This window comes from Bradyrhizobium murdochi (assembly GCF_000472965.1).
Classification (GTDB): domain Bacteria; phylum Pseudomonadota; class Alphaproteobacteria; order Rhizobiales; family Xanthobacteraceae; genus Bradyrhizobium; species Bradyrhizobium murdochi.
On record NZ_AXAU01000013.1, the window covers coordinates 55,959 to 111,275 of the forward strand.

A 55,317-nucleotide genomic window follows, 5' to 3' on the forward strand; every position below is an offset into this window, starting at 1 on the left:
GCGCTTCCGCCGCTTGCAGCCCGACGCTCGCTGCATCCGGGTCGTAGTCGTAAGCGTGCAGGGCGAATTTCACGCCGAGCTTTTCCAGCGCTAGCGTCGCACGGGTGGTTTTGGACATGGCACTTCCATCATTGCCGAACATTAATGCGTTTCTCGCCCGCACAAGGCCGGGAGGGCCAGGATTTTACGGGGATATCAATGGGTTGGAGCCCTTCTAAGGCCCCCTTAAAGCCGCCTTCTTGCTTGCCTAGATCGGCCGCTTCCTTTATCCGGTGGGGCGCCCTGCACGCGAGCGGCCCCGGCCGTGATTTTGGCTGGGTGAGCTTAGAGCATGGTCCGGAAACACAGGTATCGGTTCGCCGGTGAAATCATGCTGGAACCAAGAGATTTGCAGGGAACACCTTAAAAATGGCCAATGTTGTCGTCGTCGGCGCCCAATGGGGCGACGAGGGGAAGGGCAAGATCGTCGACTGGTTGTCGGAGCAGGCCGATATCGTCGTGCGCTTCCAGGGCGGCCATAATGCCGGCCATACGCTCGTCATCAACGGCGAGACCTACAAGCTCGCGCTGCTGCCGTCCGGCGTGCTGCGGCCGTCGAAGCTTGCCGTGATCGGCAATGGCGTGGTGTTCGATCCGCAAGCCTTCCTCGACGAGGTGGTGCGGCTGAAGGGGCAGGGCGTCGCCGTCGGTCCGGAAAACCTGCGCATTGCCGAAAACGTCACGCTGATTCTGCCCTTGCATCGCGACCTCGATGCGCTGCGCGAATCCAGTAACGCCGTCACCGCGATCGGCACCACCCGGCGCGGCATCGGCCCGGCCTATGAAGACAAGGTCGGCCGCCGCGCGATTCGCCTGATGGACCTCGCCGACCTCGACACGTTGCCGCACAAGATCGATCGGCTGCTGGCGCATCACAACGCGCTGCGCCGTGGGCTCAATCTCGAGGAGATCGACGGCAACGGCATTCTGAAAGAGCTTACCGCGCTGGCGCCAAAGCTGTTGCCCTATGCGGAGACGGTGTGGCGGCTGCTGGATCTCAAGCGCCGCGAGGGCAAGCGCATCCTGTTCGAAGGCGCGCAGGGTGCGCTGCTCGATGTCGATCACGGCACCTATCCCTATGTCACCTCGTCCAACACGGTGGCGGCGCAAGCTGCGACCGGCACCGGCATGGGCGCGAGTGCGGTCGGCTACGTGCTCGGCATCTGCAAGGCCTATACGACCCGCGTCGGCCAGGGCCCGTTCCCGACCGAGCAGGACAACGAGATCGGCCGCAAGATCGGCGAGCGGGGCCGCGAGTTCGGCACCAACACCGGCCGCCCGCGCCGCTGCGGCTGGTTCGACGCCGCCCTGGTGCGGCAAACGGTCCGCACTTGCGGCATCACGGGTCTGGCGCTTACAAAGCTCGATATTCTCGACGGCTTCGACACCATCGAGGTCTGCACCGGCTATATGCTGGACGGCAAGGAAATCGACCATCTGCCGGCGGGCGAGGGTGCCCAGGCCCGGGTGGTGCCGGTCTACGAAACCATCGAGGGCTGGAAAGAGCCGACCGCCAATGCCCGCTCCTGGGCGGATCTGCCGGCCCAGGCCATTAAATATGTCCGCCGGGTCGAGGAACTCGTGGGTTGTCCGATCGCATTGCTTTCCACCAGCCCCGAACGCGAGGATACTATACTGGTGCAGAACCCGTTTGAGGCTTAACGGGATGTTACCGCCGGGGCTGCAGTATTGAAGAGAAATGGCTGATTATTACCCGCTGATCGCACGCGCTATCGCCGGCCTGGACCCCAATGCTCCAGGTGAGAGCCGCCGTGCGCTCTATGAGCGGGCGCGTACCGCGCTGATCGCGCAGTTGCGCAGCGTGCAGCCGCCGCTTTCCGAATCCGAAATCACCCGCGAGCGGCTGTCGCTCGAAGAGGCTGTGCGCAAGGTCGAATCGGAAGCCGCCCAGCGCGCCCGCGAGGCCTCGCGGCCCGGCGGGGGCGGGGCTGCGCGCGGCGGCGATGCCTTCCGCCGCGCCAATGCCCGCCCGCCGGAAGCGGCTGCCACGCCGCCGGGTACGCCGCGTCCGCGTCCGCCTTCTCAAGGCCCCTCGCGCGATGGCCGTCCGCCGCTTGGCGAGGAGCCACGCCCGCCGCGCAATCTGCGCGCCGATGCGCCACCGCCCGGCGCGCCGCGCCCGCAGCCGCCGCAGATTCCGACGCAGGATGCTGGCTTGCCGCCACCGCCGCCTCGCGAGCGCGGCCCCCGTCGCGGCCCAGATAATGGTGAACCGCCGACGCCGCCGCAGCCGCCCGGCATGCGCGGCTTCCGCGACATCGCAGCCGACGCCGACGATCTTGGCCGTGCCGCGGCGCAAGCCAACCGCAACGCGCGGAAGACCTATGCCAACGTGCCGTCGCCCTCGCCGGAATTCGACCGGCTCGAGCCCAACATGGAAGACCGCGGCGCCGATCCCGAAGCGCCCTATTCGTACGACGAATCGCAGGCGGAAGCCGACCGGTACGCGTCGCAGCCGCCGTTGCGTGATCGTCCGCGTCTGTCGCAGGATCGCGACCAGCCGAAAAAACCCGCCCGCGCGGGCGCCGCGTTTCCGTTCAAGAGCGCGATTGCGGTCGGCATCGTGCTCATTCTGGTCGGCGCCGGCATCCTGTGGGGCAAGTCGGTCGTGACAGCCGTGAGCGGCTTGTTCAAATCCTCATCTGTGGTGGAAGCGCCGAAGGATCCGGCCGCGCCGCAGTCGCGCCCGAAGATTCCCGACCGCGTCGGCCAGCCGTCGTCGAGCGAGAACGTGGCACCCGTGGCGCAGCGCGTCGTGCTGTATGACGAGGATCCATCCGATCCCAAGGGCAAGCAATATGTCGGCTCGGTGATCTGGCGCACCGAACCGATCAAGGCGAGCGGCAATCAGAAGCCGGACGTTGCCGTGCGCGCCGATATCGAGATTCCCGACCGCAAGTTCAAGATGACGATGTCGTTCCGCCGCAACACCGATACCTCGCTGCCGGCGAGCCACACCGCGGAATTGACCTTCATCCTGCCGCAGGATTTTTCCGGCGGCGGCGTCGGCAACGTGCCAGGCATTTTGATGAAGTCCAACGAGCAGGCGCGCGGCACGCCGCTGGCTGGGCTCGCCGTGAAAGTGACCGACGGTTTCTTCCTGGTCGGCCTCTCCAACGTCGATTCCGACCGCGCCCGCAATTTGCAGCTCCTGAAGGAGCGCTCCTGGTTCGACGTGCCGCTGGTCTACGTCAACCAGCGCCGCGCTATCATCGCGATCGAAAAGGGCTCTCCGGGCGAACGCGCGTTCAATGACGCGTTCGCACTGTGGGGAGAGTAGGGGCGGAGAGCGCCCCCGATGCGCGCTCAAGCGTGAGCCGATATCCGTCGCGGTAAGCCATCGATTGCCGCGAGCGTCGCAAAACAGTCCAGCACAAAAACGGCCTCAGCATTGCTCGCAGCTCTGCCGAGGCCGTCTGCGTTCGTCTTCGAGCGAAGCAGCTTACCGCTCTGCGGAGGCGGCTCGTCGCCGTGCGGCGCCTTCGCGCTCCATCACGGCGCGGCAGCCCGGGCTGACATGCGCGCGGTTCCTGACCATGCAGGCGGTGATTCGCTGGACGTTAGGGACTTCATGGCCGCATAGCCGCATGGCGTCGCCGGTGCACATCTGCTGCGCCTCCGAGAAGGCGAGGCCTGGGCGTGCGGAAAGCGTCGTCGCCGCGAGAGCGATTGCGAAGAGAAGTGCGGTCTTGCTTGTGCGATGGATAGTCATTGAGCCGTTCCCCAAGGGTTGCGTGCAGGGTTGCGTGCGGTGCTGGCCGCTCTTCATTGGGGGCGCTGCACGCGGTTTGCGCTGCCGCACACGTCGTCCATCACCGGGAACTCACCCCAGTGTGGTTGCTCGATTTCTGCCGATGTCCGAATCGAAAAGTGCTGCGCGGCCCCACGCGAATTATGCGCCAATGCTGCGAACCTGCAATGGCTCGCTGCGAAGCTGCAATGGTTCGCACTAACACTTTCTCAAAGACTGTTGCGTGCGCGCCACGTCGAGCGAAGCGCGAAAGTGAAAACGACTCAGGTTTGGGCTGCGCTTCTTGTGCGTCAGCCTGATGGTTCCAGAGAAGGAACAGATGCGGCTCTTCCGGACGTCGTCTCAGCGTGATCGAACAGGCCGGCGAACTGGCGTGCGTTCCGCGCCGAAACGTCATTCGCGGCCGCCTGTTCATGACGCAACCATGACTTCGGTTATCCGGTCTACCGAAGCCGATGCTGCTTGGCCGACGCCCGGCAGATGGCCCGGCCTGCCTTCACCTGCCCTAAACTCCGTAAAAATGCGCAAAATCAGCGTTCCGGAACAACCACCCGTTAGGGAAGGCTGAGTACGATCAGCCGCTATTGCTCGCACCCGCCTCATTGCTGTCGTTGAAGTGAAAAGGCTGCCGGGACCAGCCTGTCGAATGGCACTCAAATGCGCGTTCATGCCGCTGCCGATGGATTCACGAAGATGCCGGCCATCCGCGCGGTGGGCCGTAAGGTGACGCGGCGGGCCGGCACGACCGGTGCGGAGGCGGCATAGCCATGTCTGCTGCATCGCCGAATTTGCGCGCGGAATTGAATGGCGCCGAAAAGGAGGGACCCGAGCACGACGCCCGGATTTTCGGGGAAGTGACGGACCTGTTCCTGTCCAATGTCGATCGTCTCGGTGAATCGCAGATCGCAGCCGTCGATGGCGTTCTCGCCCACCTGATTGAGCGGGTCGACGCGAAAACCGTGGTCCAACTCAGCGAGGCCCTTTCCACCATCGACCGCGCCCCGCGCCAGACCATCCGCAAGCTTGCATTTCACGAAGACCACTTGCTGGCGGCACCGGTTCTCAGATGCTCCAACTGTCTGTCGGAAGCCGACCTCCTTGAAATCGTTAAAAGCCGCAGCCAGCAGCATTTGCTGGCAATATCGGACAGAAAGATCCTCAATGAAGCGCTGACCGATGCGCTGATGCGATTTGGCGACGTCCACGTCTCCAGCGCGCTCGCGCGCAACGCCGGCGCGCGTTTCTCCGAATGTGGCTACGCAACGCTGGTGGGGCGGGCCGAGCGTGACGAAGTCCTCGCGGAAAAGCTCGGGCTTCGATTGGACATTCCCGGCAATCTGCTTCGGGAGCTTCTGGACAGAGTTGCCGACGTGGTCCGCGCGCGGTTCTTGACGGCGTCGCGACCTGTTGCGCGGGAGAAAACCAGAGGCTCTGCTGCGGCGGCCGCCGGACAGGATGCCGCGGCCCGGAAGGCGATTGATTATACCCAGGCGCAAAGCGAAGTCGTTGCGCTCAATCGCACGGGCAAGCTCAACGATTCGATCGTGAACCGGTTTGCGGTGAGGGGTGAATACACCCACGTCGTCGCGGCGCTCGCCCTGAAGGCCGACGTCAAGGTCGAGGCCATCGAACCCCTGCTCGAGCCCGACCGGGTATATGGCCTGATCGTCGCGTGCAAGGCCGCCCGGCTGAGCTGGTCGACAACGACGATGATCGTCCGCAACCGTCCGAACTGTGCGCCATCCACCGACCGGGAACTCGAGCAATGCGTGGCGATCTATGAATCGCTACTGCTGTCGGTGGCGCAGTGGACCATTCGTTTCGGCTCCGACCGGATCCTTGGGAAGAATAACGAGCCTGTGGCGGCTGTAGCGGCGGCCAATGGCAAGGCGAGTCGGTCGGCTTGACGCCGCGGCCCTGTGGAAGCAACCTTGCGGCGTTGGGCCGCGTGGCGCTGTATGGCGTGGATCCGGCAGATCCCGGGGGCAAGCAATATGTCGGCTCGTTGATCTGGCGCACCGAACGCTTCTTCCTGGTAGTCTCTCCAACGTCGCGCGCGCGATCTGGAGCTCAAGGAGCGCTTCTCAGTTAGTTGAGAGACAGTATTACGGCGTCTGCCGGTCCCAATACTGATTGCCGAACATTCTTGCGTAATTCGTAGACAAGTTTTCTGCCTTTCTGTTCGCAATACGTTCGTAAGCATTCTACGAAGCTAAATTCGTACGGTGCCGCGGGATGACCTTCTATCGGAGGCAGGAGTCCTTCAAGCGATAAGAAGCGGCTGTTTTTTATGGGAACAAACGTCAAATACTCCTCAAACGCAGCTCGTTCAACGTACGAATCCAAATGGTTCATCATACCTGCCTTCAATAGCGCAAGCGGCGCTGACTGAAGCTTTGTAAAGATATCGGATAGCTGCAACACCATCGCGCCGTTGGTCGCCACAAAAAGAGCGTGAAGTCTCGGAGTAGGATCGATGCCAAGATCAGAAAAGCCGCAAGTAGCAATGCACCAACTGATGGGATCAATTGAGGCGGTGTCTAATAGTTGAAATTGTTCGCTACCCCATTCCTTCAGGTCGGCGTCGGCCGCAACTATCACTCTACCCTCTCGTTTTGCCGAGCCGGGGCTGTAGTCAATGAAGCCTACGTAACCTGTCGCGCCTCGGCCGGAGACAGATGTGGCTAAACCTCCGACACTTCTAACGTTGAAGCCGTGAATGTTTGGACTCAAATCGATAGCGGCTAGCCCGACGATCTGGCCCCTTGATCTCAGCGGACGAAGACGGAAAGCATCGCTTTCAACTTTCGCCGCCAAGTCGGTGGGACGATATGACGTCAAGGCTATTTGTTGTAGCCAGCTCGCGTAATCGTTCTCTGCTATGATCTTGGAAATCGGGCGGTGTATTTCTACCATGTTGCCATCATCTACCTGCAAATGGATCGATACATCCAAACCTGCAGATAGAACTGCAATGTAGTCTTCTAACTTCAGATGATAGTTTGGTTCATTCAATATTCCGGAAGTCACAAAGATTCTCGCTTGGTCGTCTAATAGATCGTCATGCAATACGCAGGACACGATGGTTGAAGTATCGCCTCCAAAGGAGGGGTCTGGAGCCAATGTGACGATAGGTCGTAAAGTCAACCCTCGAGGAAACTTCATTTGGCAGAGCGTATCGAGTCCGCGGTCCCAACGGCGAGAGGAAATGCTGACGTTGTTAGAAATCATGAATATGGAGTAGAAGCCGATTCCGTATTGCCCGACCGATTTGAATCCTGACGCGCGCAGTCCAGGAAATTCAGTTTGCACAAGACTGGTCGTCCAGAAAGAGGTTCCAAAGTCTAGCAGCGGGCCTGTCATTGTCGTTTCTGACATGCCGACGCCGTTGTCTTCTACCTCCAAGACCCACTTGCTCTTCCTTCTTCGAACCCGAACTCGGATTGCTCCGCCCGCAAAATTCGGGTCCATTTTTCTTCTTGCAATGATTGCATCACGCGCATTTTGAAGCATCTCTCTCAGCGCGACATATGTCTTGTCGGATCCGGCGCCATAGAGGCTCTCTCCGCCTATATTTCTAACAAGCCTCTCAACATTTCCGACATGGAGCTTCGCCGACCACGGATTCCAGTTTCGAACTCTTATGTAGGCACTCGCAAGATCAGGAGACGACGAACCGCCTACGCGTTGGATCTTGAATGGAGGGCTTGTCACGTTCTGAGGCCGAGCTCGGAGTAGCGCGTTCGCGGACCTGATCTCGGCATCGACGAGAGTAATTGCATCATAAGCAACCCACCAAGCATCCGCATCTTGCTGTTCAAAGTCTCGGTTGGAAGTATAGATTATTGTTTCTGCCGAGGGATCAGCTTGGTCCGTATCAGGCCTAGCCAGCCAATTCTGAGCCTGCCAATGGTCCCGCGAAATTCCGCTTCGTCGTAGAAGCGCGTAAAGGAAGTCGGGCGCTCTGCGGTTATCTATGTGAGCCGCGTCAGCGCATCGCAGCAGGCAAGCTATCTTTACGGGGTCTATTCTCCAACTGCTAGGCCAATCCCCAGGTGCGTTGACCTGATGCTGAAGCTTTGATGCTACATCTTCGATCGGCCAGTGATGACTTGAAGCAATCATTCCGATTATAGGGCCGTACCGCTTTCTTAAGTCAGAATCATCGATGAGAAAGAGGGGCTGACGGGTATCAGGATCGAGCCAAGCTTTATCCACTAAGTGTGCTGCTTGCTCCGCATGCAGCGCGCGGACGGCGCTAAAATCAGCGGCGAATATGAGTTCATCTTCAGTCAAATTTGCATGTGCATCTTTCTCAGCAGCTAGTGCATCTCTCCATTGTGTTGTGTGGCGAATGCCGTCCACCCCGCCCTCATATGCTTCGAAGCATAAAGCCGCATCGTGTAAAAGCGCCGCACCTCCAAATACAAACCCTTCCATTGCATTTAATGGGTATTCCGGCCCGGCAATAAGATCAGCCGTCTCCCAAAGGGCGTCGAGATGTGTAACGTCATGAACGGTTAGGTTGGGAAAAGCCTTTTGAATTTGACTGGCGAGGATTGCAACTCTCGTTCGAAATGAGAAGAAACTTACGCGGAGCCTGTCCCTCTCCTTTTCATGAAGGTCGTTTGGTCTAGCTTTCAGGGATTTCATCCAAAGGTGGACATCATCCAACGTTGCACTCATTTGCTAGCCTTTCGAATCAACTGATGCGCGAGATTTTCGAGAAATGAACGGCTGTTTCGAATATAACAAATGGGCTCTTGGCCGCTGTGGTTACTTGTTCGAAATCAGATAGGCCGCCGGCAATAGGGTTTGATATGATGGCACTGTTTTTTAAGATCGAAAATTTGGCTAGTACTAGTCGCGAGGTATGAGGCAGTTCCATGAAACGCTATCTGATCTTCGGGGCTATCGGCCCGTTCGTTGGCGGATTCCTGATGCTATTCGCGACCACGGTGGCCTCGGGCTACTGGACCGACACCAACTGGTCGGAGATCGGGAAATTCCTCGGCGCGTTCGCCAAGACGCTGCAATACAGCTATCTGTTCGGCATTGTGCCTGCGCTGATGATCGGCGCCATCGACGACATTCTCTGTCACGTCAAGCGCATTTCTTTCGTGGTGCGGATCCTGATCGTGGGCGCCATCGGATTTGCCGCGTCAGAACTGCTCTATGGTTCGCGCGGACCGGATACCGGTGTGGTGCAGTTTCTGCTCTACGGCATCGTCGGCATGGTGCCTGCGGCGCTGTCGTCGTGGCTCGCGCACCGATACGCGGACGAGCCGCAGCCAGCGCATTCGACGTAAGTGGCAGCGCGCCGTAGGGTGGGCAAAGGCGCGCATGCGCCGTGGCCACCATCTATCATCGGCGCGCCGATGTTCGTTCCGCCGTTGAACGTCAGGAATTACCTGACCTCGGCCGTCAAGTTGACGCTTGGCAGACGAATGTCAGGCTGGTCCGATCGGGGAATGCAACGTAAAGGAGCCTCGGCGTTGTCAATTTTCGCCGGCGAACCAACATGCGCGCGTCCATGATCGCGGAGTTAAGTAACAGGCTCTCCTCCGGTTCGGGTCGAAGCAAGGAAGCCGTCTGGCTTTTCACCGCGCTGGTTCTGACGGCCGCCATTCCGGTCCTGCTGCTCGGGGGATGGATGGCCTATATCACTGCCGACCAGGAACGAAGCTACGCCCGCCAAGCCGCCACCGAGGCGCTGACGCAAGTGGCGCACCGGATCGAGAGCGAAATTTCCCACGAAATACAGGTCGCGGAGACGCTTGCAAGCTCGGCCGCGCTCGACGATGGCAACTTGAGCGACTTCTATCGCGAGGCGAAACGAATAGTCGCCACCCGTCCGCTGTGGGAGACCGCCTTCCTGACCAAGCCGGACCGGGAACAGGTCCTCAACGTATTGCGGCCGCTCGGCGCGCCGCTCGGGCCGGTGACCGACAGCGAAAGCTTCGACGCCGTGCTCCGCACACGTAAGCCAGTCCTTGGCGGGCTGGGGCCGTACCAGGCTTCGATCGGCAAGCGGCTCGTGGCACTGCGTGTGCCGGTTATTCGAGAGGGCGAACTTCGCTACGTCCTGACCGTCGGGCTGTTGCCCGATCAGATCGGCACCATTCTCGGTCAGGCCGGTCTGCCCGCTGGATGGGCCGGCACCGTCGTTGACGCCAAGGACGAGATCGTCGCGCGAACGCCTGATGCCAGAGCCGTCAGTGCAAGCGCGAAGACGCCTGCGGTGCAGGAAGCCATTGCCCGCGGCGGCTCGAATTCGCTGCGCACCCAGACGCGGGAGGGGATGGATGTCGAAACCGTCCATCGCGGCTTGGCGGGAACGGAAGGATGGTCGGTTCACGTGGGCGTTCCCGTCGTTGAACTGAACGCTCCCGTATCCCGCTCGCTGCGGCTGCTGGTCGGAGGAACGGCGGCGAGTGTCGGGCTCGCCATCGCGCTTGGACTGGTGATCGCCCGCGAGATCGCGCAACGGCGCCGCATGGAGGCACTTCAATCGGCTGCAGCGCTGCTTGATAGCGAAAAACGCGGCGCGCTTGCCATCGATGCCGCCGAACTCGGTACCTGGCGCTGGGATCTGACCGCAAACGAGTTCAGCGGTTGCAGCCGCTTTGGCGCATTGCTGGGTTTGCCGAGCGACCGATCGGGCGAGACCAGATGGTCCGCGGACCGGATCTTTGCGTTGCTCGAACCGCCGCACCGCGCGGCTCTGGCCTCGTTCGGCGGCGCTTGCCTCGAAAGCGGCAAATCAGGCAGCGTCGAATTTCCGGTTCAATCCGACGATCGCGGCGAATACTGGTTGCGTGCGGCTGGCAGGGCCGAAGGTCCGCCCAACCGGCGTCACGTGATTCACGGCGTGCTCGCCGACATCGATATCCTCAAGCGCGCGGAGGCGGAGCGTTCTCACTTGCTTCGTCGCCTGGCTTCGGCCCAGGAAGAAGAGCAGCGCCGGATTTCGCGAGAACTGCACGATCAGATCGGCCAGACGGTGACGGGATTGTCTCTCGGGCTGAAGGCGCTTGAACAGGGATTGGCAAAAGGCGGCAATACGGAAGCGGCGACCGAGCAGGTGCGATGGCTGGAACAGCTTGCTGCGCAGATCGGCCGGGACATTCACCGCACCGCGTCGGATCTGCGGCCGACCGCGATCGACGACCTCGGAATCTTCAGGGCGATCGAAGCCTACGTCGCGGAGTGGCAGGAGCGTTATGGCGTTCGTATCGATATCCAGACGTTCGGGCGGGACAATTCGCTGCCTCCCGATGTCGCGGCGGTGCTGTATCGACTGGTCCAGGAGGGATTGACCAACGTCCTGAAGCACGCCAGCGCCAGCAAGGTCAGTATCGTGCTCGAGAAGAAATCGGACGGGCTGGCGCTCGTTCTCGAGGATGACGGCGTTGGCTTCGATCCGGAAAGCGTCAGCCGCAATGCGATGGGCGGCGGTCAGCCGTCCGGACTTGGCCTCTCCGGCATGAAGGAGCGCGTCGCGCTGCTCGGCGGCACGATCGCGGTGGAATCCGCGCCGGGAAGAGGCAGCACCATCTTTGTCCAGATCCCGCTCGAAGCGCAGGAGAGGGAAGTGCAGGAGACCGGCGCATGACGCCCATTCGGATTGCGCTCGTGGATGACCATCCGGTCGTGCTCGCCGGCATACGCGCGCTGCTGCAGGGCATGCCCGAGGTCGAACTCGTCGGCGAGGCGAATACGGGGACAACGGGGCTGAAGGCGATTTGCGAATGCTCCCCCGACATTGCGGTGATCGACCTTTCGCTGCCCGACATCAGCGGCCTGGAACTCGCGCGCCGGCTGAGCAAGCGATGCCCGGCGGTAAAGATCATCGCGCTGACCGTGCATGAAGACCGCGCCTATATTCATCCGGCTCTCGAGGCTGGCGCACGGGGATATCTCTTGAAGCGATCCGCCGCAGACGAACTGCTTCGCGCGATCAGGGCCGTCAACGAGGGCGTCATCTACCTCGATCCCGCTATCGCCGACAAGGCGTCAACGAGCACTCCCGAACCGACGTCCGCCGATAACGGCGATGGCGGCGAACTCAGCCGGCGCGAAGAGGATGTGCTCAAGCTGGTCGCTCAAGGCTTCAGCAACAAGCAAATCGCCGGCGAGCTGGAGGTGAGCGTCAAAAGCGTCGAGACCTACAAGGCGCGCGCATCCGAAAAGAAGGGCCTGCATAGCCGCGCGGATATCGTCCGCTACGGCATCAGGCGGGGCTGGCTCGCTGCGCCGAACTGAGCGCTATGGCAAATACCAATTCCTGCCTCGTGCAACTGAAGCGTCGGGATTAAACTGCCTGAACGATCCCGCATGCGGCATCTCGGACATGGCATGTTCGGTTACTTTGCCGATCCTGTACGCGCGCCGGGCTGCAGATCACTCAGTGGCACGCAGCTCTTTTTCCGGCGATGATTCTTCGCTGCGCCCTGCACCTTCAAGACCTTGCCAGCCGAACAGGAGCCGTCATCGACGTAGATGGTGGAGTATGGATCCATCATCAGCGGTTCGTAAGAATGGAGCTTCTGGGCCATGCACGGCTGGACGATGAACAAAGCCGTCAGGAACGCACCCCAGCCTGCCATCTTGCAGGAAATCTTTCGCACCTTCATTGGTCCTTTCCAGATCCGGACGCGTCGGCGGCCCGGAGCATGTTGCGCGATTTGCCATGGATGACGTCAGTGACCGCAACAAGGTAGCGGGCGTAGACTTCCTGAAGCCTTCGGATCATCTCGGCGTTTTCCGCTGAGGTTCTCAACTTGAAGATTCCGGCCTCGCAAACCAGTAGCCCGTCAGTGCAAAGCCCGGCTAACGCGCTTTCGGTTTCCGTGTCGCTGGCATAGATGCGGGCCGCAATCTGGCGCAGTCCCCATCGCTCTTCCGGGCTGGACCAGATCAGAAGGAGCGCTTCGATCTGCGCCACCGAAGCGATGTGCTTCAAAATGAAGTCCCGCACGTCGTCAGGAACGTATCGCGTTGCCATGTCGTGGGCTGATGTTGCGTGTGTAGATCGACACAGATGCCGGAATCACCGAATGAGAGAAATCTCCGAATGGCGACATCGCCGCCACGCCGTATGCACTGGAATGCGTCAACCTGTCTGATGCTGCGGCTGGGCCTTGAGGGCCTCGCTGAATCCAGGCTGCGGGCTGGCTTGCAATGCTGCCTGCGCGGCCTGGGCCTCATATTCATCGACCAGTATCTGAAGTTTTTCGGCAAATCCTGGATCGGCCGCGCCAATCGCCAGACGCTTGCAAAAGACGGCCCGCTCATGCAGCAGCTCGGCCCGAGACAGCTTGATCAATTTGCGTTTGGTTCGCCCCACCCTTCCTGCTCCTCGTCCCATTGTGCACGTGCCCCCCACGATTGATCGCCATCCTAGAATGCAATCTTGCGCCGGCGCGTCAGGAAAAACCTGTCAATGGCAATGACGCTCACACTATGCCTGCTTTTGCGGATGCGATTTCGGTGGCGCTGTTGTGACCCGCGCCGCCGCGCGAATCATTGTTGCAGACCAGGCAGATGGCTTTCGATGTGAGACGTCCGTTGACGCCCCATCGTTCGTATCGGTGCGGCGTCCTTTCCGAGCAAGGAACGCAATACGCCAAAGGTCGATTATCGATTGTCCTGCCACCGAACATTCCAGCCCCCGTTCCCTGCAGCACCCAGATCGTGACTGTCCGCGAACTAGTCCTCGCTCTCGTGCGCCCCCGCCATCGCTACCAGGAGCACAACGCTGAGGGCGCCGGCCGAGATGAGGGCATTCATCCTCAATGCCGCCGGCGGGACGCCCAATCCGTAGTGAATGAACATGGCCATCAAAAGTGCGGTCACGCCGGCACTTGCGATAAAGAAGATGACGGCAACAGCCAGGTCTACGATCCTCATCGTCGGCTACCTTGCTATTTCTCTCTGCTTGCGAGGAACTCGATCGTGACGAGGCCAAGGAGAATAGCCGCGCAGATCAGCGCCTGCTCTCGAAGTGCGGATCGGGCAAAGCCCAGGCTATGATGCGCGAGGTGCGCCATCGCGTAGGCCACGATCGCCGCACTTCCCAGTGCGAGAAAGAGACCAGTCGCGAGCTGGACGAATCGCTTCATCTGTCTTCACTTCGTGCTGTTGATTTGTCCGAAGGCATCTCAATGGCGGGTCGGCCCGCTGCGCGCATCCCACCTGCTTCGCGCGCAACCGCATATTAGAATCATGCGTCGTTCGGGGATGTCAGGAAAAGCCCGGCATGAGCAAAGGCGCGCATGCGCGTTGCTCGCTTGCCCAGGACGACGAACTGATTTGCCGCGCGCAAAAGTGCAATTTCGTGCAGCGGCCTGCGACACGATCGCGAGATTGGCTCCTTATATTCAGTCGTCATCGCCCGGCCTTGACCGGGCGATCCAGTATTCCAGAGACGTCAATGATAGAACCGATAAGCCGCAGCGTACTGAATCCCCCGCCGGAGCCTGTTATCGGGCGCGCATTCGCGCGACGTTGGCGGGGATGACAGCGTTGGATCCGACCAAGCAGCGACCGCATGACGCAACTTGCGCCTCGCATTCGCGTTACCATCTGATGGCCATGTCAGACGACGATATCTTTACGCCGCCCCGTTCGCGTTCCGGACCATCGTCCCGGACGCGCGCGCCCGGACGTGGGCCGGTCATCGACCAGGAGGGGCGCGAACTCCCCGAGCCGAACCTGCATACGCGGTTTGAGGGAATGCGGTTCGATTTTGGTCATTCCGCCGCCAATCCGTTCGGCGAGTTGACGCGCGAGCAGCGGATCGCGCGGCTCGATGCCATCGCCAAATTGCTGGATGTCGCCTTCATCGTGCCCGGTACCAATTTCCGCTACGGCATCGACGGGCTGATCGGCCTGATCCCGGTGGTCGGCGACATCATCACGACGGCGATCTCGCTGTGGGTGGTGCGCGAGGCGCGCGCGCTTGGCGCCCCCTGGCACATCACGGCGCGGATGCTGGCTAACGTTGCGGTTGACGGCGCGGTTGGCCTGGTGCCGGTCGCGGGCGACGCCTTCGACGTCATGTTCCGCGCCAACGTCCGCAATGTGCGCATGCTCAAGCGCTGGCTCGATAAGCAGCCGCGCTAAAGAAAAACGCCCCCGAAATGATTCCCGGGGGCGCGCTGTTTGAAAAAGTGGAAGCTTTAGGCGGCGTCGGCCTTGTCGTCGGTGGCGGCCGGGCGCGGACGACGCGGCAGCGGGAACGCGTCGCTTTCATAGAGCGAGCGGATGCCGCTCTGGTCAAAGCGGGCTTCCTCGACCTGGAGATAGGCGCCATTCAGCGAGTCCGCAGGCAGCTCCTCGATCGCGAAGCGAACCGCTTCCGCCGCGGTGCCAAAACGCCGATAGGCAAACCCAGCCCGCTTCTTCTTGCGGATCGCGGCGGGAAACAGTTCGGCGGCGGTGTTGTAGCTGAATGGACGCATGGACGGTGACCTCAATCTTTTTCGGCTCTCTTCGTGTGAGCAATGGGGATTGGATGACGGTGGGCCACAGTGGCGGGCCGCGCCGTGCACGTCATTTCAGCGCCCAATATAAGCTTCTTTGACAAAAATGCGACCCCTGAAGACCGACTTCGGGGGTGATGATGAATCCACGCATGGCTGCGGGAGGCGCAAATTAAATCAAGTTATTTCAATGGGTTCCATGGCTTACAGCTTGCCGAGCAGGACCAGGATCAGAAGCACGATTAAAATCACGCCACCGAGCCCCATCGTGGAATGGCCCCTGCCATAGCCATAGCCGCCGAAACGGCCGGAAAAGCCGCCCAGCAGGAAAATAATCAGAACGATGATGAGTATCGTTCCAAGCGACATTGCTCGGGGCTTATTTCGGCTGCAGCTTCAAGGCCGCCGAATTGATGCAGTAACGCAGGCCGGTCGGGCCGGGGCCGTCGTTGAAGACGTGGCCGAGATGGCCATTGCATTTCGAGCACAACACCTCGGTGCGGATCATGCCGTGGCTGAAATCGCGCTCCTCATCGATATGGCTGTCAACCGCAGGCTTCGTAAAGCTCGGCCAGCCGCATCCGGAATCGAACTTGGCATCGGATTCGAACAGCGTCTGGCCGCAGCCGGCGCAGGTATAGGTGCCCTTGCGGTGCTCGTGCTCATACTCGCCCGAGAACGGCCGCTCGGTCGCCTTCTCGCGCAGCACTGCGTACTGCATCGGCGTCAATTCCTTGCGCCATTCGGCCTCGCTCTTGACGACCTTGCCGGATGTCTTGGTCTCGGACATGGAATCTCCTCAGGTTAGGTCGTCATTGCGAGCGAAGCGAAGCAATCCATATCTCGGCACTGGGATGGATGGATTGCTTCGTCGCTTCGCTCCTCGCAATGACGAGGCGTCAATTGGTAGCCTTCGCATTGCGCACCAGCGTCGGCTTCTCGATGTAGTTCTCCGCAAAGATCTTCTTCAGATTCTCGATCTTCGGAATGTCGTTGAAGACAATATAGGGCTGGTTCGGGTGCAGCGTCAGGTAGTCCTGGTGATAGTCTTCCGCCGGGTAGAACGCCTGCAGCGGGCCGACCTTGGTCACGATCGGCTTCTTGTACACCTTGGCGGCGGTGAGTTGGGCAATATAGGCCTCCGCCACCTTCTTCTGCTCGTCATTGATGGTGAAGATCGCCGAGCGATATTGCGTGCCGATGTCCGGGCCCTGGCGGTTCAACTGGGTCGGATCGTGCACGACCGAGAAGAAGATCTGCAGGATCTTGCCGTAGCTGATCTTCTTCGGATCGTATTTGATCTCGACCGCCTCGGCGTGTCCCGTCGTGCCGGTGCCGATCATGGTGTAGTTCGCGGTCATCTTGCTGCCGCCGGAATAGCCGCTCACCGCGTTGAGCACGCCGGCGGTGTGCTGGTACACGCCCTGCACGCCCCAGAAGCAGCCGCCGGCGATCACGGCGGTCTGGATACCGTCGGCAGCCTGAACGTCGACGGCAGGGGCCGGAATGACGACAGCCTCTTCCGAGGCGCGCGAAGGCGCGGCAGCGAAGGCCGCGACGGCCAGCGCGCCGATGGCGGCAGCGGCGAACGACAGGCGGCTGAAATGGCGAGGGGACATGGTTTCCTCTTTCGGCGTTGGTTGGGGCAGTCTAGAGCGGGACCGGCGTTTCGCAATCGGCTCAATTCTCGCCGATGCCCATGATACGGCGCTGGCTGCGGATTGTTACGGGGTGCGCCACACGAGTTCGTGAATAGGGCCATCTGCCCCAACTATTTGGAGAGGTGATCTCGATCACTTGACCAGTGCGGGCCTGCCTTTCCACAATGAATCGGTGGTCGCGCGCCGTGACCAAAATCCATGCGCCGGAGCGTTCCGCTGATGTTGCGGCACTTGTTGCTGGGTCTCGTCCTGCTTGTCGCCACCGGTCCCGCGCGGGCCGCGGGCGATGTCGAAACCTGCCGAAATAACTCGGCGGAACCGGCTGCCCGGCTCGCAGCCTGCGAAAGCGTGATTGCCGACGAGAAGATCACGGGGACCTCCAGGGCAGCCGCCTTCTGGTATCGCGGCGATTCACTGGTGAAGAAGCGCGATTACGATGGCGCAATCGCGGCGTTCACCGCCTCTCTCGAGATCGCGCCGCAGAATATCAACATCATCAACGCGCGCGGCATTGCCTACAGCTACAAGGGCGACGACGAGCGTGCGCTCGCCGACTACGATCTTTGCCTGCAGTTGCGCTCGAGCTTCGGTAGTGCCTACAACAACCGCGGCGTCATCTTCATGCGCCGGGGCGAGCTGCAGCGGGCGCTCGATGAGTTCAACCTGGCGGTCAAACATATCTTCAATGACCAGAGCCGCTATCTGCACCACTACAACCGGGGCCGCCTGCACGGATTGATGAAGCTGTACGACGCCTCGCTCGCAGACTATGCCGAGGCGCAAAAGGTCAATCCCGACGGTCCGCACGTTCCGGCCTACCGATGCGTTACCTACACCAGCATGGGCAGGTTCGATGACGCGCTCGCCGACTGCAACGCAGCGCTGGCCAAGTCGCCGAACAACGTTTACGCGCTGACCAGCCGTGCCAATGCCTATCTCGGCAAGGGCAATCTCGACGCCGCGCTCAGCGACTACAACCAGGTGCTCAAGATCAATCCGAACTACGTCCGCGCCTATGTCGGCCGTGGACAGCTTTTCGAGAAACGCCGCAACCTCGCCGCCGCCCGCGCCGACTATCGCTCGGCGGCTAACGCGGTCGCGGCAAGACGCGAGGACATCGATACCACGCTTGCGCGTGGGATCGCCAAGGAGCGGCTGGAAGCCTTGCTGGGCACCGCCGCGCCGTCGACGCCACAACCGGCGGGGCCGCGCAAGGTCGCGCTGATCGTCGGTAACGGCGCCTACAAGAATGCCGCCCCGCTGGATAATCCGCCGCGCGATGCCAAACTGATCGCATCGACCTTTCGCGAGCTCGGCTTTGCCACGGTGACGCTGGCGCCCGATCTCACCCGGGATAAATTCTTCGCCGCCCTGCACGAGTTCGGCCTGGAGGCCGAAAAGGCGGATTGGGCTGTCGTCTACTATGCCGGTCACGGCATGGAGATCGGCGGCGTGAATTACCTGATCCCGGTCGATGCCAGGCTGAAGGCCGATAGTGACGCGGAGACGCAGGCGGTCGCGCTCGAGCAGGTGATCGCCGCGGTCGCCGGCGCGCGAAAGCTGCGGCTGGTGATGCTCGATGCCTGCCGCGACAATCCCTTCGAAAAGACCATGCAGCGAACGATTTCGCTAAAGCTGGTCAACCGCGGCTTCTCCAACATCGAGCCGGAAGCCGGCTTCATGGTGGTCTACGCCGCCAAGCATGGCGAGACCGCGCTTGACGGCGATTCCCTCAACAGCCCGTTCGCCACGGTGCTCGCGCGCGTCATCAAGGAGCCGAAGATCGAGGTGCGCAAGCTATTCGACATCGTACGCGATGACGTCTGGAAGGTGACCAACCGCACGCAGCAGCCGTTCACCTATGGCTCATTGCCGGGGCGCGAGGATTTCTACTTCGTGGCGGGGCGATAATTCGACCCTCATGATGAAGAGGCGCGTCAGCGCCGTCTCGAACCATGTGGCCCAAGTGCTGCCGCGGCCATCCTTCGAGACGCGCGCGGTGCGCGCTCCTCAGGATGAGGTCTGAATGCGTTGCTCTACACCACCACGCTCAGCCGCTTCGCCGCGCGCGTAATCCCCGTGTACAGCCATCTGGCCCGGCTGTCCTGAAATGCAAAACTCTCGTCGAACAGCACCACGTCGTCCCATTGCGAGCCCTGCGACTTGTGCACGGTGAGCACGTAGCCATAGTCGAACTCGTCATAGGGCTTGCGCTGCTCCCACGGGATCGCCTCGATGCCGCCCTGGAAGCAATCGTGGCGCACCGAGACCTTGGTGACCTTGTGGCCGAACTCTTCGTCAGGCGACAGCCGCATGCTCAATACCTGCGATTTCGATCGCGGCTGGGTGCGCGACTTCACGCGCCACAGCCCGCCATTGAACAGGCCCTTCTTGCGGTTGTTGCGCAGGCACACCAGCTTGTCGCCGGCGACCGGCAGGGGATCCTCGATGCTCTGCTTCTGCCGTATCCGCATATTGTAGGCGCGGCGGGTGTTGTTGCGGCCGACCAGCACTTGGTCGGCGCTCATGACGCGGTCGGGATCGAGCTCGCCGCGCGGCACCACTTCACTCTCGCCGTGGCGGCCGATTTCGAGCTCGCGGCCCTCGCGAATGTCCATCGACATCCGCACGATCGGGTCGTCCTGCGCCTGCCGGTGCACCTCCGTCAGCATCGCGTCGGGCTCGCAATTGGTGAAGAAGCCGCCGCCCTGGATCGGCGGCAACTGCGCGGGGTCGCCGAGCACGAGCAGCGGACAGTCGAACGACATCAGGTCGCGGCCGAGTTCGGCGTCGACCATCGAACATTCGTCGATTACGATCAGTTTCGCCTTCGAAGCCGGCGCGTCGTCCCACAACTCAAAGCTCGGCTGCTCGACGCCGGATTCCTTGGCGCGATAGATCAGCGAGTGGATGGTGGAGGCGTTGTCACAACCCTTGTTGCGCATCACCAGCGCCGCCTTGCCGGTGAAGGCGGCATATTTCACCTCGCCGTCTACGCCCTCGGCGATGTGCCGCGCCAACGTGGTCTTGCCGGTGCCGGCATAGCCGAACAGGCGGAACACCGGCGGCGTGCCGTTGCGGCCCGGCTTGGCCTTTAGCCATTCGGCGACGGCCTTCAGCGCGGAATCCTGATGCGGCGTAAAAATGGTCATGGTGTCCAGATGGAGAGAAGAGCGGGCGGAAGGCCGCGACTCAACGGACTGTAAAGCTAACCATTCGCGCGTTCCATGCAAGACAACTTCCGTGACGCGGAATTGTCCCTTCGCGACCAAGGCTAGACTTGCGATTTGCGGAGCATACACTGCCCGAAAACGACAAACGGTCTTGAACAACAGTCTTGGGAGGCGTCATGAAATTCGGCATCTTCTACGAGCTGCAATTGCCGCGTCCCTGGGAAGAGGGCGACGAGCTACGGCTCTACCAAAATGCGCTGACGCAACTCGAGACCGCCGACCGGCTCGGCTATGATTATGCCTGGGTGGTCGAGCATCATTTCCTGGAAGAATATTCGCACTCCCCCGCGCCGGAATCCTTTCTCGCCGCCGCCAGCCAGCGCACCAAAAATATCCGGCTTGGCCACGGCATTTTCCAGCTCACGACCAACCATCCCGCGCGCGTCGCCGAACGTGTCGCGGTGCTTGATTTGCTCAGCAACGGCCGCTGCGAATTCGGCATGGGCGAGAGTGCCTCCATCACCGAACTGACGCCGTTCGGCCGCGACATGGAGACCAAGCGCGTGGTGTTCGAGGAGGCGGTTCAGGCGATCTTACCGATGTTCACGAAGGTCGGCACCGAGCATCACGGCAAGTATTTCGACATCCCCCTGCGCAATGTGGTTCCTAAGCCCGTTCAGAAGCCGCATCCGCCGCTGTGGATGGCGTGCTCGCAATTGCCGACCATCGAACGCGCCGGCCAGAACGGCTTCGGCGCGCTCGGCTTCCAGTTCGTCAGCGCGGAAGCGGCGCATGCCTGGGTGCATGCCTATTACAATGCGATCACCAAGCGGCTGAAGAAACTTGCGGACTACGAGATCAACCCGAACATGGCGCTGGTGTCGTTCTTCATGTGCGCCAGGACCGATGAGGAGGCTCGAGCGCGCGCCGACGGCGCCACCTTCTTCCAGTTCGCGCTGCGATATTACGGCGCCTCGCAGAACCGCCAGCGTCCCGACCCCGGCACCGTCAACATGTGGGATGAGTACAACAAATGGAAGCGTGAAAATCCCGAGGCGCAGGAGGCGGCCTTGCGCGGCGGCCTGATCGGGTCGCCGGAAACCATCCGCAAAAAGCTAAGACGTTTCCGCTCATCCCACATCGACCAGGTGATCCTGCTCAATCAGGCGGGCAAGAATACCCATGAGCAGATCTGCGATTCGCTGGAACTGTTCGCCAAAGAGGTGATGCCTGAGTTCCAGAACGATCCCGAACACGACGCCTGGAAGCAGGGCGTGATAAGCGGGGCGATCCAGCTCGAAGAGATCGACACCGAGGCCTTTACGGATCGCTACGGCAAGCTCGCAATCAATGTCGCGCCGGCGCAGAAAGTGGCGGCGGGATAGAGGCTGGGCCGGCACCGCGCGCTATGTTAGCCTCGGCCGATGACGCAACGCGGTACGGCTATCTGATGAAGCGATTGGCTACTTGGGTTTTCTACGGCATCGGCGCGCTCGCGATCGCCTATCTCGCGCTGTATGCCTATGCTGCTTTCACCGGGCGCGACCTGCAGCCCGGCGATCCCATTCACATTTTCCGTAAGCCCGATGCGCCGAGTTATTCGTAGATGCCGTCATTCCGGGGCGATGCGCAGCATCGAACCCGGAATCTCGAGATTCCGGGTCTGGTCCTTCGGACCATCCCGGAATGACGGAGACGCGATCATCGTCGCTTTGCGCTTTACCCCGCCACGACAAACCGCTGACTGTCGCCGGAGCCCGCCGGCGTAATCGGTATCCCGCCGTCGGCATATTCGTTCAGCTTGTTGCGCAGCGTGCGGATCGATATGCCGAGGATGTTGGCGGCATGGGTGCGATTGCCGAGGCAGTGCTTCAGCGTCTCCAGGATCAGATCGCGCTCCACGTCCGCGACGGTGCGGCCGACGAGAGCACGGGTCACCTGTTCGGCGGCAAAGGTGGCGTGGGCCACGGCAGGCGCGGTCTTGGCGAGGTCGAGGCGGTCGCCATCGGGGGTCAGGATGGCCTCAGGCCCAATCTCGTCCCCCTGCGCCATCAGCACCGAACGGTGGATGGTGTTTTCCAGCTCGCGAACGTTGCCCTGCCAGCGGTTTGATGTCAGCACCCGCCGCGCATCGGCGGAAATGGGACGCAGCGGCACGCCGTTGGCGTCGGCGTATTTCTTGGCAAAGTGCTGCGCCAGCTCGAGGATATCGGCCGGACGGTCACGCAGCGGCGGGATCTTCAGGTTGACGACGTTGAGGCGGAACAGCAGATCCTCGCGGAAGGTGCCTTCGCGCACAGCGTCTGCGAGGTTGCGGTTCGAGGTCGCGATGATGCGGATGTCGACCGGCACCGGCTTGGTGCCGCCGACGCGGTCGATGACGCGTTCCTGGATCGCGCGCAACAGTTTGGATTGCAGCCGCACGTCCATTTCCGAGATTTCGTCGAGCAGCAGCGTACCGCCAGTGGCTTCCTCGAACTTGCCGATGCGGCGGGCGACCGCGCCGGTGAAGGCGCCCTTCTCGTGGCCGAACAGTTCGGATTCCAGCAGGTGTTCGGGAATTGCCGCGCAATTGATCGAGATGAACGGCCGCTTGGCGCGGGTCGAGCGGGTATGGACATAACGCGCCAGCACTTCCTTGCCGGTTCCGGATTCGCCAGTGATCATCACGGAGGCGTCGGAGCCCGCGATCTGCTGCGCCAGCTTGATCACCTTGCCCATGGCTTCATCGCGATAGACCAGATCACGCGAATCATTGGCGACGGCGGCGAGCACGGCGGCGATCAGTTCCGGATCCGGCGGCAGCGGGATGTATTCCTTGGCGCCGGCGTGGATCGCGGCGACCGCGGCGCGGGCATCGTTGGAGATGCCGCAGGCCACGATCGGCACGTGAATATGTTCGGCTTCGAGCCGCATCACGAGGTCGCGGATATCGAGGGCGACGTCGACCAGCAGCAGGTCGGCGCCCTTGCCGCCGCGCAGCACGGCCATCGCCTGTTCGGTCGCCTCGGCATGGGTCACCGAAGCCCCGTTTTCCATCGCGATCTTGGTGGCGGTCGTGAGCTGGCCCTTCAATGTGCCAACGATGAGAAGCCGCATGTCTGTCTCCTGTCCGTCTGTTCGCGCCTCACGCGCGTATCGCCAAAATTGTTAGTTGCGTTCCGCCTTGATGATTTCCGTCATGGTCACGCCGAGCTTGTCTTCGACCAGCACGACTTCGCCACGCGCCACTAGGCGGTTGTTGACGTAGATGTCGATGGCTTCGCCGACGCGGCGGTCGAGTTCGAGCACGGTGCCGGGTCCGAGCTTCAACAGCTCCCCGACGTCCATCTTGGAGCGGCCGAGCACGGCCGAGACCTGCACGGGCACGTCGAATACGGCCTCGAGGTCGGCGGCGATGCGCGAGGCATTTTCGTCTTCGTTGTAGGCGAGATCGTCGACCGGCGGCGCATCCGCGGCGTTGAGATCGGGTAGCGGTACCTGTGCGTCGGTGTCACTCATGGTTCAATCCTCATGGCCTTCACATTGCGGCCTGATCGCGGGACGCCAGATAGCGCCCGACGAGTTCGCTGATCTTCGCTTCGATGGCCGCGCGCTCCAGCACGACGCCGCCGTCGGCCCATTCGATCCGGCAGTCGCCGGTGGCGATGCCGGGCTCGGCCAGGATCACCAGCCGGCCCTCGAAGCCGCTTTGGGCCGCCTGACGTTCGATCTTCTCACGGGCGGCCTCGTAGAGCTGGTCGTTGATGCGGACGACGAGATGCGGGGTGGCGACCAGATGCGAGAAGCAGTCGCTGACCAGCGCCATGACCTCGCCGAGCGGTTCGCGGGCGATCAGCTCGCTACACAGCTTGCGCGCCACGGCGACCGCGACATCGACGGCCTCGGTTTCCATCCTGGCCTCGATGCCGGAGAAACGCGTGGCGATGCCCTTGATGGCGATGCCGATCTCTTCCAGCGCCAGCGCCGAGCGGCGGTCGCTCTCGACTTTGGCCTCGTGCTGGGCCGCTTCATAGCCGGCGCGGTAGGCACGTGCCTCGGCCTCCGCGACCTTCTGCGCGATCTCGGCGGCCGTGGCGGCACGCTCGCGCGTCCTGTCGGGCGCTGCGAAGTCGGTGTCGAACAGGAATTTTGCGGGTGCAGCCATCAGTACACCAATTCGTCGTCGGCGCGGTTCTTGGTCAGGGTGATTTCACCCCTGGCGGCCATATCCTTGGCGAGGTTAACGAGCAGCGCCTGCGCCTCGTCGACATCTCGCAGCCGCACCGGTCCCATCGCGGCCATGTCGTCCAGCAGCATCTTGCCGGCGCGCGAGGACATGTTGCCGAGGAAGAAGGCGCGCACCTCTTCATTGGCGCTCTTGAGCGCGATGCCGAGCTTGTCCTTGTCGACGTTGCGCATCAGCGTCTGGGCCGAGGCGGAATCGAGCTTGATCAGGTCGTCGAAGGTGAACATCAGCGCCTTGATGCGCTCGGCGGATTCGCGGTTCTCCTCTTCCAGCGAGGTGATGAAGCGGGTCTCGGTCTGGCGGTCGAAATTGTTGAAGATTTCGGCCATCACCTCGTGGGCGTCGCGGCGGCGGGTTTGCGACAGGTTGGACATGAATTCGGTGCGCAGCGTCTGCTCGACGCGCTCAATGACTTCTTTCTGCACCGCTTCCATCTTCAGCATGCGGCCGACCACATCGAGGGCGAGATCCTCGGGCAGGATCGCCAGCACGCGGGCGGCATGCTCCGGCTTCAGCTTCGACAGCACCACCGCGATGGTCTGCGGGTATTCGTTCTTGAGATAGTTGGCGAGCACCTCTTCCTGCACGTTGGAGAGCTTCTCCCACATGTTGCGGCCGGCGGGGCCGCGAATTTCATCCATGATGCCGCTGACGCGCTCGGAGGGCAGATATTGCTGCAATAGCCGTTCGGTGGCGTCGAAGGTGCCCATCAGAGCGCCGGAGGCCGACATCCGCGAGACGAATTCGAGCAGCAGGTCTTCCACGACATCGGCCTCGACGGTACCGAGCGTCGACATGTGGATCGAAAGTTCGCGCACCTCGTCATCGTCCAGCAGCGACCACACCTTGCCGCCATATTGCTCGCCCAGCGCCAGCATCAGGATGGCGGCGCGCTTCGGGCCGCTCAACGGCTTGCCCTTGGGCCGGTTGCTCTGACGGCTCGCCAGCGCCGAGATGACGGTGGTGATGTCGTTGGCGTTTGAGGTTTGCGGTACAGCGGCCATGTTAGCTCTCGGCGGGTTCGCTCAGCCATTGGCGAACAATGGAGGCGGTCTCGTTCGGATTACGTTCGGCCAGTTCGCCGACCCTGTGCACGGCCTGGGCGTGGACCTGGCCCTGAACCTGCGCGACGTCGATCAACTGGGCGGTGCCGCTGGTGCCGGCGATCAGGGCCTGATTGGGCCCGAGTTCTCCGTTTGGACCGCTGCCCTCGATCAATGCGGGCGTCGGTTGGGACAGCGCGGGAACGACTTCGGCGGCCAGGATGCGCTTGACCAGCGGGCGGATCACCAGGAACAGCACCACGAGGCCGAGCAGCATCATGACGCCGAGCTCGATGACGTACATGACGTCGTCCTTGGTGAACTGCAGCATGCCGAGAAGCCCGCCCGGCTCGACGACCGGTGGCACGGAGGGCGCTTCGGCAAAGCGGAGATTGACGACCTCGACCTGATCGCCCCGCTTCTGGTCGAAGCCGATCGCCGAGCGCACCAGCGTGGCGATGCGGTCGAGCTGCTCCTTGCTGCGGTCCTGATAGACCATTTCGCCTTTTTCGTTCTTGGTGTAGGCGCCGTCGACCAGCACCGCGACCGAGATCCGGTTGACCCGTCCGGCCTCGGTGACCTCGGTCTTGGTGGTGCGGGAGATCTCGTAGTTGTTGGTCTCCTCGCTCTTCTTGCTCTGGTCGCGGGCCGCCGGCGTGGTGTTGGCTTGATTGCCGGGCAGTTCGTTGTTGACCGTTACCTGGCCGTTGTTCTCGGCAGTGAGGGAAGATTCCTCGCGGGTCTGGGTGGAGCGCAGTACGCGGCCCTCGGGATCGAACTTGTCGGAAGTCTGGGTGACCTTGTTGTAGTCGAAGTCGGCGGTGAGCTGGACGCGGGCGCGACCCTGGCCCACCACCGAGGAGACGATTGCCTCGACTTCGTTGCGCATGCGCTTCTCGAAGGCGGTGCGGCGCTCGTCGCCGACGGCGATCTCGGGGTCCTTGCTGGCGCCGTCGGCCAGCAACCGGCCGGCTTCGTCGACGATCGACACCCGCTGCGGCTTCAGTCCGTTGACGGCGGAGGCGACGACGTGGCGGATGGCGCGGATCTGCTGGGGTTCGAGGCTGCCGCGCACCCGCACCACGATCGAAGCCGACGGTTCGGGCGCCTCGCGGGCGAACAACGGCCGTTCCGGCAGCACCAGGTGGACGCGGGCGGCCTGGATGCGGTCGATGGCGCGGATGGTGCGGGCAAGTTCGCCCTCCAGCGCGCGCAGATGGTTGATGTTCTGGACGAAGCTCGTGGTGCCCAGCGCATCGGACTTGTCGAAAATTTCGTAGCCGACGCCACCGCCCTTGGGCAGGTTGCTTTCGGCCAGCTTCATCCGCAGCCGCGTGACCTTGTCCTTCGGGACCATGATGACCGCGCCTTCGTTGCGCAGCTCGAAGGGAATCGCCTGGCGTTCAAGATCCTTGATGATGCTGGAGGAATCTTCGAAGGAGAGGTCGGTGAACAGGGTGGTCATCTGCGGCGTGGTGACACGCATGATGACGAAGGCGAAGAAGCCGATTAGCGCCGTCGTCACTGCAACCATGGCCATCAGCCGCGCTGCGCCCAGGCCTTTCAGGAAAGCAACGAGACTTTGCACCAACCGCCCCCAAGGATTCGGCCCGAGGGACCGACTGGGCAATTATTGCCTAGGGGATGGTTTCCATATGGTTAACAACCCTTAAAGCCGCCGCGAATAGTTCCAGCATGAAAAAAACCGGCTTCGCAAAACGAAGCCGGTTTTCATCAAATCTTTCGGTCCGGGAGAGTTTACTGCCGATATTGCTGGATCCGGGTGGTCCGCAGGCCTGCCAGGCCATGCTGGTCGATGGAAAACTGCCAGGACAGGAATTCGTCGACGGTCAGCGTATAGCGGCTGCAGGCTTCCTCAAGGGAGAGCAGGCCACCACGAACCGCGGCGACAACTTCGGCTTTGCGGCGGATCACCCACCGTTTGGTGCCTGGCGCGGGCAGGTCAGCAATTGTTAACGGACTGCCGTCAGGCCCGATGACGTATTTCACCCTCGGGCGATGGGGTTCTGTCATGGCGTACTCACAAACTCTCAACCACTGAACTCACCATAGTAACCTACGCCCCTCGGCTTAAAATTTGCCTAAGCCTACGGCTTCAATGCGAATCTCCTTGAAAATGACCGAAAATGGCTCCGGCCCGGTTCCCTGTGACGCTTTTGCGTACAATCAGGGATTGCCGGGCCGGGAGTAGCGGATCAACCGAGGCGAGTGGGCTGGGCTTAGCTGGAGGAGCTCGGACGGACCACGCGCTTGATTTTGTCGGTCGTGTAGCTCTGGCCGCCGATCGACAGCAGCGGCGGAGAGGCGCTGAGATCGACTGAATCGACGATGCCCTGGACTTCGGTGGAGATTGCGACGTTGTTGCCCGAGCTGTCCTTGCCGGTCGCGGTTAACGTGTAGGTGCCCTTCGGCCACTGCACGCCGTCATTGCCCTTGCCGTCCCAGACGAAACTGGAGCCGCCCTTCTTCAGCGTATAGTTGCCGGTATAGGCCGTCTGTCCCGCCGAATTGGTGATCGTGATCGTCGCGCTGGTGTCTTTCTCGGAATTGAAATTCCACGTTGCCGATTTGTCGAACTGCGCCTTGCTGCCATCGACGGCGACCGTGTTGCCGACATAGACCAGCGCCTGCGTCGCCTGGGCGCTCTTCTCGATTTCCACCAGCGCCTTCAACTGCTCGTTCGATTTGAGCTGCTGCTCGATGCCGGCGAACTGCACGAGCTGCTGGGTGAACTGGTTGGTGTCGAGCGGATCGAGCGGGTTCTGGTGCTGCAACTGTGTGGTCAGCAGCGTCAGGAAGGTCTGGAAATTATCCGCAATTCCCGTCGTCCTCTCCGACGCGGTGTTGTTGCTCGTCGCGCTGCCGGTTCCCGGCGCCGAGACGACCGTTGTCGGCATGGTTGCATCGACTGCCATGGCGATCTCCTTAAACCCTGATATCGACGCCGCCGCTCGAACCGAGCATGCGACCGTAGCTGCGGCCGGCGACCACGGCCGGAACGTTGTCTTCTTCGCTCACCACCAGACGGTGGGCGTTGGAATTGGATTGGTTGCCGTCGTTCTGGCCCTGCGAAGACTGGTCGCGCAGGCTGAACTGCAGGCCACCATTGCCGGTGGAGAGGCCGGCGTTGTCGAGTGCGCGCTGCAACTGGTTGGCGTCCTGACGCAGCATCGACAGCGTTTCCGGCCGTTCGACAGTCAGATGCGACGTCACCTGGCCGTGGCGATCGACATCGATGCGGACGTCGATGCGGCCGAGTTCAGCGGGATCGAGCCGGATTTCGAAGCGGGTCTTGCCACTCTTGGCGGAAGCGGCGATTTCCATCGCAAGCCCGCTGACCGGCACCGCCGCGCTTGTTGCTGCCGTGGCGGTAAGTTGGGTAGCGGCAGCCGCCGTCGTGATGGAAGCGGCGGGTTGCTGCGTCTGGATCGTGCCGGCGGCCTGCAGGCCGTTGCCGGACGTGTTGACCGGCGTCTGGCCGACGACATCTGGGGCGGCAAAATGCGTGTTGGCGTTGGCGGCCGACGGCGCGATGGAATTGCTCGAGGCATCGGCCTTCACGGTCTCGGCGATGCCATTCTCGGACTTAAGCTTGCCTGTGGCTTCGGTTGGCGGCGTGACGGCGGGCACGATGGTGTCAGCGGCAGGCGCTGCGGGTGCAGCAGCGGCGGTGGTGCCAGCCGTGTTCTCTGGCGCGACCGCCGTCGTCGCGCTTTTCCTGGCCAGATCTGGGCTCTTGAGCGGCACGGCCGATTTGGTGGCGGCGGGTGTCGCTGCAACCACGGAAGCGGCCTGCGCGATGCCGGTTGTGACCGACGGATCGGCGGATGTGGCCTTGGCGCTCACGGCCTGACCGATGCCCTGCGCGTTGGTCTTGGTACCGTCCCCTTGCCCAGCGTTCGCGTTCGCGGTCGTGGTAGAGGTCGCTTCGGCGCTTTCACCGGCGGGACTGGTTGGCGCGGTCTCGGCGGCGAGCGAAGCGGAGGCCGCGATCGCAGCCGCCGCGATGGCAAGCGGCGCGGTCGCCTTATCGGTCGCGGGTGCGGCGGAGGCCGTCGTCGCCGGCGCTGCGGTCGCAGGGATGGCGGCGGCAATCGCGTCGGCCGTTACCACGGCCGTTCCATCCTGCGCCAGTTCGGTCTGATCGGTCGAGGCGTCTCCGGAAGAAGCCTGCGTCGCTTCGTCGGACGTAGCCTTCTCGGACTTCGGTGCGTCGGACGCCGATTTGGCGCGGCCGGTCTTTGCGGACTTGGTCTCGGCATCGGCGTTGGTGTCGACCTTGCCGTCGTCGCGTGTCTTGTCGTCCCGTGCCTTGTCGTCGCGCATCTTGGCCGCGGCGTCGCGATTATTCGAATCGGTGCGCGCGGCCTTGTCGGCCTTGTCGGATGCGGCGGCGCCGTCGCGCGAACGGTTGTCGGAAGCTGATTGCGCGTCGTCGGAGCGGCGCGGGGAGGGTGCTGTGTCCTGCGCGCGGTCGTTGTGCCTTGCGGCCGTGTTGCTGTCGACCAGCGCCGCGAAGCTGTCGTTTCCGGCGGGCGGGTCGGAATCCGGCCGGGCGGACCTCGCCGCCGCGCTCTGGAAAGATGCATTTGCCGATACGTCTGACGTGACACTAACCACGATAACCCTCGCGCTGAGCTCTCGGCTACCATTCAGCAAGGACCGGGCCAGCCGCTGCTGCAAAAAATATCTTGTTATTTCAAATACTTAGAAAGATGGCGCTCGGAATACTGAGCGTGATCACGGCCGCCCTTTCTGCCCGGCGGCAAGATTTGCCGCCCTGGGCAAGCTCCAAAATGGGGATCGGCTGATTGCTTCACGGGAATACGGCCTATATTAAGGAGCGGCGTCCGATCCGGCCCGGTATGGCCGAATTGCGCCTTAAGGCCTTATGCATAAAGGCTTTTTAAATCCCTGGCCGCGAACCGCCATGGCGCGTTCGCGATTGAAGTCGATGACCCCTGGCATGCGAAACAGTTTGGATCTCGAAGGCCGTCCTCAGGACACACGGATCGTGGTCGCCATGTCCGGCGGCGTCGATTCGTCGGTGACGGCTGCCTTGCTGAAGTCCGAAGGCTATGACGTGGTCGGGATCACGCTGCAGCTTTACGACCACGGCGCTGCCACCCATCGCAAGGGGGCCTGCTGCGCGGGACGGGACATCCACGACGCCCGCAACGTGGCGGAGCGGATCGGCATTCCGCATTACGTGCTCGACTACGAAAGCCGCTTCCGCGAATCCGTGATCGACAATTTCGCCGACAGCTACGCGCTCGGCGAAACGCCGGTGCCGTGCATCGAGTGCAACCGCTCGATCAAGTTTCGCGATCTCTTGGCGACCGCGCGTGAACTCGGCGCGCAGGCGCTCGCGACCGGACATTATGTCGCCTCGCGCCGGCTTGCCGACGGATCGCGCGCAATGGTCTGCGCGGCGGATTCCGATCGCGACCAGAGCTATTTCCTGTTCGCGACCACGCGCGAGCAGCTCGAGTACTTACGCTTTCCGCTCGGCGACATGACCAAGCCGCAGACGCGCGAACTGGCGCGGCGCTTCGGCCTCGAAGTCGCCGAAAAGCAGGACAGCCAGGACATCTGCTTCGTGCCGACCGGGCGCTACACCGACGTCATCGGCCGCCTCAAGCCCGGCGCGATCGAGCCCGGCGACATCGTCGATCTCGAGGGCCGTACAATCGGCCGCCATCAAGGGATCGTTCATTTCACCGTCGGCCAGCGCAAGGGCCTGGGCATTGCAGCCGGCGCGCCGCTCTATGTCGTCAAGCTCGATGCCAGCAGCCGCCGCGTCGTGGTGGGGCCGCGCGAGGCGTTGCGGATGGATCGCATCCTGCTGCGCGACGTCAACTGGATCGGCGACGGCGCGCTCGACCGCGTCATCGGCGACGGCATCGAGATGTTCGTGCGCGTGCGCTCGACGCGCGCGCCGCAGCCGGCCTGGCTGCGCGCGGCCGATGGCGGTTATGAGGTCGAACTCGTTGCTGGCGAGGAGGGCGTCTCGCCCGGCCAGGCCTGTGTATTCTACGATGCGCCTGCGGGACAGGCGCGCGTGCTCGGCGGCGGATTCATCAGGAGCGCGACCGCACGCCATCCGGTGACGAGGGGAGGGGCGCAGGAAAAGGCCGCGCCGCTCGCCGAGGTGATGCGCACTTAAGAAAAAAATCGGGGCAGAGGGAATGGCTGGGGACATCGACCGCGAGGGGGTCGAAAAAGCTTATGGGCGCTGGGCGCCGATCTACGATCTGGTTTTCGGCAAGGTGTTCGACGAGGGCCGCCGATCGACCATTGCGGAGGCCGACAAGATCGGCGGACGTGTTCTCGACGTCGGCGTCGGTACCGGGCTGTCGCTGTCTGAATATTCGCGCAACACGAAATTGTGCGGCGTCGACATTTCCGAGCCAATGCTGCGGCGGGCGCTCAAGCGCGTGCGCGAGTTCGGCCTCACCAATGTCGAAGCGCTTGCGGTGATGGACGCCAAGAACCTGGCGTTTCCGGATTCGTTCTTCGATGCGGTGGTGGCGCAATATGTCATCACGGCGGTGCCGGATCCGGAACGCACGCTGGATGATTTCATCCGCGTGCTGAAGCCCGGCGGCGAACTCATCCTGGTCAATCACATCGGCGCCGAAGCCGGTCCGCGCCGCGCGTTCGAACTGGCGTTCGCGCCACTGGCGCGGCGGCTGGGCTGGCGGCCGGAATTTCCGTGGGAACGCCTGACCAACTGGGCCGCCAAACATGGCGGCGTCACCTTGACCGAGCGGCGGCCGATGCCGCCGATGGGACATTTTTCGCTGATCCGTTTTCGGAAATCGTGAAGCGCATAGCGTTTTCGCTCAAGAAAACGCGTCAAACAAAAAAGCGGCGAAGTAACTGCGGAACCTCCGCGCGCGCGGACCGTTTTTCCAACATGGCAATGCATCGGGCACTTCTTCTCTCATGTGTGTTGATGGCGGCTACGAGTATGGCGGGCGCTCAGGCCCCGCCCAGCCCGGCGACGCCGCCCGCCCAGACCGCACCGCCATCGCCCGACCGCGCCGCCAACGTCAATTGCGCCCCGATGCAGCCGGCGCCGAATTCCGGCGCGACGGTTCCGGAGGGGAAGGGGCGGGAAGGAACGACCACCGGTCAGCGGACCGAGCCGCTCGGCGACAAGCTCGCCCGCTCGGAGGGCGTATTGTGTCCGCCACCGGGCGTCGATCCCGAAATCCATGCGCCCACGCCGGAAGATGGCAAGACGCCGGTGATTCCGCCGCCCGGCAGTCCCGGCGGCGACCCGTCAATCCGGCCGAAATAGCACAATTTTGCAGATGCTTGCCCGGACGGCTCGCTTTGCTTGACAGGTCGTCGAGGCGCTCCTTATATGCCGCGCGTTCGCGACCGCGGCATTGCCTGCCGCCACCGCGATGCCGTGGCGGGGTAGCTCAGCTGGTTAGAGCACGGGAATCATAATCCTGGGGTCGGGGGTTCGAGTCCCTCCCCCGCTACCATTCGTACGATTTTCTACGATTGCCTGCGATCCTGTTCGCGAGATGGTAGCACATCGTCGCGATAGCCAATCGTTTTATCCGTTGTGCAATTCCTCCACTGAGAGCTCCGCCATCGCAGCGCCGACACACTGCCGAGCCATGCGCGTTTCCTGCCAAGTATGTTCAGCTCCTCACGCTAACCGATCCCCGGTCGATTGCGAACACGCGATCGAGGAGGCCGTGGGCGTGCGTCATGCTCGATTCAGAGAGAACGACCGACAACCCCGACTTGCGCAGCCCTGAGATCACCTCGGCCAGGCGCCGTGCCAGCACCGGCGCCACGCCCTCGAACGGCTCGTCGAGCAGGAGAAGCTTGCTCCCGACCATCAACGCCCGGCCCAGTGCCACCAGCTTCTGCTGGCCGCCCGAGAGCTGCAATGCCTTCCGGGCGCGCAGCGCCGTCAGCTCGGGGATGGCCTCGTAGATGTGCGCGAGCCTCGCCGCAGGGGCTTGTGCGTCGGCGGCCCATGCCGGCAGCAGAATGTTTTCCTCCGCCGTGAGACCCGGCACGAGCCGGCGGTCCTCCGGCATGTAGCCGATCCCGAACTCCGCGCGGCGGTGTGTCGGCAGGCCGGACAGCTCCCTGCTCTCGAAGTCGAGCTTTCCCGATGCCGGCGGCAGCAGTCCCATAATGGTGCGCAACAGGGTAGTCTTGCCCGCTCCATTGCGGCCGATCAGGCCCACGAACTCGCCGATGCCGACGTCGAGGTCGACAGCGCGCAGGATCGCTACCGCACCGATGGAAACAGACACTCCCTCAAGCCGCAGCATGGGGTACCTCGTCGCCTATCACGTAGCGGCGAACGCTGTCCGCGCGCAGCACGGTGTCGGGTGTGCCATCCGCGATGATGCCGCCGTCGTAGAACGCCACCACGCGCCCCGCGAAGCGGCCGACGATGTCCATGTCGTGCTCGACGAAAATCACGGTCACGCCCGCCTCGCGTGCCGCGCCCATCACGACGTCCATAATGGCGAACTTCTCATCAGCGGAGACGCCGCTCGTGGGCTCGTCGAGAAGGAGCAGCTTGGAGCGGCTGGACAGTGCCATCGCGACGTCGAGAAGCTTGCGGATCCCCTCCGGCAGCAACCCGGCCTGCTGGTGCGCGTAGGGCTTAAGCGCGAACCGCGCGAGCGCCGCATCAGTCGCCGCCTGCGGATCGTTTGCTCCGGCGATGCTCTCAGCGATTAGCAGGTTGTCGCGCACATTGAGCGTCTGGAACAACTGCGGAACCTGGAACGAGCGCGAGACCCCGAGCTTGGTGATCTGGCGCGGGCTCAAGCCGACGATGTTGCGTCGGTCGAACACGACGCGTCCGCTGTCGGGCTTGAGATAGCCCGTCACCATGTTTAGGAAGGTCGTCTTGCCGGCCCCGTTGGCGCCGATCAAGCTGACAACGGTATCGGCGTCGAACGCAAGGCTGATGTTGGCGGCGGCCGTGACGGCTCCGAAACTCTTCTTCAGTCCTTCCGCGGTCAGGACGGCATTCATGCGGATCTCCGCCACCGCTCGGCGAGCGACCACAGGCCGGCCGGCTGGAACATAATGATGGCAAGCATGGCGAGCCCAAGCGACATCTGCCACACATTGGGAGCGTATTGGCTCGCGATCGTACGCAGCGTCTCGAAGATGGCCGCCGCCACGAACGGGGCCATGATGCTCTGCGTCCCGCCGAGGATGGCGATGAACACGAATTCACCGGAGGTGGTCCAATAGGTTGTCTCGGGATCGACATGACCGACGGCCAATGCTGCCAGCGCGCCGCCCAATCCTGCCAGCGTGCCCGCGATCAGGTAGTTGAAGTACACGACCCGGTAGGGTGATGCGCCGAGATAGGAGACGCGCAGCTCGTTGTCGCGCACAGCAGAGGCTAGTCGCCCCCAGTGTCCGTCGAGCAGCCGGTGCACCATAAGTGCGGCAACGACCGCGCAGGCAGACCCGGCGATCAGGAACACGCGCCGCTCCATTCCGGAAGCGAAAGCAATGCCGAAGAATGTCCGCGCATGCAGGTTGAACCCATCCGTGCTTCCCAGAGCGGCACTCTTCACCAGAAGGCCGTACAGGATCATCGAGAGCGCGAGCGACAGCATGGCGAAGAAGATGTCGCGATAGCGGGCGAGCAGCAAGCCGAGCAGAGCGGCGAGCAGCCCGCCGGCCGCAGCCGCAGCGAGCAGCATCACGGCCGCGTCGGCAATATGCCATTGGTGCGAGAGCAGGGCCGCCGCATAGGCGCCGATGCCGAAGTATAGCCCCTGTCCGAAAGACACCAGGCCGGTACGCATCAGGACGACAAGTCCCAGCACCACGACGCCTTTGGCGAGCGCGAGCATGGCCATGAACACGAGCCATTGCGGCGCCAGGAGGGCGAGCGCGATCAGGAGAGCGAACGCAACAGCAGCGGCGGCAAGAGCCTTCATATCTTGCGCGCCTCCTGTACCGCGAACAGTCCCTTCGGGCGCGCAATCAGCACGATCGCCATCACGGCATAGATCGAGAACAGCTCGGCCTCCGGCCAGTAGCGAACCGTCGCCGAGCGTACGAGGCCGACAAGCAGTGCGCCGAGTGCCGCTCCGCCTAGACTGCCGAGCCCGCCGATCACGACGACGGCGAAAGCGAGCACGATGACTTCAACCCCGATGCCCGGCGTGACGGCCACCGTGGGTGCTGTCAACGCGCCGCCGAGTGCCGCCAGCGTCGCGCCGACAGTGAAGGTCGCGAGATAGAAGCGGCTCACGTTGATGCCCATCGCCATGCTCATCTCGCGGTCATGGATGACGGCGAGCAGGAGCTTGCCCTGCCGCGTGCGATAGAGCGCCCACACAAGCGCAAGCCCCGTCACAAGCGCCATACCGATCAGCAGCAGGTTGTAGACGGGGTAGGCGAGGCCGCCGAGCGAAAAGTTGCCCGGCAGGGCGTACGGCTCGGGCAGCAGCAGCGAGTCGACGCCCCACACCAGCTTGATCACGTCCTCCATGATGAGGAAGACCGCATAGGTGACCAGCACCAGGACCACCTCATCCTTGCCGTACATCCACTGCAGGAGCCCGCGCTCAAGCAGCGGGCCTACGAGGCCGCCGACGACAATGGCGGCAAGCAGCAGCATGCCGAAGCTGCCGGCCGCCGGCAGTCCGCCGTTAAGCCACGCGCCGGCGAACGAGCACGCTGCGTAGGCGCCGAGTGCATAGAGGCTGCCGTGCGCAACGTTGAGGATGCGCATGACGCCATAGATCAGCGTCAGCCCGGCCGACATCAGGAACAGCCAGGACCCATATGCGATGCCATCGAAAACTACGGGCAGGATATTGCTCATCGGGGACGCCGCGGCGGCGGCTCGAACAAGCGGCCGCCTTCGAGGTTATTTCTTGAGACCGGTCTTGATCCAGGCTTCGCTCTTCACACCATCCGGCGGGTTCACCTTCTCAGCGGGATAGCGGACGACATCGACCATCTTGAGCTGACCACCCTCGACCTTGGTGGTGCCAACCGCGGCATCCATGACCGCCTGGTGTCCCTTGCCAAGTGACATCTTCACCGTTCCGCCGGGACCCTCGAAGGTGAGGTTCTCGAGCGCGGCGATGATCTTGTCCTGATCGGGAGCCGCGCTGCCGGCGCCCTTCGCCTTCTCGTAGGCGGCCTTCACGCCCAGAATTGCCTGCGCTATCTTGAAGGAGGCATAGTTCGGCGGCACTTGGTACCGGTCCTGGTAGTTCGTCTTCAGCCAGCGCGCGAGTTCAGTATCGGGCGCGAATGGTCCGAAGGGGCCGCGAGCCCCCAGGATGGTTCCGTCGGGAATACGCGTGCTGAGCCTGTTGATCGCCGGTTCGCCCGCCGAAAGAATCACCTTGTGCTTTTCGAACAGGCCGCGCGGTGCGCCTTGCAGCACAAGACCCTCGAGATCGCCGCCCCACATGCTGGAATGGATCACCTCTGCGCCACTACCGAGCAACGTGGTGATCTCGGCGCCGAACTGGCCCGCAAAGAGCTTTGGCATCTGTGAGGTCTTCACCTCGATACCGGGCTTCAGGGTCTTCATGGCATTCTCGAAGTCCGCCCATGAGTCCTGGCCCCAGGCATAGTTCTGGTTGATGCCCGCAATCGACTTTACGTTGGGATTTCGTTCCACCAGGTAGAGCGCGACAGACACGTTATCCATCGTGCCCGTGGGGCCGGTGCGGAACACATATTTGTAGCTTGCGTCTTCGAAGATGCGCGGCGTACCGCAGTCGAACAAGATCGTGAGCTTCTTCAGCTCCTCGGCCACCGGCGCGATCGCCAGGCAATCGCCGCTCGAGATATAGCCGATGACAATATCGACCCTCGGCGCAAGGTTACGAAATTCGGCCACCTGCTTCTGCGGACCGCCGGCCTCGTCGATGATGACGAGCTCGATCGGGGTGCCGCCGAAGCCCTTCTGCGTATACGGCGCGGGCACGGTGCCGGCGTTGACCATCTCGGCGGTGAGCTCGGCCGCGTTGCGGGCCGGGACGCCAAACGGGCCGGCCGCCGGGCCGGAGAGCAGCGTCACAATGCCGACCTTGATCGGCTGCTGCGCCAGAGATGCAGGGACAGTGAGCAGCATGACGAAGGCGGCGACGGCCGCGCGCAGGGTGAAGCTCGGTGACATTCGCATCTGTTTCCTCCTCCACGTCGTCGGTGGTCGCCTGAATCTGCGGACCCTTCCGGCCTCTTTTGATCCGCTATAGTAACCCGCCGATTTGCAGTATGTACAATAATCTTGAGGGGGCGGGCTTCGCCTCGCCTGGGTCGATCTCGCCGCGTTCGTCGGGGCTGCTGGCTTGGTTTTCGCTCCAGTCCGTTACTGCCGTGCGACGAACTGCGACAGGGTCTCAGATAGGCGCGAAATGCGCCAACCCCACAATATCTGCTCTTTGTCGGTTGCGGTTAGCTCTCAGGGCAGCACCCTTCGCCACGGTACGCATTTGCGCGCTCGGCCGCGAGAGATTGCGCCTGAGTTGGCAGCGCGTCGTTGGCGATCTTCAGACTCGAGGAAGCGCCAGATACAACTTGGGCAGCCGTCGATGTGACATCTCAGCTCTGAGGCCGAGATCTATGCAGAGAAGCGGAAGGAATATCGTAAGTTCGGTTGGTGTGGGGAAAGGCGGTAGCGCTCCCGCTACTAATTCTGCCCTTTTGCCGAAGCTGTCAGGATCGAGAGAGGTAGCACGGCAGTTCGCGCTCGAATTCGGAAAAGTAACGGGAGATCACGGTGATGTCGAAACGCCGCAGGATCGATTCCTGCGGCTCGCGATCAAGCAGGAATTGGAATGCTGTTTCGATGCACCGCTCGGGCGTGTGCGTGCCCATCGTCAATCGTTCGCAAGTCTCTCTTGCCATCGTGACGTGATGGCGAGTCTCGCCGTTTCCCACACGGACGGTGACCTCGAATTCAAGTGGATCGCCTTCGCCGGTTCGCTCGACCTTGATCACAGCTCGGTTCAATTCGGTTGTCTTGATAGATGCAGCCTAACACGGGACGATGGTTCAAAGAAAGTTGCGAAGGATCGCCGCAAGTTTCATTTAACGCCGCTACGAACGGATGATAGTGAAGCCAAGCGCACGCTTCCTGATGGAACTGCGACCGCACGGCAGATCACGTTGGGAGTCATGTCGGATTTTCCATGTGAGATTTTCGGTGGCGAGGCGATCGGTCGTCGGCGGTTTGCCGGCATTTGGGATGAGTTCCTTATCCACGGTGGGCTCGAGTGGAACTGCCGGCGCGGCAGATTGTTGGGCCCACAAGTGCCGCGAGCGTCTGAGCGCCTCTCGCAGGAACTGACGGCGAGCTAAACGCCCCAGCGTCTGACGCCAGAACCGCGGTGAGGCGATGACAAGGAAGCGGAAATGGCTCACGGAAGTGTAGCTTTGAGCTGCCGTCGGACTTCGGTCATGGGCGGCACCATCGCCGTGATCGCGGTGATCGCGAGCATTGCACAGGCACAGACCATCGATACGCGGGGGCAGACTCCTTTCGCGGGCGAGCCCTCGACGTTGCTGCATCGGGTTGCCGATCGTACAGATAGCGGTGGACCTGGCGGCTTCGCCGATCTCGCCGAAAGAGTTGAACCCGCCGTGATTGGGGTCAGCTCTAAAGCTGCTGCCTCCAAAGGCCTTCCTGACCGATTGTTCGGTACACCTGATCAGGGGCCTCCGAACAAGCAGATTCCAGCGCCGAACGCCCGTGATCAACTGGTCTCGTTTGGCTCTGGCTTCTTCATCTCCGCGGACGGTTATGCCGTGACGAACAGTCACGTCGTGGAAGACGGCGACACGGCCGAGATCCGCACCAATGACAACAAGACCTACTCTGCAAAAGTCATAGGAAAGGATTCATTGACTGATGTCGCCCTGATCAAAGTCGATGGGCGCAGCGACTTCAGTTATGTAAAACTCGTCGATCAACTGCCGCGCGTCGGCGATTGGGTGTTGGCTGCTGGCAGCCCGTTCGGGCTAGGAGGCACGGTCACGGCCGGCATCGTTTCAGCGCGCGAGCGCGACATCGAAACGGGCTCCGCGACTGATTTCATCCAAATCGATGCGCCGATCAACCAGGGCAATTCTGGCGGCCCGAACTTTAATGCCAGCGGCGACGTCGTCGGCGTCAACAGCAAGATCCTTTCATCCTCGGAAGGTTCGGTGGGCGTTGCATTTGCGGTCCCCGCAGACACTGTCAAGGCCGTGGTATCGCAACTGAAAGACAAGGGCGCTGTCACGCGCGGATGGATAGGGGCCAAAGTTCAACCGGTCACTCCGGACATTGCCGACAGCCTCGGCGTGAACCATCTGCACGGCGCGATCGTAGTCGGCGTTCAGGACGACGGTCCGGCTGCCAGGGCTGGATTGAGACGCGGGGACGTGATCACCGCGGTGGAGGGGCAGCCGATCAAGAACGCCAAAGAATTGACCAAGAAGATCCATGCGACGGCGCCAGGCTCTTCGATCCGGCTCGCCATGCTTCGCGAAGGAAGGGAGAACTCATTGAATGTGGCCTTAGGTCAGATGCCTGATCAGCCCGAGGTCCCACCTGCCATTCGCAGGTAGTGGGACCGGAATCCCTCAGTCATCCCAGCAGGTCCACACAGAGGACAGAAATACAAAAAGGGAGCGGTTCAATGTGCGACTACAGCCTGCACTGCGTCGAATCACGTGCTGCAAGGTCGGGAGAATTGCTGATAACGAGCAAGTTTCCCAATACCGTGACACGGGGCTTCTCCGCGGTCGGAGAGCCGGGAATTGCCGTGTGCCTCTCGCCGGGTACCGAACTTGTGTTCAGCGAAGACGCAGTCAGTGATCATCCGTTTGCGGAGCTATTTCCCAGCATGCGGTTCGGCAGCATTGGGACGCGGCTCGCGCGCTTCAGGCAGATCAATCAGGAACTGAGCGATAGGCACCACGACGCCCTCGAGTTTGCGAACGGCAGGATCGTGACTCTTACAAGGCTGCGCCCCGGTCAAACGGCAACCGTGCTGCAGCTTCCTGCACAGCGCGAGATCGGCGGGAAGCCGTTGACGCAGAGCAGAACCGGCGCTCGTCAGTTCGGGTGCTGTCCTGGTTAGGGCGCGTACTCATAAATCCGGTTCTGCAAACCCGCCGCTGATGGTCCGCTTCGCTCCCAAAGCGACCGAATTGCTGCGACGCCGCAAAATGTCGCGAAGGGCCACAACCGGACTTGGGACGGCGGCCCTCGCGACGGGAGGGGTTCCTTTTTGCTCGCCGCCAGTGTTTCATCTGCACGGTGGAGAACGGGCATGCAGGGATCGCTGGGGGAAAAGATCGGTGAAGGCGCCTTCTCCGAAGCCTACGCCTGGGCGCCCGGTCAGGTCGTGAAGCTGTTTAAGGCCGGCGTCTCTCATCTGCTCGGCCGGCACGAGGTACGCATGATCCGCGCCATGCGCGCCGCCGGCGTCCCGGTGCCGGCGGTGTTCGGTGAGGTGACGCTGGACGGGCGCTTCGGCATCGTGCTGGAGCGCCTCGACGGACCGACCCTGTGGCATCTCTCGCGGACCGGCGCGGTGACGTTCGAACAGGCGGGCGCGATCGTCGCCGCTCTGGCCATGTCTCTTCACAAGACGTCCCCGCCGCCGGAGGTCCTCTCCATGCGCGAGTATATGGAGAGCGAGTTGCGGCACGACGACGGCAAGGTCCCGAAGCACATCGCCACGGATATCCTCGCCCTGATCGATCGACTGCCAACCGGCGACGGGCTTTGCCATTGCGACCTTAGCCCCGGCAACGTGATCATGACGGCGGAAGGCCCAAAGCTCGTCGACTGGACCTTCGCAATGCGCGGGCCCGCCGCCCTCGATCTTGGGTTTTTGCATGTCATCCTTTTCGATCTCGCCCCCGAAATAGCCGACAATCCAGAGCGGCCGCGCGCGACCAATGCGGCGGCGCAATCCGAATATGCGCGGCTGGCCGGCATGTCACTCGCGGAGCTGAGGGCGGCAATGGAGCCTTATTTGCCCATCGTCCGCACCTTCGTCGTCCTCGGCAACGTGGTGCCTGGGCTGCGGGAGCGGCTGATCCAGCGCATCGAAGCGGGGCTGCGCTCGGAAGACTGAACCGTCTTGGTCGCGCGCGCGAGCCGAAGTGGCCATCGAAGCGAGGCGTCAGTGTCTCCTTTGGGTCAACAGCGCTAAGAGGTCGGCCAATCACTTCCGGTCCACCCTGATAAGCGGACCGTCTCAGCGTCCGCCTGGACTTCGCAAATGGGCCAGAAGCCGCCTCGGATGTCTTTCGTGCAGCTGCAGGACCGGCACTTGGGCCCGGATCTGGTTTTCCGGGCCCAAATGAATCCACCGCGTTGCCGGATTTGAGCCGCATTGTGACCCAGGTCGCGGCCAAGGGTCGTGCGGGGGCGCAACACCGGAGGTTCCCATGTCCGGTCATTTGCGATTTTGCTTTCCCGCTTTAGTCATTCTCGCAGGTCTCTCGGCATCGCCAGCGTATTCGAATACTTTTGCCGACTTCTTCAATTTCAATGCCGCTCCCCAGCAAGCGCCCGCTGCCGCGGAAGAGGAGTGCTTGCCGCGGCCTGGCAAGTCGACGACGGCCGGCCCGCGTTGGGTCTATCGCTTCGATGGCCATCGCAAATGCTGGTTCCAAGCCGCTGAGGAGGTCGCGGTGAAGAAGCAGCCTCGATATCGCGCGGCGAAGCCTCGTGTCGCCGCTCGCGCTGAGAACGAGAGCACGCAACGCAAGCGCAAGGCCGTCGTGGATGCGCGTGCGGAGCTGCTGCGCTCCGCACCGGCGGAAACGTCTATGCCGACGCGACCCGCGCCCGAGCTCAAGGTGGTTGATGCTGCTCCCGTCTCGGCTATGGGGGCTGCGGCCGTCGTGCCGCCGGCACCCACCGAAAAGCTCTTGATCGATCGGCTCACCCCCGACTATCGCACGGCGCGCCAGGTCGACGTGGAGACGCTTCTGGCGGCTACCCCGGCCGCTAGAGACGCGCTCGCCGCCTCCGTGCCTACGGCCGCGCCGGTAGTCTTTCCCGTCACCGAGACGGTCGATGACGGGCGGGGCTGGACGGCAACTTGGCTTGGCGTGCTGCTGATGGCGCTGGGGCTCGTCTCCGTCCTAGGCTCGAACCGGACCATTCGGGAGGCCGTGCTGTTACGCGGTTGATGCCCTTTGCGGCGCGACCGATCAATGTCCGCTCAGGGTCACGAGCGTCGCTCTCTGTGATAGATGGCGGCCTGTCGATTTCCGCTTTGCCTTGTAAGCGACCGAGATCGTTTGGCGGTGCAATATGTCGCGAAGGGCCATTTTTCAGACTCATGCGCTGCAATAAGCAGAACGGGTATCCTTGAACGTCATCCCTCAGGCACCCCTGCCATCCGCATGCCTCAATGAAGCGTTCGCGCCCGGCAAGGAAGGCCGGATTCTCGCTCCATGTAGTGGTCGTACGCAAGCGGCGGACAGTGAAGCTTGGATCCCGTCCGCACCACCGCCCGTGCCTAGTGCCCAAGCGTGACGGCGAGATGGAAATGCGCAACTGAATAATTTCGGTTTGCCTCGAGGCGCCGGTGGAACCCGCGACCGGCTTTATTCGTCCTTCCATTTGATCGAACAGCCAATAGACGCCTTTTGGTCAGCCGGCACCACACCGGTGGTCGCAATCGCACGCATGGCCTCGACAAGCTCTCGGGGCGCCCCCGCGCGAGGCGGAGTTGTGCGGCCTTCGTCGAGCCGGCCGCGATACTTGAGCTTGCGGTCGGCATTGTAACCGAAGAAGTCCGGCGTACAGACCGCTCCATACGCCCGAGCGACAGTCTGGGTCTCGTCGTGGAGATATGGAAACGGGAAATCATGGGCCTTCGCGAAACGCTTCATATTCTCAAATGAGTCTTCGGGATAGCTCGCCGCATCGTTCGAGCAAATCGCCGCAAAGCCTACGCTCTCCGACATCAGCACGCGGGCGTCCGAAACCATACGGTCGATCACCGCTTTAACATAGGGACAATGGTTGCAGATGAAGACGACGACCGTGCCTTTTTCGCCGGCAACGTCGTCCAGTGCGTAAGTCTTGCCGTCGGTGGCCGCAAGCCGGAACTCCGCCGCCGGCGTATCAAGAACGACTTGGGTAGCTGTTGTCGCCATATCGCGCCTCCTTGTGACCAAATATATGCTGACGGCCTGCCGGGGCACAGTTTCCCAAGCCTGCTCGCCGGTCGCGCCGTTTTGGCCATACCTCAGCCATTTCCGGTCTACCCCCTGACAGCCGACGTGGAAAGCAGAGGTTGGTCGGTCAGGGCCAGGAGCAGAAGTTCGAAAGGCCCTGTTCAATAGCCTTCGAAGGGCAATCCGACGTATTGCTCGGCCAAGGACGCCTGCACGTGCTCGGAGACGTGCAGGTAATCGAACTGGTTTTCGCGCAAGCGCCGTTCGAAGGGCGGTTCGTCGGGGAACTGGTGGATCAGCATGGTCAGCCACCAGGACATGCGTTCGGCGTTCCAGACGCGCCGCAGCGCCGTTTCGGAATAGCGGTCAAGATGGTGCGTGCGGCTGCTCTTCAGGGTTTCGGTCAGCGCGCGTGTGAGATAGAAGACGTCCGACACCGCGAGGTTGAGTCCTTTGGCGCCCGTCGGCGGAACGATGTGCGCAGCGTCGCCCGCCAATAGCAGGCAGCCATAACGCATCGGCTCGGCCACGACGCTACGCAGAGGCGCGATCGATTTCTCGATCGAGGGGCCGACGACAATCGAATCCGCCATGTCCTTCGGGCAGCGCGCCTTGAGCTCCTCCCAGAAGCGGTCGTCCGGCCAGTCCTCTATTCGCGCGTCGAGATCGCACTGGATGTAGTAGCGGCTGAGCATCGGATTACGCATGGATGCGAGTGCGAAGCCGCGTGAGTGGTAGCAATAGCAAAGATCCGGATACGGCGGCGTCTCCGACATGATGCCGAGCCAGCCGAACGGATAGCTGCGCTCGAAGGTGCGCAGCACGTCGGAAGGGATCGAAGCACGGCTGACGCCGTGGTAGCCATCGCAGCCGGCGACGTAGTCGCAATCGATGCGGCGCGACTGCCCTTCCTTTTCGTAGGTGACGTATGGCTTCGAGGAGGTCAGGGCGTGCAGCGCCACGTTGCTGACTTCGTCGATGATTGGGCCGCCGACAGCGTCTCGCGCCGCGTAGAGATCCTTGGTGATCTCGGTCTGGCCATAGGCCATCATCCGCTTTCCCGTGTACTTCTTCGTGTCGATGAAGAAGCGCGGCTTGCCTTCCCAGGCGATCGCCGATCCATCATGCGGATGTCCCTCGCGATCCATGCGCTCGCCCAGCCCGATGGCCCGCAGGAGATCGACCGTGCCGGCCTCCAGCACTCCCGCTCGGATACGCTCTAGCACATGCGCGCGGCTCTGCCGCTCCAGGACAAGGGAGTCGATTCCGTCGCGGTGGAGCATATGCGACAGCAGCAGACCGGCAGGCCCACCGCCGATGATCGCTACTTGAGTGCGTTGGGTCGGCGACGTTACAGCAGGCCCATCGTTAGTCTGCGCGATGATGGAGTAGTGCCGCTGATTTGCCCGACGTGTCAAATGTTTTCGCGCCGTCGGTCGGGCATCATGCCAGCGACTACCTGCTACTTTGCATGGGGTTGTTTTCCGTATTTTTGTAGGAGCGCGGCCTCCTGCACCGGGACGCCACTGGCGAGCGGCCCCGTCGTTCGCTGCGGTCGTGCGGTTCGGCGCTGGCGAGAATGGGTCGGAGCGCGAACAGTCACCGTGATCGCGGTCGTCATACCGGGGAGCCGTCATACGTGGTGCCCACGGCTCTTTCCTCTTTTCATCGAGACGAAGAGCTACGTCGTTCGATGGCGCCAGCCCTTTCTCTGCTGTCGCCATCAGACGATGCGGGCGCATAGCGAAGCTCCCAAGGCTATCAGGAGGACCCCGGTGAGTTTGTTGAACCAATCCAGCGCGGCTTTCTGCAAGCTCCGAAACATGGTGTTCGTGCTGAGGGCGAGGAAGAGATACCAGGATGCGCTGCCGAGCATCACACCGATGGGCGTCGCCAGCGCGCAACCAATGATCAACGGTTTGCCGGTTTCCAGCGCGGACGTGACGCCCAGATACGGCAGTATCGTCATCGGGTTGGCGGCAGCGATCAACAGGGTCGATGTATAGGCCGAAAACAAATCTCCGCATGTCGGATCTCCGCATGTCGAGCCATTCGCCGTGTCCGTGGACACGAGAATGGTTCTGAGGCCCATCAAGACCAGCACGATCCCTCCAGTGATGCGCAGCGGCGTATGCAGGGCGAGCGTCACCTGCGTCAATGCGGTCCCGCTCACCACGGCCAGGCTACTGAACATCCCGTGGGCTGTTGCCGCACCCATGCCGCTCGCGATCCCAAACCGGATTCCGAATGCCAGCGTCCGCTGCACGCACATCAAGCCAATCGGGCCGAACGGGATAGCGGCGAACAAGCCTAACGCCGCCGCCGGCAGCAAGTGCCCGATGAACGACGTCATTTCCAGAATGGCTTGGCTGCTTCGGCCATCGCCTCTTGCCGCGTCTTGCCGATGTCCTTGAGAAAATGATCATCGAGCTCCGCCAGGGCTTGTCGCTGCCGCGACCGCTCAGAACACCGAGCGCACCAGCTTAGGAATCGTAATCCCCATCCAAGTCGACGATGGCTGGATGCAACGGCTTCCTTCCAATTCGTGAGCGCATTGACAACAACGGACATGATAATCCTCCGGATGCGCGGATGCGCGGATAGAACTATCGGCATGCACGTCGCTGGCGTGTGAGTTCGTTCACGTCTCACGCCTTCGTGCGATGACGAGAGATCGTCGACGGTCTTGCTTGCGGTTCCAACGCGAGCGGCCATCGTCGTGGCGGGCCAACACACCCGCGCACGATCGCATCGCTCTCCGCGTAGGTCGCCGTCTGGTCACGTCGCGCGCGTCAGCGGCCCAACGTTAGAAAGCGAAGCGGTATGACGGAAGGTCCAATTTGCGGATGATCAATCAGTCCAATTCAGGCGGCGCCTCGGGACTGTTGTTGATCGGATTTGCTGAGTCGCGTGTCGTCACCTCAAGCGACATCGCTCACGCCGCTTTCGGGCGTCGAGACACGCATTCATCGAAGCAACTTCGCAGCCGTCTCAGCCCTTCGGCAATCCGTGCCGTCTCGATCGCCCCATATCCCAGGATGATGCCGGCCGGAGGTTTTCTGTCCACCTGGAAGGCCGACAGTCTTTGGATGGCGACGCCGAGATCAAAGGCTCTTGATGCAATCGCATCAATATGATCAACCGACGCTCTTCGCGCGTAGGCGGCGATATGCAGCCCGGTGCTCGATGGAATAAGATCGAGATAATCGCCGAAGTTGCTCTTGATCGCCGCGGTCAGCGCCTCATGCCGTTCGCTATAGGTGCGGCTCACCTTGCGAATGTGGCGTGCAAACGCACCCTCGTCGATGAACCACGCGAGGGCGCTCTGCGTTATTGTCGCTGTATGCCAATCGGTGACGAACTTCGCCTTCTGCGCCGCCTCTTGCAGCGACGGCGGCACGACCATAAAGCCCAGCCGGAGAGTCGGCAGCAGCGTCTTTGAAAACGTGCCGACATACACAACGCGACCGGTCGTATCGAGGGTCTGAAGCGGCTCGAGCGGACGCCCACCGAAGCGAAACTCGCTATCATAGTCGTCCTCAACGACAACCGCGTTGTTGCGCTCGGCCCAGGCAAGCAGTGCGCGTCGACGCGACAGGCTCATGGCCACGCCGAGGGGATATTGATGCGAAGGCGTCACGTAGACGGCCCTTGCCTCGGCCGGCAGCGCCTCCACGACGAGACCTTCGCTGTCGACCGGCACACCGATCACGCGCGTGCCCAGCGCCCTGAACAAGTCTTTTGGAGGTTGATAGCCCGGATCTTCCATCGCAACGACATCGCCGGGCTCGAGGAGCACGCGAGCGATGATGTCGAGCGCCTGTTGGGTGCCATTAGTCACGATGACGTCGTCGGGCGATCCGGAAACGCTTCGTGAGATGCCAATGTGGCGAGCAATAGCCGCGCGCAGCTCCCGATTGCCAGCAGGATTCTCGTAGACGCCTGCCGCCATTTCGCGCGAGCGCACGGCACGGGAGACGACCCGCCGCCAGGCTCCCTGTGGAAACAACGAAGCGTCCGGAAGCCCGGTTCTAAAGTCGAAATCCGCCGCGCGGACAAAGGCCGTCGAAGGCAATATGGTCTCCCAAACGCCACGCACCCGAACTGCGCGGACTGTCGACCGCTTTGTTTTCGATGCTGGACGTTTCGCCGCAAGCTGATGGCTGACGAACGTCCCGGCGCCCGCTTGGGATGTCGCGAATCCTTCCGCGACAAGGCTTTCATAAGCAATCGTCACCGTCGATCGCGCAACCGTGAGCGCGGCGGCCAGTTCTCGCGTGGGAGATAGCCGCTCTCCAGGCCGAAGGCGCCCGTCCAGAATTGCCTGCCGGATCTGACGGTAGATCTCGCCGCTGAGGTCACTTCGACCAACAAGACTGACATGAAAAGCCACGGCACCGAGCCCTCTTTGCTCCGCATTGGACTGGCAACCTTACACAAGGGTGTACGTTCCATCATACCGCTCTGCAGGTTCCATCACGGACTGTCAGAGCCGCGCAGCAGGCGAGGCGCCGTGGCGCCCGCGCTATGGGAAACCGGCAACCTCACTAATTGGAACCCGTGTCCTCGCACGGCGTTCCCCACCGCAGGTACGCGACCGCTGGTGGCGCGCGGCGCGAACGTCTGAACGCATGCTTTGTCGATTAACTCGGTATAAGAGTCGCGATGCCAAAACTTCCCATGACGGCCGCGGGCTACGCTGCCCTTGCAGATGAACTGAGGCACCGCATCCGTATCGAGCGGCCCGATCTTATTCAGCGAATTCAGCAGGCGATCGCCGACGATCCAAATCTGGTTGAGAATTCGGAATATCAGGTTGCGCTTGCAGAGCAAAGTGTCAACGACACTCGAATTGCCGAGTTGGAGGACAAGCTCGCGCGTGCCGATATCGTCGATGTATCCAAGCTTTCCGGCAATACCATCAAGTTTGGCGCCACGGTGACGCTGATTGATGAGGACACCGGCGAGAAGCGGGTCTGGCAGCTCGTCGGCGAACCGGAAGCCGACGCGAGCAAGGGGAAGATTTCGATAACTTCACCGATCGCCAAGGCGTTAATCGGAAAGAGCAAAGGGGAAACCGTGGCCGTTGAGACGCCGGGCGGCGCCAAGGCTTTCGGGGTCCGACAAGTGGAGTGGTTTGAGGCAAAACGAAAAGGGCGCGAGCAGGTGTGAAACGGCGGCTCGATCTTCGGTTTGGGCACGGTATCGCATCGGATATTGTTATCCTGATTGTCACGTACGCGCCTGGTTCGGGCTGCTGGCCTTTGAACGATGCAACAGCTCGGTAACTTCCTGATCGGAAGTCTGGCCGAAATCCCTGTAGTGCATGCCGACCGCAAAGAACGGATCGGGGCTCCTGAGGCAAATGATCTCGTCTGCCTCCGCACTGAGTTCGTCAAGCGAATCGCGTGGCGCAACCGGCACCGCTAGAACGAGACGGCCCGGCTTCGCCCTTGCGAGCGCTCTCAGCACGGCTTTCACGGATCCGCCGGTGGCGATGCCGTCGTCGACGACAATGGTCGTACGGCCGGCAATCTCCGGCGGTGGATCACCGCCGCGGTAAAGGCGCCGTCGACGTTCGATTTCGGCAAGCTGGCGGGCAGTCTCGGCTTCCAGATAGGCCGCGCCCGGCTGGATCTCGCGAACGATGTCCTCGTTGAGCACGACCTGCGGATGGGGGCCATCGACGACCGCGCCGAGCCCGAGCTCCTCATGGCCCGGCGCGCCGATCTTGCGCACGAGCGCTACGTCGAGCGGGGCGTGCAGCGCTTGCGCAATCTCGAATGCAACAGGAACGCCGCCGCGCGGCAGCGCAAGCACGACCGCGTCCTTGTCTCTGAACTTCATGAGCGCCGACGCCAGCCGGCGTCCGGCGTCTCGCCGGTCGGCGAAAACCGTATCGGCGTCGATCACCTCTTCGGAGAGGTGCGACGCCAGGAATTGGCGAAACCAGCGCGTGGCATATTGCGTCACCTGCTCAAGCGCGCCGGGTTCTTCGAACAAATGCGTCGCCTTCGGCACGATCACCAGGTCCTTCTCGCAAGAGAGCTCCGCAAAAGCCGAACGGTTGAGCGGAATCACCGGTAGGTCGGCTCCGCCAACGATCAACAGGGTCGGCGCCCTAACGGCGTGCAGCGCATGGCCGGCCAAATCCGGGCGACCGCCGCGCGAAACCACCGCGGCGACGTTCTGCCGGTCGGCAGCCGCGACCAGCGCGGCCGCTGCACCGGTGCTTGCGCCGAAATAGCCAATCGGAAACTTCGCGAGGTCTGGCCTGTTGAGGGTCCAGTCCGCGGCGTCTGCAAGCCGTGATGCCAACAGCGGGATGTCGAATACGTTGCCGCGGTCACGCTCCTCCTCCGGGCTTAGGAGATCAAGCAGCAGCGTGGCAAACCCGGCCTCACGGAGAGCCGCTGCGACCTGGTTGTTGCGTGGGCTTAGACGGCCGCTACCGCTGCCATGCGCAAAAATCACGATGCCGGCCGCATCGTGAGGCACGCCCAAAATGCCCGCAAGGTGGTGCGGACCGACCAGGACTTCGCTGAGCTGTTCCCGTGCACTCGCCATGATCAGAACCCAAAGGGATAGGTTTCTGCCGCGCCCGCTACGGCTCGTGTCGCAAGCGGTGTCACCGCCTTGCTATCTTCGAACCAGACGAACGCGTCGAACTGTTCGGGCAATACCGCCTCAAAGTAGTGGCTGAGGAGCTCCGTCTCGGGTCGATAGATGACGCCAATGGCTCGCTCGAGTCTGGGACCGGTCAGCCTGTCGCGCAGCTCGCTTCGGCCGGGCGGCCGCAAATCGGTCAATGATCGCGCCAGACCTGTGCGGCGGAACAGGTATTCATAGCTGTCCCCGCGTGCGGGCCGAACCGACTTGATCTCCATCTCGCCGCCCCAATCGGAGGCCGCAGCCACTGTGCCGCGATCCGTGCCGAACCCGATCAAGACGGCCTCGTCGCCATAGGCGTTGCGGACGAGCTCTCCGATATTGAATTCGCCGCCCCAACCCATCGAAGTTGCCGCGGCGTTGCCGATGTGGGAGTTGTGGGCCCAGACCACCGCCTTCGCGTGCGGCCCGCGTTCCTGCATCACATATTGCAGCGTGTCGAACATGTGACGGTCGCGCAGGTTCCACGACTCGGTCGAGCCGCGATACATGATGCGGTAATACTGTTCGGCCGCGCGCACGATCCGCGCATTCTGCGCGGCATTGAAGAAGGCCTCGCCGCCGTCTTGATGCGAAAGCCGGTGCGACAGAAGCTCGCGCAATTGAGCTACCACCTCGTCTTCGCAACTGTCGCGGCCGGACAGGACGGCGCGTCCGTAACCGGCAGGGTCTGCCTGCCACGGCGTCAGGCAGGAATAGCGTTCACGCGCCGCGCGGGCGCGTTCCGGGTCGATGCGTTCGAGATACGCGATGACAGCGGCAATGGAGCTGTTGAGGCTGTAGACGTCGAGCCCCCGCAACTCGACCCGCTGGTCCGCAGCGCACGCGCCGTTGTGGAAGCGCAGATAATCGATGAAATGCTTCACTTCGATATTGCGCCACATCCAGGTTGGAAAACGTTCGAACGGCCGCTCCGGGGGCGGCTCGGATGGCAGTTGCCGCACGAGGTGGTCGAGCACTGCTGCGTCCGGCCAATCGGCCTCGACCGCGACGATGTTGAAGCCGTGGTGCTCGATCAACTGGCGAGTGATGGCGGCACGTGCCCGATAGAATTCTGACGTGCCATGTGTCGCTTCGCCAAGCATCACGATTTTCGCAGGGCCGAACCGGTCGAAAAAGGAGGTGAAATCGTCCTGCTCCGGAGCCGGGAGATGCTCGCCTGCTTCGTGCAGGAGATCGATCAACTCGCGATTGGTCCTCTCGCGAATTTGTTCGGCTTCCGGTGAAAGGGCCATGCGCCGGGTTCCCTAGATGGCTGCTGCGCTTGTCCAGCATCGGCATACCGACGCGCGGCTTGCAGGGATCGTCCTGAGCGCACGCGGGAAACGCCGATCAGCGTGCCTTGTTGAGGCAACTCAAGCGCCGGTCCGACGTTCCTTCGTATCGGCGGAATCGCCGGAAAGGCGTGTGGTTGCACCCGGTGGACCGAGCGAGCCCGCCGTTGCGACCCTTTCATGAGCACGGGAGTCTGCATATGGTGTTCAAGTTGACGAGTCCTGCATTCGACGACGACCAGCCGATTCCGGCCAAATACACTTGCGACGGCCAGAATGTGTCTCCGCCGCTTCAATGGTCGGATCCGCCGCCGGGTACGAAGAGCTTCGCCCTTATTGTTGAGGACCCGGATGCACCGTCCGGCACGTTTCGGCATTGGGGCATCTACAACATCATGGGCGAGCGGACGATGCTGCCGGAAGCCATCGGTCACGGGCCAAAGACGGAGCGTCTCGGCAAAGGCGTGAACGATTTCGGCGAGCTAGGCTATGGCGGGCCGGCGCCGCCCAAGGGTCATGGTACGCATCACTATCACTTCAAGCTGGCGGCCTTGGATGTCGACGAGCTATCGCGTTCGCCCAGCATGCCGATAGTCGACATCTGGAAAGCAGCCGAGAAGCACGTGATCGGCCAAGCTGAACTCGTCGGGACGTACCGCAGATAGCGGCGACGCGTTGCATGGAACGAGCGGGTGTCGGGGTGCGCCTGTGGCATGCCCGCTCCCGCTCGGCGCTCTGTTCCTTCTGTTTGCATCATGCCTCAGCCGGTGAGCGCGCCCGCATGTTGCCCGCCCGGCCGAGAGATCCCATGCAGCGCGGTAGCGGCGCCGTCACCCGGCTTGGAAACCGCGATATCGCCGAGCGCGATGATGCCGACGAGCCGCTTGTTTCGAGTGAGCACCGGCAACCGCCGCACCTGAATGTCGGCCATGTTGCGAGTGACTTCATCGATATCCTGGTCTTCGAAGCAGTATTTGACATCTGCTGTCATAACGTCGCGCACCGGCGTATCCGGACTTCGGCCCATCGCCATGCCGCGCGTCGCAATATCACGGTCGGAGATCATTCCCACCAACCGGTCATTTTCAGCCACGGGCAACAGCCCGATATTGAGCGCCGCCATCGCCTCGGCCGCATCCCTGATGCTGTCCTGCGGAGTGCAGAGCTGCACGTTCGTGGTCATGGCATCGCAAACTCTCATCTGGAGCCTCCTCTTTGCCTGATAGGCGGCCAACGAAATTTGCTAGCGGACGTTCCCTCTATCGACCGGAAACCTCGGTGTTGCGGCCTCCGCAGCGCTCGCGAAGGAACGGAGTTCATTCGGCGCCCGCGGCAGAAATCGCGTCGGTCGTTCCACGCGCGCCGCGGAACATCACGGGTGCGAGTGTGTTCAACGCTTGGACCAGAGCAAAGAGCAAAGCGGAGCGGATGACGATGGCGGGACGGCTGAACGGCAAATCATCAATCGTGACAGGTGCGGCGACGGGAATCGGCGAAGCTATCGCCCATAAATTTGCGCGAGAAGGTGCGAAGGTCATTGTTGCCGGACTGCCCGCCGATCCGGTGGAGGACGTCGTCCATGCCATTCGAGCGCGCGGCGGCATGGCCGAACCCTTTCTTGGCGATGTTGCGGACGATGTGGATGCGCAAGCCTGCATCGCTCTGGCGATCGACGCATTCGGCAGGCTCGACATCCTGATCAACAATGCTGGCGTCTTTCCTGAAATTGCCGAATGCCAGGATCATTCGGTCGAGATGTTCGACTACATCGTGCGTAACAATGTCCGCTCTGCATTCCTGATGACGAAGTTTGCGCTGCCGCATCTGAAGCGCTCGCGGGGTGTCGTGATTTCGACGGGATCGGAGGCCGGCGAAATGGGTGAGCCGACGGCGGCGCCCTACGGCGGTTCGAAGGGTTTCCTTCACGCCTTCATGCGCGGCGTGGCCTACGAACAGGGCAAGCACGGCGTGCGCGCCCTCTGTGTGTGCCCTGGCCCTATCGATACGGCCTGGACGCACAAAGAGACCGGGCCGATGAACGAGCAGATGGAGAAGCAGACTCTTGCCGGTACCGTGCTCGGTCGGCGCGGTACCCCGGAGGAGATGGCCAATGTCTTTGCGTTCGCCGCGTCGGATGAGGCGAGCTTCGTAACAGGGGCGCTGATATTTGCTGACGGCGGCACCACGATTGCGAAGGGTGGTCCGGGGGAGATGGTGCAGAGCTTTGTGAGGGAGCAACCCAAGCCGACGCTCGATCTCAGGCACTCGCACGACGGCCTCAAGGGCAAGCCTGTCGAGAACCGCATGCACTAGATGAGGCTGCGAACAGAATGCCGGTCGCGATCGAGTCGCTGGTGGTCAGAGCACCGGTACCGCCCGGCCCTTTCTTCCCGATTGCACCCCTTGGTTGAGGCGATCATCCGCGTGCTGGCTGACCGCATCCGTCGGCGGAAATATGCTGTCATATATCGCGCGGGCCTCTCGAATTAAGCGAGCCCGCTCAAGCTCCGGCTTCGGAATAAGTCGAATGACTTCGCCCATGCAGAGTCCTCATCGGAAAGCATCATTGTTTACGGGAAGTTATGTTATAACGTAACATATCTAGCGTTCTGTCAAGTCAGTTTGGTCGGGTCGGCAGCATCGGAACGCAACACGCCGGTTGCCGGATGACGCCGAAAACGACTGGAGCTTCGCCGTCGATGTGCTGATTGCGGCGAGCTGGTCGAGCAGGCTAGCGCCGCAATGCTGTGTCGGGTATGGCCCTGCGCACTACCTCGCGCATCGCAAAGCTCGAGTGGATGCGCGCCACCCCGGGCATCCGTGAAAGATGTTGCTTGTGGATGCGTTCGAAGTCCGCGATGTCGCGCGCGATAACCTGCAAGTGATAATCGTCGCTGCCTGACATCAAGTGACAGGACACGACATCCGGACAGCGGGCGATCGCCGCTTCGAATGCGGCCAGGTAATCCTCGCTCTGTTTTTCCAGCGTGATGGTGACGACGACCGTCGTGACGAGCCCGAGCGCGGTCGGCTCGAGATCGGCGCGATAGCCCCTGATGATCCCACGTTCCTCGAGTTGGCGGATGCGGCGCGCGCAGGCAGTGGGCGATAGGCCGACCTTTTCGGCGAGCTCGATCTGGCTCGCCCGGGCATCAGCGAGGAGCTCGGTCAGAATCCGGTAATCAATGCGATCCAGTTCATCCACGCTATAAGTCACCAATTTATGGGGCTAACGTGCAGAATATGTGCGCAGATCGCGTCCAGCAAGCCGTAATTCGCCGAAAAGCGTTGCCGAGTCAGAAGTATTCTATCTGCAGTCAGATAGCCTCGAACAGGAGCAAGCCCATGCGGATCGGTGTGCCCAGGGAAATCAAGGTCGAGGAATATCGCGTTGGTCTGACGCCGGCTTCGGTGCGGGAATATGTGACGCGGGGACACGAGGTGATTGTCGAGCAGGGCGCGGGGATCGGCATTGGCGCAAGTGATGACGTCTACCGTTCGGCCGGCGCTGCAATCGTGGATACGGCCGCGGAAATCTTCGCGACCGCCGACATGGTGGTCAAGGTCAAGGAGCCGCAGCCGAGCGAATGGCGCCAGCTTCGCGACAATCAGATCCTCTTTACGTATTTGCACCTTGCGCCGGATGCGGCGCAGACCAAGGGGCTTCTGGCATCCGGCTGCACGGCGATCGCTTACGAGACGGTGACCGACGCCTATGGAGGGCTTCCGCTGCTTGCGCCGATGAGCGAAGTGGCGGGACGGTTGGCGATCGAG

General features: G+C 62.3%; 56 protein-coding genes and 1 tRNA gene (2 of these 57 running past the window's edge). 21 read left to right on the forward strand and 36 right to left on the reverse strand.

Annotated features, from left to right (window positions below; translation table 11 throughout):
* Positions 1–118 carry the start of a Cys-tRNA(Pro) deacylase gene (ybaK, locus tag YUO_RS0123220; RefSeq protein ID WP_028349436.1) on the reverse strand. Its footprint begins 356 nt before the window's first position, so the window shows 118 of its 474 coding nt (coding positions 1–118); it begins with the start codon at positions 116–118; its stop codon lies off the left edge, out of view.
* A gap of 290 nt (positions 119–408) precedes the next feature.
* On the opposite strand from ybaK, the gene YUO_RS0123225 reads away from it, so the two are divergent.
* Positions 409–1,701, forward strand: coding sequence for an adenylosuccinate synthase (locus YUO_RS0123225; RefSeq protein ID WP_028349437.1), 1,293 nt, complete (start codon positions 409–411; stop codon positions 1,699–1,701).
* A gap of 37 nt (positions 1,702–1,738) precedes the next feature.
* Positions 1,739–3,340, forward strand: coding sequence for a hypothetical protein (locus YUO_RS0123230; protein WP_028349438.1), 1,602 nt, complete (start codon positions 1,739–1,741; stop codon positions 3,338–3,340).
* A gap of 162 nt (positions 3,341–3,502) precedes the next feature.
* On the opposite strand, the gene YUO_RS41430 is transcribed toward YUO_RS0123230, so the two are convergent.
* Positions 3,503–3,772: a hypothetical protein gene (locus YUO_RS41430; RefSeq protein WP_035727402.1), complete on the reverse strand. Its 270-nt coding sequence runs from the start codon at positions 3,770–3,772 to the stop codon at positions 3,503–3,505.
* An 806-nt stretch (positions 3,773–4,578) separates the two neighbouring features.
* Between YUO_RS41430 and YUO_RS0123245 the strand changes: the two genes are divergently transcribed.
* Positions 4,579–5,718, forward strand: coding sequence for a DUF2336 domain-containing protein (locus YUO_RS0123245; RefSeq protein ID WP_035727405.1), 1,140 nt, complete (start codon positions 4,579–4,581; stop codon positions 5,716–5,718).
* Between the two features lie 181 nt (positions 5,719–5,899).
* Here YUO_RS0123245 and YUO_RS0123250 read toward each other — a convergent pair whose 3' ends face one another.
* Positions 5,900–8,497 carry an HD domain-containing protein gene (locus YUO_RS0123250; protein ID WP_051379596.1) on the reverse strand — a complete coding sequence of 866 codons (2,598 nt, stop codon included), beginning with the start codon at positions 8,495–8,497 and terminating at the stop codon, positions 5,900–5,902.
* Between the two features lie 200 nt (positions 8,498–8,697).
* Here YUO_RS0123250 and YUO_RS0123255 point away from each other — a divergent pair, with 200 nt between their 5' ends.
* The 3 genes from YUO_RS0123255 (at position 8,698) to YUO_RS0123265 (ending at position 12,076) form a co-directional block, all read left to right on the forward strand.
* The gene (locus YUO_RS0123255) at positions 8,698–9,120 is read left to right on the forward strand and encodes a DUF5413 family protein (protein ID WP_028349442.1); all 423 of its coding nucleotides are present in this window, start codon (positions 8,698–8,700) and stop codon (positions 9,118–9,120) included.
* Positions 9,121–9,332: 212 nt separating this feature from the next.
* Complete coding sequence (locus tag YUO_RS0123260; protein WP_051379597.1) at positions 9,333–11,426, forward strand: sensor histidine kinase; 2,094 nt, start codon at positions 9,333–9,335, stop codon at positions 11,424–11,426.
* Positions 11,423–12,076, forward strand: a complete 654-nt coding sequence (locus YUO_RS0123265) for a response regulator (protein WP_028349444.1) — start codon at positions 11,423–11,425, stop codon at positions 12,074–12,076. Before YUO_RS0123260 ends, YUO_RS0123265 begins: the two co-directional genes overlap by 4 nt.
* A gap of 101 nt (positions 12,077–12,177) precedes the next feature.
* Here the strand turns inward: YUO_RS0123265 and YUO_RS41435 are convergent, their stop codons facing one another.
* The 5 genes from YUO_RS41435 to YUO_RS0123295 all read right to left on the reverse strand — a co-directional run bounded on the left by YUO_RS41435 (position 12,178) and on the right by YUO_RS0123295 (position 13,935).
* Positions 12,178–12,447, reverse strand: a complete 270-nt coding sequence (locus tag YUO_RS41435) for a DUF6719 family protein (protein WP_198028078.1) — start codon at positions 12,445–12,447, stop codon at positions 12,178–12,180.
* Complete coding sequence (locus tag YUO_RS0123275) at positions 12,444–12,818, reverse strand: hypothetical protein (protein WP_028349445.1); 375 nt, start codon at positions 12,816–12,818, stop codon at positions 12,444–12,446. Before YUO_RS0123275 ends, YUO_RS41435 begins: the two co-directional genes overlap by 4 nt.
* 108 nt (positions 12,819–12,926) lie before the next feature.
* Entirely contained in the window at positions 12,927–13,160 is a 234-nt protein-coding gene (locus YUO_RS0123280) for a hypothetical protein (RefSeq protein WP_028349446.1), read from the reverse strand.
* Positions 13,161–13,522: 362 nt separating this feature from the next.
* On the reverse strand, positions 13,523–13,723 hold the full coding sequence (locus tag YUO_RS0123290; RefSeq protein WP_028349447.1) for a hypothetical protein: 201 nt from the start codon (positions 13,721–13,723) through the stop codon (positions 13,523–13,525).
* A gap of 14 nt (positions 13,724–13,737) precedes the next feature.
* Complete coding sequence (locus YUO_RS0123295) at positions 13,738–13,935, reverse strand: hypothetical protein (RefSeq protein ID WP_028349448.1); 198 nt, start codon at positions 13,933–13,935, stop codon at positions 13,738–13,740.
* Between the two features lie 466 nt (positions 13,936–14,401).
* Here YUO_RS0123295 and YUO_RS0123300 point away from each other — a divergent pair, with 466 nt between their 5' ends.
* Entirely contained in the window at positions 14,402–14,938 is a 537-nt protein-coding gene (locus YUO_RS0123300) for a DUF4112 domain-containing protein (protein WP_028349449.1), read from the forward strand.
* A gap of 56 nt (positions 14,939–14,994) precedes the next feature.
* Here YUO_RS0123300 and YUO_RS0123305 read toward each other — a convergent pair whose 3' ends face one another.
* The 4 genes from YUO_RS0123305 to msrA all read right to left on the reverse strand — a co-directional run bounded on the left by YUO_RS0123305 (position 14,995) and on the right by msrA (position 16,916).
* Positions 14,995–15,276 (reverse strand): hypothetical protein, encoded by a 282-nt coding sequence (locus tag YUO_RS0123305; protein WP_028349450.1) that lies wholly within the window; start codon positions 15,274–15,276, stop codon positions 14,995–14,997.
* Between the two features lie 225 nt (positions 15,277–15,501).
* Complete coding sequence (locus YUO_RS44920) at positions 15,502–15,666, reverse strand: DUF3309 family protein (RefSeq protein ID WP_083754678.1); 165 nt, start codon at positions 15,664–15,666, stop codon at positions 15,502–15,504.
* A 10-nt stretch (positions 15,667–15,676) separates the two neighbouring features.
* Positions 15,677–16,087, reverse strand: coding sequence for a peptide-methionine (R)-S-oxide reductase MsrB (gene msrB / locus YUO_RS0123315; protein WP_028349451.1), 411 nt, complete (start codon positions 16,085–16,087; stop codon positions 15,677–15,679).
* Between the two features lie 109 nt (positions 16,088–16,196).
* On the reverse strand, positions 16,197–16,916 hold the full coding sequence (gene msrA / locus YUO_RS0123320) for a peptide-methionine (S)-S-oxide reductase MsrA (RefSeq protein WP_035727408.1): 720 nt from the start codon (positions 16,914–16,916) through the stop codon (positions 16,197–16,199).
* 261 nt (positions 16,917–17,177) lie between these two features.
* Here msrA and YUO_RS0123325 point away from each other — a divergent pair, with 261 nt between their 5' ends.
* Complete coding sequence (locus YUO_RS0123325) at positions 17,178–18,869, forward strand: caspase family protein (protein WP_028349453.1); 1,692 nt, start codon at positions 17,178–17,180, stop codon at positions 18,867–18,869.
* Between the two features lie 125 nt (positions 18,870–18,994).
* On the opposite strand, the gene YUO_RS0123335 is transcribed toward YUO_RS0123325, so the two are convergent.
* On the reverse strand, positions 18,995–20,110 hold the full coding sequence (locus tag YUO_RS0123335; protein WP_028349454.1) for an ATP-dependent DNA helicase: 1,116 nt from the start codon (positions 20,108–20,110) through the stop codon (positions 18,995–18,997).
* Between the two features lie 197 nt (positions 20,111–20,307).
* Here YUO_RS0123335 and YUO_RS0123340 point away from each other — a divergent pair, with 197 nt between their 5' ends.
* Both YUO_RS0123340 and YUO_RS47250 read left to right on the forward strand, forming a co-directional pair.
* Positions 20,308–21,516, forward strand: a complete 1,209-nt coding sequence (locus YUO_RS0123340; protein WP_028349455.1) for an LLM class flavin-dependent oxidoreductase — start codon at positions 20,308–20,310, stop codon at positions 21,514–21,516.
* Positions 21,517–21,581: 65 nt separating this feature from the next.
* Positions 21,582–21,737, forward strand: a complete 156-nt coding sequence (locus YUO_RS47250; protein ID WP_028349456.1) for a hypothetical protein — start codon at positions 21,582–21,584, stop codon at positions 21,735–21,737.
* Between the two features lie 113 nt (positions 21,738–21,850).
* Here YUO_RS47250 and flbD read toward each other — a convergent pair whose 3' ends face one another.
* The 8 genes from flbD to YUO_RS0123390 all read right to left on the reverse strand — a co-directional run bounded on the left by flbD (position 21,851) and on the right by YUO_RS0123390 (position 30,043).
* Positions 21,851–23,230 carry a sigma-54-dependent transcriptional regulator FlbD gene (flbD, locus tag YUO_RS0123355; RefSeq protein ID WP_028349457.1) on the reverse strand — a complete coding sequence of 460 codons (1,380 nt, stop codon included), beginning with the start codon at positions 23,228–23,230 and terminating at the stop codon, positions 21,851–21,853.
* Positions 23,231–23,281: 51 nt separating this feature from the next.
* The gene (fliN, locus tag YUO_RS0123360) at positions 23,282–23,632 is read right to left on the reverse strand and encodes a flagellar motor switch protein FliN (protein ID WP_028349458.1); all 351 of its coding nucleotides are present in this window, start codon (positions 23,630–23,632) and stop codon (positions 23,282–23,284) included.
* Between the two features lie 19 nt (positions 23,633–23,651).
* A complete protein-coding gene (locus YUO_RS0123365) occupies positions 23,652–24,278 on the reverse strand; it encodes a FliH/SctL family protein (protein WP_028349459.1) in 627 nt (208 codons plus the stop codon).
* Positions 24,278–25,363 (reverse strand): flagellar motor switch protein FliG, encoded by a 1,086-nt coding sequence (gene fliG / locus YUO_RS0123370; RefSeq protein WP_028349460.1) that lies wholly within the window; start codon positions 25,361–25,363, stop codon positions 24,278–24,280. Before fliG ends, YUO_RS0123365 begins: the two co-directional genes overlap by 1 nt.
* Before the next feature lies 1 nt (position 25,364).
* Positions 25,365–26,990 (reverse strand): flagellar basal-body MS-ring/collar protein FliF, encoded by a 1,626-nt coding sequence (fliF, locus tag YUO_RS0123375; protein ID WP_028349461.1) that lies wholly within the window; start codon positions 26,988–26,990, stop codon positions 25,365–25,367.
* Positions 26,991–27,160: 170 nt separating this feature from the next.
* On the reverse strand, positions 27,161–27,436 hold the full coding sequence (gene sciP / locus YUO_RS0123380; RefSeq protein ID WP_002714638.1) for a CtrA inhibitor SciP: 276 nt from the start codon (positions 27,434–27,436) through the stop codon (positions 27,161–27,163).
* 206 nt (positions 27,437–27,642) lie between these two features.
* Positions 27,643–28,338 carry a flagellar hook assembly protein FlgD gene (locus YUO_RS0123385; protein ID WP_028349462.1) on the reverse strand — a complete coding sequence of 232 codons (696 nt, stop codon included), beginning with the start codon at positions 28,336–28,338 and terminating at the stop codon, positions 27,643–27,645.
* Between the two features lie 10 nt (positions 28,339–28,348).
* The gene (locus YUO_RS0123390) at positions 28,349–30,043 is read right to left on the reverse strand and encodes a flagellar hook-length control protein FliK (RefSeq protein WP_028349463.1); all 1,695 of its coding nucleotides are present in this window, start codon (positions 30,041–30,043) and stop codon (positions 28,349–28,351) included.
* 346 nt (positions 30,044–30,389) lie between these two features.
* On the opposite strand from YUO_RS0123390, the gene mnmA reads away from it, so the two are divergent.
* The 4 genes from mnmA (at position 30,390) to YUO_RS0123410 (ending at position 32,922) form a co-directional block, all read left to right on the forward strand.
* Positions 30,390–31,589 carry a tRNA 2-thiouridine(34) synthase MnmA gene (mnmA, locus tag YUO_RS0123395; RefSeq protein ID WP_083754686.1) on the forward strand — a complete coding sequence of 400 codons (1,200 nt, stop codon included), beginning with the start codon at positions 30,390–30,392 and terminating at the stop codon, positions 31,587–31,589.
* 22 nt (positions 31,590–31,611) lie between these two features.
* Positions 31,612–32,250 carry a class I SAM-dependent methyltransferase gene (locus YUO_RS0123400; RefSeq protein WP_028349465.1) on the forward strand — a complete coding sequence of 213 codons (639 nt, stop codon included), beginning with the start codon at positions 31,612–31,614 and terminating at the stop codon, positions 32,248–32,250.
* A 92-nt stretch (positions 32,251–32,342) separates the two neighbouring features.
* Positions 32,343–32,729, forward strand: a complete 387-nt coding sequence (locus tag YUO_RS0123405; RefSeq protein ID WP_028349466.1) for a hypothetical protein — start codon at positions 32,343–32,345, stop codon at positions 32,727–32,729.
* 116 nt (positions 32,730–32,845) lie between these two features.
* Positions 32,846–32,922 (forward strand) — tRNA-Met (locus YUO_RS0123410).
* Positions 32,923–33,084: 162 nt separating this feature from the next.
* On the opposite strand, the gene YUO_RS0123415 is transcribed toward YUO_RS0123410, so the two are convergent.
* From YUO_RS0123415 to YUO_RS47255, 6 genes are all read right to left on the reverse strand, one after another.
* Entirely contained in the window at positions 33,085–33,732 is a 648-nt protein-coding gene (locus YUO_RS0123415) for an ABC transporter ATP-binding protein (protein WP_028349467.1), read from the reverse strand.
* Positions 33,719–34,450, reverse strand: coding sequence for an ABC transporter ATP-binding protein (locus YUO_RS0123420; RefSeq protein ID WP_028349468.1), 732 nt, complete (start codon positions 34,448–34,450; stop codon positions 33,719–33,721). The genes YUO_RS0123415 and YUO_RS0123420 overlap by 14 nt, the downstream gene beginning before the upstream one ends.
* Positions 34,447–35,376: a branched-chain amino acid ABC transporter permease gene (locus YUO_RS0123425; protein WP_028349469.1), complete on the reverse strand. Its 930-nt coding sequence runs from the start codon at positions 35,374–35,376 to the stop codon at positions 34,447–34,449. Before YUO_RS0123425 ends, YUO_RS0123420 begins: the two co-directional genes overlap by 4 nt.
* A complete protein-coding gene (locus tag YUO_RS0123430) occupies positions 35,373–36,269 on the reverse strand; it encodes a branched-chain amino acid ABC transporter permease (RefSeq protein WP_028349470.1) in 897 nt (298 codons plus the stop codon). Before YUO_RS0123430 ends, YUO_RS0123425 begins: the two co-directional genes overlap by 4 nt.
* A 45-nt stretch (positions 36,270–36,314) precedes the next feature.
* Positions 36,315–37,589, reverse strand: coding sequence for an ABC transporter substrate-binding protein (locus YUO_RS0123435; RefSeq protein WP_156908731.1), 1,275 nt, complete (start codon positions 37,587–37,589; stop codon positions 36,315–36,317).
* A gap of 533 nt (positions 37,590–38,122) precedes the next feature.
* The gene (locus tag YUO_RS47255) at positions 38,123–38,407 is read right to left on the reverse strand and encodes a hypothetical protein (protein ID WP_028349472.1); all 285 of its coding nucleotides are present in this window, start codon (positions 38,405–38,407) and stop codon (positions 38,123–38,125) included.
* A 459-nt stretch (positions 38,408–38,866) separates the two neighbouring features.
* Here YUO_RS47255 and YUO_RS41440 point away from each other — a divergent pair, with 459 nt between their 5' ends.
* The 3 genes from YUO_RS41440 to YUO_RS0123460 all read left to right on the forward strand — a co-directional run bounded on the left by YUO_RS41440 (position 38,867) and on the right by YUO_RS0123460 (position 42,604).
* Positions 38,867–40,018 (forward strand): S1C family serine protease, encoded by a 1,152-nt coding sequence (locus tag YUO_RS41440; RefSeq protein ID WP_051379599.1) that lies wholly within the window; start codon positions 38,867–38,869, stop codon positions 40,016–40,018.
* A gap of 707 nt (positions 40,019–40,725) precedes the next feature.
* Positions 40,726–41,538: an aminoglycoside phosphotransferase family protein gene (locus YUO_RS0123455; protein WP_028349474.1), complete on the forward strand. Its 813-nt coding sequence runs from the start codon at positions 40,726–40,728 to the stop codon at positions 41,536–41,538.
* A gap of 316 nt (positions 41,539–41,854) precedes the next feature.
* A complete protein-coding gene (locus YUO_RS0123460) occupies positions 41,855–42,604 on the forward strand; it encodes a hypothetical protein (RefSeq protein WP_028349475.1) in 750 nt (249 codons plus the stop codon).
* 420 nt (positions 42,605–43,024) lie between these two features.
* On the opposite strand, the gene YUO_RS0123465 is transcribed toward YUO_RS0123460, so the two are convergent.
* The 5 genes from YUO_RS0123465 to pdxR all read right to left on the reverse strand — a co-directional run bounded on the left by YUO_RS0123465 (position 43,025) and on the right by pdxR (position 47,993).
* Entirely contained in the window at positions 43,025–43,579 is a 555-nt protein-coding gene (locus YUO_RS0123465; RefSeq protein WP_028349476.1) for a thioredoxin family protein, read from the reverse strand.
* Positions 43,580–43,761: 182 nt separating this feature from the next.
* Entirely contained in the window at positions 43,762–44,982 is a 1,221-nt protein-coding gene (gene pobA / locus YUO_RS0123470) for a 4-hydroxybenzoate 3-monooxygenase (RefSeq protein ID WP_051379607.1), read from the reverse strand.
* Positions 44,983–45,323: 341 nt separating this feature from the next.
* On the reverse strand, positions 45,324–45,953 hold the full coding sequence (locus YUO_RS0123475) for a LysE family translocator (RefSeq protein ID WP_028349478.1): 630 nt from the start codon (positions 45,951–45,953) through the stop codon (positions 45,324–45,326).
* Positions 45,950–46,171 (reverse strand): DUF1127 domain-containing protein, encoded by a 222-nt coding sequence (locus tag YUO_RS44925; RefSeq protein ID WP_083754687.1) that lies wholly within the window; start codon positions 46,169–46,171, stop codon positions 45,950–45,952. The genes YUO_RS0123475 and YUO_RS44925 overlap by 4 nt, the downstream gene beginning before the upstream one ends.
* A gap of 364 nt (positions 46,172–46,535) precedes the next feature.
* Positions 46,536–47,993, reverse strand: coding sequence for a MocR-like pyridoxine biosynthesis transcription factor PdxR (gene pdxR / locus YUO_RS41445; protein WP_051379600.1), 1,458 nt, complete (start codon positions 47,991–47,993; stop codon positions 46,536–46,538).
* Between the two features lie 272 nt (positions 47,994–48,265).
* On the opposite strand from pdxR, the gene greA reads away from it, so the two are divergent.
* On the forward strand, positions 48,266–48,772 hold the full coding sequence (gene greA, locus YUO_RS41450; protein ID WP_051379601.1) for a transcription elongation factor GreA: 507 nt from the start codon (positions 48,266–48,268) through the stop codon (positions 48,770–48,772).
* A 60-nt stretch (positions 48,773–48,832) separates the two neighbouring features.
* Here the strand turns inward: greA and YUO_RS48680 are convergent, their stop codons facing one another.
* Entirely contained in the window at positions 48,833–50,167 is a 1,335-nt protein-coding gene (locus YUO_RS48680; protein ID WP_347335941.1) for a phosphoribosyltransferase family protein, read from the reverse strand.
* A 2-nt stretch (positions 50,168–50,169) separates the two neighbouring features.
* Entirely contained in the window at positions 50,170–51,504 is a 1,335-nt protein-coding gene (locus YUO_RS0123500) for an erythromycin esterase family protein (protein WP_028349479.1), read from the reverse strand.
* Between the two features lie 239 nt (positions 51,505–51,743).
* Between YUO_RS0123500 and YUO_RS0123505 the strand changes: the two genes are divergently transcribed.
* Positions 51,744–52,208: a YbhB/YbcL family Raf kinase inhibitor-like protein gene (locus tag YUO_RS0123505; RefSeq protein ID WP_028349480.1), complete on the forward strand. Its 465-nt coding sequence runs from the start codon at positions 51,744–51,746 to the stop codon at positions 52,206–52,208.
* 95 nt (positions 52,209–52,303) lie between these two features.
* Here YUO_RS0123505 and YUO_RS0123510 read toward each other — a convergent pair whose 3' ends face one another.
* Positions 52,304–52,744, reverse strand: coding sequence for a CBS domain-containing protein (locus YUO_RS0123510; protein WP_028349481.1), 441 nt, complete (start codon positions 52,742–52,744; stop codon positions 52,304–52,306).
* A gap of 233 nt (positions 52,745–52,977) precedes the next feature.
* On the opposite strand from YUO_RS0123510, the gene YUO_RS0123515 reads away from it, so the two are divergent.
* The gene (locus tag YUO_RS0123515) at positions 52,978–53,856 is read left to right on the forward strand and encodes an SDR family NAD(P)-dependent oxidoreductase (protein WP_028349482.1); all 879 of its coding nucleotides are present in this window, start codon (positions 52,978–52,980) and stop codon (positions 53,854–53,856) included.
* A 418-nt stretch (positions 53,857–54,274) separates the two neighbouring features.
* On the opposite strand, the gene YUO_RS0123520 is transcribed toward YUO_RS0123515, so the two are convergent.
* Positions 54,275–54,748 carry an Lrp/AsnC family transcriptional regulator gene (locus YUO_RS0123520; RefSeq protein WP_035727413.1) on the reverse strand — a complete coding sequence of 158 codons (474 nt, stop codon included), beginning with the start codon at positions 54,746–54,748 and terminating at the stop codon, positions 54,275–54,277.
* Between the two features lie 140 nt (positions 54,749–54,888).
* Here YUO_RS0123520 and ald point away from each other — a divergent pair, with 140 nt between their 5' ends.
* A protein-coding gene (gene ald / locus YUO_RS0123525; protein ID WP_028349484.1) for an alanine dehydrogenase crosses the window boundary here: on the forward strand, positions 54,889–55,317 show its beginning. Its footprint extends 687 nt past the window's final position; the window shows 429 of its 1,116 coding nt (coding positions 1–429); its start codon is at positions 54,889–54,891; its stop codon lies beyond the right edge, outside the window.

Excerpts from the sequence above, each read along its gene's own strand:
- YUO_RS48680 (WP_347335941.1), bottom strand. The coding sequence starts at position 50,167 with ATGGCGAGTGCACGGGAACAGCTCAGCGAAGTCCTGGTCGGTCCGCAC.
- YUO_RS0123430 (WP_028349470.1), bottom strand. The coding sequence starts at position 36,269 with ATGAGCAATATCCTGCCCGTAGTTTTCGATGGCATCGCATATGGGTCC.
- YUO_RS0123400 (WP_028349465.1), top strand. The coding sequence starts at position 31,612 with ATGGCTGGGGACATCGACCGCGAGGGGGTCGAAAAAGCTTATGGGCGC.
- YUO_RS41440 (WP_051379599.1), top strand. The coding sequence starts at position 38,867 with ATGGGCGGCACCATCGCCGTGATCGCGGTGATCGCGAGCATTGCACAG.
- YUO_RS0123500 (WP_028349479.1), bottom strand. The coding sequence starts at position 51,504 with ATGGCCCTTTCACCGGAAGCCGAACAAATTCGCGAGAGGACCAATCGC.
- sciP (WP_002714638.1), bottom strand. The coding sequence starts at position 27,436 with ATGACAGAACCCCATCGCCCGAGGGTGAAATACGTCATCGGGCCTGAC.
- fliN (WP_028349458.1), bottom strand. The coding sequence starts at position 23,632 with ATGAGTGACACCGACGCACAGGTACCGCTACCCGATCTCAACGCCGCG.
- YUO_RS0123325 (WP_028349453.1), top strand. The coding sequence starts at position 17,178 with ATGTTGCGGCACTTGTTGCTGGGTCTCGTCCTGCTTGTCGCCACCGGT.
- YUO_RS0123340 (WP_028349455.1), top strand. The coding sequence starts at position 20,308 with ATGAAATTCGGCATCTTCTACGAGCTGCAATTGCCGCGTCCCTGGGAA.
- YUO_RS44920 (WP_083754678.1), bottom strand. The coding sequence starts at position 15,666 with ATGTCGCTTGGAACGATACTCATCATCGTTCTGATTATTTTCCTGCTG.
- YUO_RS47250 (WP_028349456.1), top strand. The coding sequence starts at position 21,582 with ATGAAGCGATTGGCTACTTGGGTTTTCTACGGCATCGGCGCGCTCGCG.
- YUO_RS0123300 (WP_028349449.1), top strand. The coding sequence starts at position 14,402 with ATGGCCATGTCAGACGACGATATCTTTACGCCGCCCCGTTCGCGTTCC.
- YUO_RS0123335 (WP_028349454.1), bottom strand. The coding sequence starts at position 20,110 with ATGACCATTTTTACGCCGCATCAGGATTCCGCGCTGAAGGCCGTCGCC.
- msrB (WP_028349451.1), bottom strand. The coding sequence starts at position 16,087 with ATGTCCGAGACCAAGACATCCGGCAAGGTCGTCAAGAGCGAGGCCGAA.
- YUO_RS0123265 (WP_028349444.1), top strand. The coding sequence starts at position 11,423 with ATGACGCCCATTCGGATTGCGCTCGTGGATGACCATCCGGTCGTGCTC.
- YUO_RS0123415 (WP_028349467.1), bottom strand. The coding sequence starts at position 33,732 with ATGCTGCGGCTTGAGGGAGTGTCTGTTTCCATCGGTGCGGTAGCGATC.
- YUO_RS0123435 (WP_156908731.1), bottom strand. The coding sequence starts at position 37,589 with ATGCGAATGTCACCGAGCTTCACCCTGCGCGCGGCCGTCGCCGCCTTC.
- YUO_RS0123275 (WP_028349445.1), bottom strand. The coding sequence starts at position 12,818 with ATGGCAACGCGATACGTTCCTGACGACGTGCGGGACTTCATTTTGAAG.
- msrA (WP_035727408.1), bottom strand. The coding sequence starts at position 16,916 with ATGTCCCCTCGCCATTTCAGCCGCCTGTCGTTCGCCGCTGCCGCCATC.
- YUO_RS0123460 (WP_028349475.1), top strand. The coding sequence starts at position 41,855 with ATGTCCGGTCATTTGCGATTTTGCTTTCCCGCTTTAGTCATTCTCGCA.
- YUO_RS0123230 (WP_028349438.1), top strand. The coding sequence starts at position 1,739 with ATGGCTGATTATTACCCGCTGATCGCACGCGCTATCGCCGGCCTGGAC.
- mnmA (WP_083754686.1), top strand. The coding sequence starts at position 30,390 with ATGCGAAACAGTTTGGATCTCGAAGGCCGTCCTCAGGACACACGGATC.
- YUO_RS0123255 (WP_028349442.1), top strand. The coding sequence starts at position 8,698 with ATGAAACGCTATCTGATCTTCGGGGCTATCGGCCCGTTCGTTGGCGGA.
- YUO_RS41430 (WP_035727402.1), bottom strand. The coding sequence starts at position 3,772 with ATGACTATCCATCGCACAAGCAAGACCGCACTTCTCTTCGCAATCGCT.
- YUO_RS44925 (WP_083754687.1), bottom strand. The coding sequence starts at position 46,171 with ATGTCCGTTGTTGTCAATGCGCTCACGAATTGGAAGGAAGCCGTTGCA.
- YUO_RS0123225 (WP_028349437.1), top strand. The coding sequence starts at position 409 with ATGGCCAATGTTGTCGTCGTCGGCGCCCAATGGGGCGACGAGGGGAAG.
- YUO_RS0123365 (WP_028349459.1), bottom strand. The coding sequence starts at position 24,278 with ATGGCTGCACCCGCAAAATTCCTGTTCGACACCGACTTCGCAGCGCCC.
- YUO_RS0123305 (WP_028349450.1), bottom strand. The coding sequence starts at position 15,276 with ATGCGTCCATTCAGCTACAACACCGCCGCCGAACTGTTTCCCGCCGCG.
- flbD (WP_028349457.1), bottom strand. The coding sequence starts at position 23,230 with ATGCGGCTTCTCATCGTTGGCACATTGAAGGGCCAGCTCACGACCGCC.
- YUO_RS0123505 (WP_028349480.1), top strand. The coding sequence starts at position 51,744 with ATGGTGTTCAAGTTGACGAGTCCTGCATTCGACGACGACCAGCCGATT.
- YUO_RS0123250 (WP_051379596.1), bottom strand. The coding sequence starts at position 8,497 with ATGAGTGCAACGTTGGATGATGTCCACCTTTGGATGAAATCCCTGAAA.
- YUO_RS0123465 (WP_028349476.1), bottom strand. The coding sequence starts at position 43,579 with ATGGCGACAACAGCTACCCAAGTCGTTCTTGATACGCCGGCGGCGGAG.
- YUO_RS0123405 (WP_028349466.1), top strand. The coding sequence starts at position 32,343 with ATGGCAATGCATCGGGCACTTCTTCTCTCATGTGTGTTGATGGCGGCT.
- YUO_RS0123260 (WP_051379597.1), top strand. The coding sequence starts at position 9,333 with ATGCGCGCGTCCATGATCGCGGAGTTAAGTAACAGGCTCTCCTCCGGT.
- YUO_RS0123510 (WP_028349481.1), bottom strand. The coding sequence starts at position 52,744 with ATGAGAGTTTGCGATGCCATGACCACGAACGTGCAGCTCTGCACTCCG.
- YUO_RS0123475 (WP_028349478.1), bottom strand. The coding sequence starts at position 45,953 with ATGACGTCGTTCATCGGGCACTTGCTGCCGGCGGCGGCGTTAGGCTTG.
- YUO_RS0123295 (WP_028349448.1), bottom strand. The coding sequence starts at position 13,935 with ATGAAGCGATTCGTCCAGCTCGCGACTGGTCTCTTTCTCGCACTGGGA.
- greA (WP_051379601.1), top strand. The coding sequence starts at position 48,266 with ATGCCAAAACTTCCCATGACGGCCGCGGGCTACGCTGCCCTTGCAGAT.
- YUO_RS0123425 (WP_028349469.1), bottom strand. The coding sequence starts at position 35,376 with ATGAAGGCTCTTGCCGCCGCTGCTGTTGCGTTCGCTCTCCTGATCGCG.
- YUO_RS0123420 (WP_028349468.1), bottom strand. The coding sequence starts at position 34,450 with ATGAATGCCGTCCTGACCGCGGAAGGACTGAAGAAGAGTTTCGGAGCC.
- YUO_RS0123385 (WP_028349462.1), bottom strand. The coding sequence starts at position 28,338 with ATGGCAGTCGATGCAACCATGCCGACAACGGTCGTCTCGGCGCCGGGA.
- fliG (WP_028349460.1), bottom strand. The coding sequence starts at position 25,363 with ATGGCCGCTGTACCGCAAACCTCAAACGCCAACGACATCACCACCGTC.
- YUO_RS0123290 (WP_028349447.1), bottom strand. The coding sequence starts at position 13,723 with ATGAGGATCGTAGACCTGGCTGTTGCCGTCATCTTCTTTATCGCAAGT.
- YUO_RS0123245 (WP_035727405.1), top strand. The coding sequence starts at position 4,579 with ATGTCTGCTGCATCGCCGAATTTGCGCGCGGAATTGAATGGCGCCGAA.
- YUO_RS41435 (WP_198028078.1), bottom strand. The coding sequence starts at position 12,447 with ATGAAGGTGCGAAAGATTTCCTGCAAGATGGCAGGCTGGGGTGCGTTC.
- YUO_RS0123455 (WP_028349474.1), top strand. The coding sequence starts at position 40,726 with ATGCAGGGATCGCTGGGGGAAAAGATCGGTGAAGGCGCCTTCTCCGAA.
- YUO_RS0123515 (WP_028349482.1), top strand. The coding sequence starts at position 52,978 with ATGGCGGGACGGCTGAACGGCAAATCATCAATCGTGACAGGTGCGGCG.